At 75.6% G+C, this 54159-nt stretch carries 59 protein-coding genes, 2 tRNA genes and 1 pseudogene (2 of these 62 running past the window's edge); 38 read left to right on the top strand and 24 right to left on the bottom strand.

Features of this window, described 5'->3' with window-relative positions:
* The 4 genes in view from gshB to PHY01_RS27010 are tightly spaced (at most 45 nt apart) and all read left to right on the top strand, a layout consistent with a single transcriptional unit that may run on beyond the window.
* Positions 1–131, top strand: the 3' portion of a protein-coding gene (gshB, locus tag PHY01_RS06595; RefSeq protein ID WP_141277629.1) for a glutathione synthase. The gene continues 868 nt to the left of window position 1, outside the view; 131 of the gene's 999 nt are visible here — the last part of the coding sequence; its start codon lies off the left edge, out of view; its stop codon occupies positions 129–131.
* Entirely contained in the window at positions 128–550 is a 423-nt protein-coding gene (locus PHY01_RS06590) for an MAPEG family protein (RefSeq protein ID WP_218030037.1), read from the top strand. Before gshB ends, PHY01_RS06590 begins: the two co-directional genes overlap by 4 nt.
* A 3-nt stretch (positions 551–553) precedes the next feature.
* Positions 554–1291, top strand: a complete 738-nt coding sequence (locus PHY01_RS27015) for an MFS transporter (protein ID WP_218030036.1) — start codon at positions 554–556, stop codon at positions 1289–1291.
* Positions 1292–1336: 45 nt separating this feature from the next.
* On the top strand, positions 1337–1807 hold the full coding sequence (locus tag PHY01_RS27010; RefSeq protein WP_218030035.1) for an MFS transporter: 471 nt from the start codon (positions 1337–1339) through the stop codon (positions 1805–1807).
* A 27-nt stretch (positions 1808–1834) separates the two neighbouring features.
* On the opposite strand, the gene PHY01_RS06580 is transcribed toward PHY01_RS27010, so the two are convergent.
* A complete protein-coding gene (locus PHY01_RS06580) occupies positions 1835–3193 on the bottom strand; it encodes an MFS transporter (protein ID WP_141277628.1) in 1359 nt (452 codons plus the stop codon).
* A gap of 198 nt (positions 3194–3391) precedes the next feature.
* On the opposite strand from PHY01_RS06580, the gene PHY01_RS06575 reads away from it, so the two are divergent.
* From PHY01_RS06575 to PHY01_RS06560, 4 genes are all read left to right on the top strand, one after another.
* Positions 3392–4264: a response regulator transcription factor gene (locus PHY01_RS06575; RefSeq protein WP_141277627.1), complete on the top strand. Its 873-nt coding sequence runs from the start codon at positions 3392–3394 to the stop codon at positions 4262–4264.
* Positions 4265–4513: 249 nt separating this feature from the next.
* Positions 4514–5968 carry a flavin-containing monooxygenase gene (locus PHY01_RS06570; RefSeq protein WP_141277626.1) on the top strand — a complete coding sequence of 485 codons (1455 nt, stop codon included), beginning with the start codon at positions 4514–4516 and terminating at the stop codon, positions 5966–5968.
* A 55-nt stretch (positions 5969–6023) separates the two neighbouring features.
* Positions 6024–6725, top strand: coding sequence for a response regulator transcription factor (locus PHY01_RS06565; protein WP_141277625.1), 702 nt, complete (start codon positions 6024–6026; stop codon positions 6723–6725).
* Between the two features lie 2 nt (positions 6726–6727).
* Positions 6728–8389: a GAF domain-containing sensor histidine kinase gene (locus PHY01_RS06560; protein WP_246085739.1), complete on the top strand. Its 1662-nt coding sequence runs from the start codon at positions 6728–6730 to the stop codon at positions 8387–8389.
* Here the strand turns inward: PHY01_RS06560 and PHY01_RS06555 are convergent.
* Positions 8370–8861 (bottom strand): SRPBCC domain-containing protein, encoded by a 492-nt coding sequence (locus PHY01_RS06555; RefSeq protein WP_141277624.1) that lies wholly within the window; start codon positions 8859–8861, stop codon positions 8370–8372. The two genes, PHY01_RS06560 and PHY01_RS06555, sit on opposite strands and share 20 nt — an antisense overlap.
* Before the next feature lie 80 nt (positions 8862–8941).
* On the opposite strand from PHY01_RS06555, the gene PHY01_RS06550 reads away from it, so the two are divergent.
* From PHY01_RS06550 to PHY01_RS06525, 7 genes are all read left to right on the top strand, one after another.
* The gene (locus PHY01_RS06550) at positions 8942–9247 is read left to right on the top strand and encodes a PASTA domain-containing protein (protein ID WP_141277623.1); all 306 of its coding nucleotides are present in this window, start codon (positions 8942–8944) and stop codon (positions 9245–9247) included.
* A gap of 140 nt (positions 9248–9387) precedes the next feature.
* Positions 9388–9765, top strand: coding sequence for a hypothetical protein (locus PHY01_RS27435; RefSeq protein ID WP_246085738.1), 378 nt, complete (start codon positions 9388–9390; stop codon positions 9763–9765).
* A gap of 6 nt (positions 9766–9771) precedes the next feature.
* The gene (locus PHY01_RS06545; RefSeq protein WP_246085737.1) at positions 9772–11361 is read left to right on the top strand and encodes a heavy metal translocating P-type ATPase; all 1590 of its coding nucleotides are present in this window, start codon (positions 9772–9774) and stop codon (positions 11359–11361) included.
* A complete protein-coding gene (locus PHY01_RS06540; RefSeq protein WP_141277622.1) occupies positions 11358–11639 on the top strand; it encodes a metal-sensitive transcriptional regulator in 282 nt (93 codons plus the stop codon). Before PHY01_RS06545 ends, PHY01_RS06540 begins: the two co-directional genes overlap by 4 nt.
* A gap of 34 nt (positions 11640–11673) precedes the next feature.
* Positions 11674–11880 carry a heavy-metal-associated domain-containing protein gene (locus PHY01_RS06535; RefSeq protein WP_141277621.1) on the top strand — a complete coding sequence of 69 codons (207 nt, stop codon included), beginning with the start codon at positions 11674–11676 and terminating at the stop codon, positions 11878–11880.
* 2 nt (positions 11881–11882) lie between these two features.
* Positions 11883–12785 carry a DUF8832 domain-containing protein gene (locus PHY01_RS06530; protein ID WP_141277620.1) on the top strand — a complete coding sequence of 301 codons (903 nt, stop codon included), beginning with the start codon at positions 11883–11885 and terminating at the stop codon, positions 12783–12785.
* Positions 12782–14974: a heavy metal translocating P-type ATPase gene (locus tag PHY01_RS06525; RefSeq protein ID WP_141277619.1), complete on the top strand. Its 2193-nt coding sequence runs from the start codon at positions 12782–12784 to the stop codon at positions 14972–14974. The genes PHY01_RS06530 and PHY01_RS06525 overlap by 4 nt, the downstream gene beginning before the upstream one ends.
* On the opposite strand, the gene PHY01_RS06520 is transcribed toward PHY01_RS06525, so the two are convergent.
* A complete protein-coding gene (locus tag PHY01_RS06520; RefSeq protein WP_141277618.1) occupies positions 14967–15509 on the bottom strand; it encodes an FKBP-type peptidyl-prolyl cis-trans isomerase in 543 nt (180 codons plus the stop codon). The genes PHY01_RS06525 and PHY01_RS06520 overlap by 8 nt on opposite strands.
* A 46-nt stretch (positions 15510–15555) precedes the next feature.
* Positions 15556–16442 (bottom strand): annotated as a pseudogene (locus PHY01_RS06515) (asparaginase).
* A gap of 131 nt (positions 16443–16573) precedes the next feature.
* On the opposite strand from PHY01_RS06515, the gene PHY01_RS06510 reads away from it, so the two are divergent.
* Genes PHY01_RS06510 through PHY01_RS06500 form a run of 3 tightly spaced genes read left to right on the top strand, consistent with a single transcriptional unit; the run spans position 16574 to position 18137 of the window.
* Entirely contained in the window at positions 16574–16918 is a 345-nt protein-coding gene (locus PHY01_RS06510) for a YbaB/EbfC family nucleoid-associated protein (RefSeq protein WP_141277617.1), read from the top strand.
* A complete protein-coding gene (locus PHY01_RS06505) occupies positions 16915–17217 on the top strand; it encodes a type VII secretion target (RefSeq protein ID WP_141277616.1) in 303 nt (100 codons plus the stop codon). Before PHY01_RS06510 ends, PHY01_RS06505 begins: the two co-directional genes overlap by 4 nt.
* Positions 17214–18137, top strand: a complete 924-nt coding sequence (locus PHY01_RS06500; protein WP_141277615.1) for a WXG100 family type VII secretion target — start codon at positions 17214–17216, stop codon at positions 18135–18137. The genes PHY01_RS06505 and PHY01_RS06500 overlap by 4 nt, the downstream gene beginning before the upstream one ends.
* A gap of 12 nt (positions 18138–18149) precedes the next feature.
* Here PHY01_RS06500 and PHY01_RS06495 read toward each other — a convergent pair whose 3' ends face one another.
* On the bottom strand, positions 18150–20183 hold the full coding sequence (locus PHY01_RS06495) for an amylo-alpha-1,6-glucosidase (RefSeq protein WP_141277614.1): 2034 nt from the start codon (positions 20181–20183) through the stop codon (positions 18150–18152).
* A 154-nt stretch (positions 20184–20337) separates the two neighbouring features.
* Here PHY01_RS06495 and PHY01_RS06490 point away from each other — a divergent pair, with 154 nt between their 5' ends.
* From PHY01_RS06490 to PHY01_RS06480, 3 genes are all read left to right on the top strand, one after another.
* Positions 20338–20766, top strand: coding sequence for an SRPBCC family protein (locus PHY01_RS06490; RefSeq protein WP_141277613.1), 429 nt, complete (start codon positions 20338–20340; stop codon positions 20764–20766).
* A complete protein-coding gene (locus tag PHY01_RS06485) occupies positions 20759–21715 on the top strand; it encodes a carbohydrate kinase family protein (RefSeq protein ID WP_246085736.1) in 957 nt (318 codons plus the stop codon). Before PHY01_RS06490 ends, PHY01_RS06485 begins: the two co-directional genes overlap by 8 nt.
* A 110-nt stretch (positions 21716–21825) precedes the next feature.
* Positions 21826–22290: a cupin domain-containing protein gene (locus PHY01_RS06480; protein ID WP_307723947.1), complete on the top strand. Its 465-nt coding sequence runs from the start codon at positions 21826–21828 to the stop codon at positions 22288–22290.
* Positions 22291–22303: 13 nt separating this feature from the next.
* Here PHY01_RS06480 and PHY01_RS06475 read toward each other — a convergent pair whose 3' ends face one another.
* The 7 genes from PHY01_RS06475 to PHY01_RS06445 all read right to left on the bottom strand — a co-directional run bounded on the left by PHY01_RS06475 (position 22304) and on the right by PHY01_RS06445 (position 31173).
* Positions 22304–23326, bottom strand: a complete 1023-nt coding sequence (locus PHY01_RS06475) for a PHP domain-containing protein (protein ID WP_141277611.1) — start codon at positions 23324–23326, stop codon at positions 22304–22306.
* A 15-nt stretch (positions 23327–23341) separates the two neighbouring features.
* Positions 23342–24805, bottom strand: a complete 1464-nt coding sequence (locus PHY01_RS06470) for a CYTH and CHAD domain-containing protein (RefSeq protein ID WP_141277610.1) — start codon at positions 24803–24805, stop codon at positions 23342–23344.
* 19 nt (positions 24806–24824) lie between these two features.
* Positions 24825–26234, bottom strand: a complete 1410-nt coding sequence (locus tag PHY01_RS06465) for an AMP-binding protein (protein ID WP_141277609.1) — start codon at positions 26232–26234, stop codon at positions 24825–24827.
* Entirely contained in the window at positions 26231–27610 is a 1380-nt protein-coding gene (locus PHY01_RS06460; protein WP_141277608.1) for an FAD-binding oxidoreductase, read from the bottom strand. The genes PHY01_RS06465 and PHY01_RS06460 overlap by 4 nt, the downstream gene beginning before the upstream one ends.
* 10 nt (positions 27611–27620) lie before the next feature.
* Positions 27621–28547, bottom strand: a complete 927-nt coding sequence (locus PHY01_RS06455; RefSeq protein WP_218030034.1) for an NAD(P)/FAD-dependent oxidoreductase — start codon at positions 28545–28547, stop codon at positions 27621–27623.
* Positions 28548–28769: 222 nt separating this feature from the next.
* Positions 28770–29711, bottom strand: a complete 942-nt coding sequence (locus tag PHY01_RS06450) for an o-succinylbenzoate synthase (protein WP_141277607.1) — start codon at positions 29709–29711, stop codon at positions 28770–28772.
* 4 nt (positions 29712–29715) lie between these two features.
* The gene (locus PHY01_RS06445) at positions 29716–31173 is read right to left on the bottom strand and encodes a flavin-containing monooxygenase (RefSeq protein WP_141277606.1); all 1458 of its coding nucleotides are present in this window, start codon (positions 31171–31173) and stop codon (positions 29716–29718) included.
* Positions 31174–31246: 73 nt separating this feature from the next.
* Between PHY01_RS06445 and PHY01_RS06440 the strand changes: the two genes are divergently transcribed.
* Positions 31247–31861 (top strand): TetR/AcrR family transcriptional regulator, encoded by a 615-nt coding sequence (locus PHY01_RS06440; protein ID WP_141277605.1) that lies wholly within the window; start codon positions 31247–31249, stop codon positions 31859–31861.
* On the top strand, positions 31858–32589 hold the full coding sequence (locus PHY01_RS06435; RefSeq protein ID WP_141277604.1) for a siderophore-interacting protein: 732 nt from the start codon (positions 31858–31860) through the stop codon (positions 32587–32589). The genes PHY01_RS06440 and PHY01_RS06435 overlap by 4 nt, the downstream gene beginning before the upstream one ends.
* Here the strand turns inward: PHY01_RS06435 and PHY01_RS06430 are convergent.
* Both PHY01_RS06430 and PHY01_RS06425 read right to left on the bottom strand, forming a co-directional pair.
* Entirely contained in the window at positions 32586–33731 is a 1146-nt protein-coding gene (locus PHY01_RS06430) for an acyl-CoA dehydrogenase family protein (protein WP_141277603.1), read from the bottom strand. The genes PHY01_RS06435 and PHY01_RS06430 overlap by 4 nt on opposite strands.
* Positions 33728–35206, bottom strand: a complete 1479-nt coding sequence (locus PHY01_RS06425; RefSeq protein ID WP_141277602.1) for a TLP1 C-terminal extension domain-containing protein — start codon at positions 35204–35206, stop codon at positions 33728–33730. Before PHY01_RS06425 ends, PHY01_RS06430 begins: the two co-directional genes overlap by 4 nt.
* 38 nt (positions 35207–35244) lie before the next feature.
* On the opposite strand from PHY01_RS06425, the gene PHY01_RS06420 reads away from it, so the two are divergent.
* Positions 35245–35814 carry a TetR-like C-terminal domain-containing protein gene (locus PHY01_RS06420; RefSeq protein ID WP_218030033.1) on the top strand — a complete coding sequence of 190 codons (570 nt, stop codon included), beginning with the start codon at positions 35245–35247 and terminating at the stop codon, positions 35812–35814.
* Positions 35815–35852: 38 nt separating this feature from the next.
* Here the strand turns inward: PHY01_RS06420 and PHY01_RS06415 are convergent, their stop codons facing one another.
* Entirely contained in the window at positions 35853–36497 is a 645-nt protein-coding gene (locus tag PHY01_RS06415; RefSeq protein WP_170183667.1) for a DUF2461 family protein, read from the bottom strand.
* A 154-nt stretch (positions 36498–36651) separates the two neighbouring features.
* Between PHY01_RS06415 and PHY01_RS06410 the strand changes: the two genes are divergently transcribed.
* Genes PHY01_RS06410 through PHY01_RS06390 form a run of 5 tightly spaced genes read left to right on the top strand, consistent with a single transcriptional unit; the run spans position 36652 to position 42244 of the window.
* Entirely contained in the window at positions 36652–38226 is a 1575-nt protein-coding gene (locus tag PHY01_RS06410; RefSeq protein ID WP_246085735.1) for an AMP-binding protein, read from the top strand.
* A 46-nt stretch (positions 38227–38272) separates the two neighbouring features.
* A complete protein-coding gene (locus PHY01_RS06405) occupies positions 38273–39148 on the top strand; it encodes a ferredoxin family protein (protein ID WP_141277598.1) in 876 nt (291 codons plus the stop codon).
* 26 nt (positions 39149–39174) lie between these two features.
* Positions 39175–39675 carry a PH domain-containing protein gene (locus PHY01_RS06400; protein ID WP_218030032.1) on the top strand — a complete coding sequence of 167 codons (501 nt, stop codon included), beginning with the start codon at positions 39175–39177 and terminating at the stop codon, positions 39673–39675.
* Entirely contained in the window at positions 39672–41186 is a 1515-nt protein-coding gene (locus tag PHY01_RS06395) for a PH domain-containing protein (protein ID WP_141277597.1), read from the top strand. The genes PHY01_RS06400 and PHY01_RS06395 overlap by 4 nt, the downstream gene beginning before the upstream one ends.
* On the top strand, positions 41171–42244 hold the full coding sequence (locus PHY01_RS06390) for a glycosyltransferase (RefSeq protein WP_141277596.1): 1074 nt from the start codon (positions 41171–41173) through the stop codon (positions 42242–42244). The genes PHY01_RS06395 and PHY01_RS06390 overlap by 16 nt, the downstream gene beginning before the upstream one ends.
* A gap of 3 nt (positions 42245–42247) precedes the next feature.
* Here PHY01_RS06390 and PHY01_RS06385 read toward each other — a convergent pair whose 3' ends face one another.
* Positions 42248–43777, bottom strand: a complete 1530-nt coding sequence (locus PHY01_RS06385) for a helicase HerA-like domain-containing protein (protein WP_141277595.1) — start codon at positions 43775–43777, stop codon at positions 42248–42250.
* A gap of 204 nt (positions 43778–43981) precedes the next feature.
* On the opposite strand from PHY01_RS06385, the gene orn reads away from it, so the two are divergent.
* From orn to PHY01_RS06370, 3 genes are all read left to right on the top strand, one after another.
* Positions 43982–44605 carry an oligoribonuclease gene (orn, locus tag PHY01_RS06380; RefSeq protein WP_141277594.1) on the top strand — a complete coding sequence of 208 codons (624 nt, stop codon included), beginning with the start codon at positions 43982–43984 and terminating at the stop codon, positions 44603–44605.
* 36 nt (positions 44606–44641) lie between these two features.
* Positions 44642–44717 (top strand) — tRNA-His (locus PHY01_RS06375).
* A gap of 79 nt (positions 44718–44796) precedes the next feature.
* Positions 44797–44872: transfer RNA gene (locus PHY01_RS06370), tRNA-Lys, on the top strand.
* Positions 44873–45012: 140 nt separating this feature from the next.
* Here the strand turns inward: PHY01_RS06370 and PHY01_RS06365 are convergent.
* On the bottom strand, positions 45013–45348 hold the full coding sequence (locus PHY01_RS06365; protein ID WP_141277593.1) for a helix-turn-helix domain-containing protein: 336 nt from the start codon (positions 45346–45348) through the stop codon (positions 45013–45015).
* 747 nt (positions 45349–46095) lie between these two features.
* Entirely contained in the window at positions 46096–46536 is a 441-nt protein-coding gene (locus tag PHY01_RS06360) for an Hsp20/alpha crystallin family protein (protein ID WP_141277592.1), read from the bottom strand.
* Between the two features lie 170 nt (positions 46537–46706).
* Between PHY01_RS06360 and PHY01_RS06355 the strand changes: the two genes are divergently transcribed.
* Positions 46707–47093 carry a hypothetical protein gene (locus PHY01_RS06355; RefSeq protein ID WP_141277591.1) on the top strand — a complete coding sequence of 129 codons (387 nt, stop codon included), beginning with the start codon at positions 46707–46709 and terminating at the stop codon, positions 47091–47093.
* A gap of 116 nt (positions 47094–47209) precedes the next feature.
* Here PHY01_RS06355 and PHY01_RS06350 read toward each other — a convergent pair whose 3' ends face one another.
* Entirely contained in the window at positions 47210–47836 is a 627-nt protein-coding gene (locus tag PHY01_RS06350; RefSeq protein WP_141277590.1) for a calcium-binding protein, read from the bottom strand.
* Between the two features lie 145 nt (positions 47837–47981).
* Here PHY01_RS06350 and PHY01_RS06345 point away from each other — a divergent pair, with 145 nt between their 5' ends.
* Positions 47982–48383, top strand: coding sequence for a 14-3-3 family protein (locus PHY01_RS06345; RefSeq protein ID WP_170183666.1), 402 nt, complete (start codon positions 47982–47984; stop codon positions 48381–48383).
* Here PHY01_RS06345 and PHY01_RS06340 read toward each other — a convergent pair.
* Positions 48361–49125: an AfsR/SARP family transcriptional regulator gene (locus PHY01_RS06340; protein ID WP_141277588.1), complete on the bottom strand. Its 765-nt coding sequence runs from the start codon at positions 49123–49125 to the stop codon at positions 48361–48363. The genes PHY01_RS06345 and PHY01_RS06340 overlap by 23 nt on opposite strands.
* Before the next feature lie 123 nt (positions 49126–49248).
* Here PHY01_RS06340 and PHY01_RS06335 point away from each other — a divergent pair, with 123 nt between their 5' ends.
* Positions 49249–49410, top strand: coding sequence for a DUF1059 domain-containing protein (locus PHY01_RS06335; protein WP_141277587.1), 162 nt, complete (start codon positions 49249–49251; stop codon positions 49408–49410).
* Positions 49411–49421: 11 nt separating this feature from the next.
* Positions 49422–49598 carry a hypothetical protein gene (locus PHY01_RS26250; RefSeq protein WP_170183665.1) on the top strand — a complete coding sequence of 59 codons (177 nt, stop codon included), beginning with the start codon at positions 49422–49424 and terminating at the stop codon, positions 49596–49598.
* Here the strand turns inward: PHY01_RS26250 and PHY01_RS06330 are convergent.
* The 3 genes from PHY01_RS06330 to PHY01_RS06320 are packed head-to-tail and all read right to left on the bottom strand — an operon-like array spanning position 49570 to position 51472.
* The gene (locus tag PHY01_RS06330) at positions 49570–50565 is read right to left on the bottom strand and encodes a flavin-containing monooxygenase (RefSeq protein WP_141277586.1); all 996 of its coding nucleotides are present in this window, start codon (positions 50563–50565) and stop codon (positions 49570–49572) included. The genes PHY01_RS26250 and PHY01_RS06330 overlap by 29 nt on opposite strands.
* A 30-nt stretch (positions 50566–50595) precedes the next feature.
* A complete protein-coding gene (locus tag PHY01_RS06325) occupies positions 50596–51099 on the bottom strand; it encodes a flavin-containing monooxygenase (RefSeq protein ID WP_141277585.1) in 504 nt (167 codons plus the stop codon).
* The gene (locus tag PHY01_RS06320; RefSeq protein ID WP_170183664.1) at positions 51086–51472 is read right to left on the bottom strand and encodes a DoxX family protein; all 387 of its coding nucleotides are present in this window, start codon (positions 51470–51472) and stop codon (positions 51086–51088) included. Before PHY01_RS06320 ends, PHY01_RS06325 begins: the two co-directional genes overlap by 14 nt.
* A gap of 273 nt (positions 51473–51745) precedes the next feature.
* On the opposite strand from PHY01_RS06320, the gene PHY01_RS06315 reads away from it, so the two are divergent.
* On the top strand, positions 51746–52870 hold the full coding sequence (locus PHY01_RS06315; protein WP_218030031.1) for an N-acetyltransferase DgcN family protein: 1125 nt from the start codon (positions 51746–51748) through the stop codon (positions 52868–52870).
* Positions 52867–54012 (top strand): alanine/ornithine racemase family PLP-dependent enzyme, encoded by a 1146-nt coding sequence (locus PHY01_RS06310; protein WP_141277582.1) that lies wholly within the window; start codon positions 52867–52869, stop codon positions 54010–54012. The genes PHY01_RS06315 and PHY01_RS06310 overlap by 4 nt, the downstream gene beginning before the upstream one ends.
* Here the strand turns inward: PHY01_RS06310 and PHY01_RS06305 are convergent.
* Positions 53925–54159, bottom strand: partial view of an LLM class flavin-dependent oxidoreductase gene (locus PHY01_RS06305; protein ID WP_141277581.1) — the final stretch only. 506 nt of this gene lie beyond the right edge of the window; 235 of the gene's 741 nt are visible here — the last part of the coding sequence; its start codon lies off the right edge, out of view; it ends in the stop codon at positions 53925–53927. The two genes, PHY01_RS06310 and PHY01_RS06305, sit on opposite strands and share 88 nt — an antisense overlap.

Raw genomic sequence — 54159 nt, 5'->3', positions numbered from 1 at the left:
ACGTGACCAGCGTCGGCGGCCTGCGCAAGGCCGACGCCCTGCTGGGCTGGTCGCTGTGCGCCGACGTCGTCGGCCGTGCACTCGACGGCTCCCTGCTCGCCCCCTCCCTCCTGGAAAGGACACCGGCATGACCCCCACCTCGTCCACCGCGCTGGTCGCCGCCGTCCTCGGCGTCGCCGTCCTCGGCGCGATGCTGTTTCTGCTCGGCTTCAACGTCTCGCGGATGCGCGGCGTCACCGCGAAGGCCGGCGGGTCACAGACCCCGACCGACCCGGCGTCGCCGCTGCTCATCGCCCAGCGCGCGCACGGCAACGCCAGCGAGTACGTGCCCTACCTCGCCGTGCTGTTCCTCGTGGTGGGGTTCGGGAGCCCGGCGGCCGTCGCGATCCCGCTGATCGTCGGCGCGACGGCGGCCCGGCTGCTGCACGCCTACGGGATGCTCAGCTCGCCCTCGCTCGCCCAGCACGGCGCGGCCGGGATGGCCGGGGCGATGGGCACCTACCTGTTCGGCGTCGCACTGGCCGTCGCCGCCGTGTTCACGGTGGTGTGAGGCGTGGCCACCGCGGTCGACACCGCGCTCGCGCCCCTGCGCAGCCGCGCCTTCCGGCGCTACGCCGCGGGTCAGCTGCCCTCGGTGACGTGCTCGTGGGCGCAGGTCGTGGCGCTCTCGGCCGTGGTGGTGGCACTGGACCCGGGCGCCCTGGGCTGGGTGGTGGCGCTGCAGTTCCTCCCGACGCTGGTGCTCGGGGCGTGGTGCGGCGCGCTCGCCGACCGGTTCGACCGGCGGACGGTGCTGATGGCCGCCGAGGCCGGGCTGGCGCTCGTCGCCGCGGCGTTCGCGGTGGCCGCGGCCTGCGGGCTGCTGACGCTGCCGGTGATCGGCGTGCTCGCCGCGGCCTGGGGCATCGTCAACGCGGTCGACACCCCGGCGCGGCGCGCGCTCGTCCCACAGCTCGTCCCGCCCGCGGACGCCCCGGCCGCGGCGGCCCTGTCCGGGACGCTGCTGCTGGTCGGCATGACGCTGGGCGCCGGGCTCGGCGGGCTGCTCGTGCCGGCGTTCGGGGCGGCCGTCACGTTCGGGATCAACGCGCTGTCGTTCCTGGTCGACGTCGCGGTGCTCGCGACGCTGCCGATCGGGCCGAGCCCGCGCACGCCCCGCGCACCGCGCCAGGTGCGCGACGGCCTGGCCCACGTCTGGGGCGTCCCGGCGCTGCGGCGGCCGGTCGTGGTGCTCGCCGTGGTCGCGACGACCACGTTCTCCTACCAGGTCAGCGTGCCGATCCTGGTGTAGGAACGGCTCGGCGGCGGGGCCGGCGCGATCGGGGCCGCGCTGGCGGTGTTCACCGCGGGCTCGCTGGTCGGGACCCTGGTCGCCGCGGCGCGGGGCCTGCCCGGCCCGCACACGACGGCGGCGGCGACGGCCCTCGTCGCCGCCGGGCAGCTCGTCGTCGCCCTCGCGCCGGGGCTCGTGCTCGCCGGGCTCGCCGTCGCGGGCCTGGGGTGGTCGGTGCTGCTCGGCGCGGTGATCGCCCGGTTGCAGCAGGCCCGGCCCGACATGCTCGGCCGGGTGATGGCCGTGTTCGCCGTGGTGCTGCTCGGCGCGATGGTCGTCAGCGGGCCGCTCGCCGGATGGCTCGCCGCGACGGCGGGCGCGTCGGCACCGTTCCTGTTCGGCGCGGCCACCGCGGCCCTGACGGCCGGCGTCCTGACGGCCGGCTCCCGGGAGGCGGGGACCCCGACGGCGGGGGAACACACTGCCGGGACCGGCCGGGACGCACGTCGGCCCCCCACCGGTGGTAGCCGGTAGGGGGCCGGTCACGTGCCGGGGCGACCGTCAGACGGACGCCCGCTCCGCGAAGTCGGCCTCGTGCTCGAGCGCGGTGTTGCTCGTCTCGCGCAGCGCCGAGACGCAGATCAGCGACAGGACGCCCATCAGCGCCATCATGAAGCCGATCGCGATCGACCCGAACGACGCGGCCAGGCCGGGGGCGAGCAGCGGCGGGATCGCCCCGCCCAGCACGCCCGCGAGGTTGTAGCCCAGGCCCGCGCCCGTGTAGCGGTACTTCGCCCGGAACAGCTCGGGCAGGTACGACCCGGCGGGGCCGTAGGCGATCGCGAAAATCACCATCGTCACCGTGAGCCCGGTGGCGAAGGCGAGCGGGGTGCCGGTGTCCAGCAGCGGGAACAGGAAGGGCGCCCACAGGATGCCGGCCACGCACGCGGCGCGGATGAGGTTACGGCGACCGAACCGGTCCGACAGGATGCCCGCGACGACCGTCGCGATGGCGAAGACGATCGACACCCCGACGCCGATGCCCAGCACGGTCGGGCGCGAGAGCCCGGCGCCGTCGGGGTTGGTGCCGTAGGAGGTCAGGTATGCGGTGCCCATGTAGAAGAAGGTGAACAGCATCGCCAGTGCGCCGGCGGAGAGCAGGACCTCGCGCGGCTGGGCCGTGACCGCGTCCATGAACGGCAGCCGCTTCGGCTTGGCCGTCACGACCTCGGTCTTCGCCTGCTCCATGGCGGCGCGGAACGCCGGGGTCTCCTCGATCGACAGGCGCACCCACAGCCCGACGCCGATCAGCAGGATCGACAGCAGGAACGGGATCCGCCAGCCGTAGGTCAGGAACGCCTCGTCGTCGTCGCCCATGACCAGGCCGGTGATCAGGAAGGTGCCCGAGGACAGGCCGAACGCCAGCGCCGGGCCGAGCTGGGGGAAGACCCCGTAGAGGCCGCGCTTCTCCTTCGGCGCGTACTCCGCGGTGAGCAGCGTCGCCCCCGCCCACTCCCCGCCGACGGCGAAGCCCTGGCAGAACCGCAGGAACACCAGGATCAGCGGGGCGGCGACGCCGATCGTGTCCGCGCCGGGCAGCAGCCCGATCAGGACGGTCGCGATGCCCATCAGCAGCAGCGTGGAGATCAGCGTGCGCTTGCGGCCGATCCGGTCGCCGTAGTGGCCGAAGATGACCGCGCCGACCGGGCGGGCGAAGAACGCTACCGCGAACGTCGCGAACGAGGCCACGGTGCCCGCGGTGGGCCCCAGCGCCGGGAAGAACACCTTCGGGAAGACCAGCGCCGCGGCCGTCCCGTAGATGAAGAAGTCGTAGAACTCGATCGTCGTCCCGGCGCAGCTCGCGGCGGCGACCCGGCTCAGGGAGACCGGCTTCGGCGGTTCGGTGGTCGGCGTGGACATCGCGGCTCCTCGTCGAGCGGGTCACGGAGAGGTGGGTGCTTGCGAGGCACAACGGGGCGGGGCGGGTGACGTCACGGCGGCACCAACCAAAGTCAGTACCGGCGGGACCGGGCCGGACGGCAACCTGCGGCCGGGTGACTCGTTTCACCTCGTGACGCCCCGGGTCGGGCACCGCGGCCGTGACGAAGGAGGTTGTCCGTGCCGGACGACAGCGCCATCGCCCGCGCCGTGGACACGGTCCTGCCGCGTCGGCTCCACGAGCTGCAGGCGGCCACCGGGCTCCCGGTGCTCTTCGCCGGTACGACGAGCCCGGCAGGCCACGCGCAGCAGCTGACGATCGACCACCTGATCGGCACCCTCGGCGACTCCCTGCGCCAGGTCAGCGTGCTGTCCGGGCGGGGGCTGGGCGGAGCGGCGATGGTGCGCCGAACGGTGTGCCGGGTCAACGACTACGCCACCACGACGTCGATCACCCACCACTACGACCAGGTCGTCGTCGAGCACGAGCGGCTGACCTCGCTGCTGGCCTGCCCGGTCGTCGTGCACGGAGCGGTGCGCGGTGTCGTGTACGGGGCGCTGCGCGAGAGCCGTCCGATCGGCGACGTGGCCGTGCGCAACGCCGGGGTGGTCGCGGCCAACATCGCCCGGGACGCGGCGGCGTTGCTGAAGTGGCAGGCCCCGCCCGGGCGTCCCGCGACCGGCGACCCGCGCGACGCCGCCATCGACGAGCTCGCCGACCTCATCGACCGGACGACCGACCCCGAGCTGCGGTACCGCCTCAGCCGGATCCACCACGGGCTGACCGAGCCCGGCCCGGAGCGGTCACCGGCGGAGGGCCCGGACGCGGCCCCGCGGGTCGCCGGCGGCGACGGGGCGGGCCCGGCGCTCTCGCCCCGGGAGGTCGAGACGCTGCAGCACGTGGCGGTGGGGGCGACGAACGCCGAGATCGCGGCCCACCTCGGCATCACCGTCGGCACCGTGAAGGCCTACCTGCACAGCGCCATGCGCAAGCTGCGGACCCGCAACCGCGCCCGCGCGGTCATCGCCGCGCGCGAGGCGGGCCTGATCTGAGGCACGACGACCGCTCGTACGACGACGGCCGGCCGTCCATCCATGATCACCGTCTGGGCGCGTTTCCGGCGATCCCCCGCCGGAAACGCACCGAGACGGTGATCATGGTGCGGCGGGCGGGTGGCGCACGCCGAGGGCCGTTCCGCCGACGCCGCCGGGCACCACGGGCGCCCGCTCGGCACGGGACCCGGTGCTCGCCGCCGCCGTGTGCCCTCCCCGCCGCGGGCCCCGGTGGCGCAGACTCGGGAGATGACCACTGACCACGTCGACGTGCTGATCGTCGGGGCCGGGCTGTCGGGGATCGGCGCCGCCTGGCGGCTGCAGCACGACGCACCGGGCACGACCTACGCGATCCTGGAGTCCCGCGACGCGATCGGGGGCACCTGGGACCTGTTCCGCTACCCCGGCGTGCGGTCGGACTCCGACATGTTCACCCTGGCCTACCCGTTCCGGCCGTGGCGGGAGCCGGAGTCGATGGCCGGCGGGGAGCGCATCCGGGACTACATCCGCGACACCGCCGCGCAGGCGCGGATCACCGAGCACATCCGGTTCGGCACGCGGGTGACCGGCGCGCAGTGGTCGTCGGACGAGGCGCGGTGGACGGTGCGGACCCGGGGCGGGGCGACCTGGACCTGCTCGTTCCTCTACGTCTGCGCCGGCTACTACGACTACGAGCAGGGCCACCAGCCCGACTTCCCGGGCCTCGACGACTTCGCGGGCCGGTTCGTGCATCCCCAGTTCTGGCCCGCCGACCTCGACCACGCCGGGCGGCGGGTGGTCGTCGTCGGCAGCGGGGCCACGGCCGTCACGCTCGTACCGGCGATGGCGCAGACGGCCGGGCACGTGACGATGCTGCAGCGCTCCCCGTCCTACCTGACGGCGCTGGCGCGCACCGACGGCGTCGCCGACGCGCTGCGCCGGTTCCTGCCCGCGGGCGTCGCGCACTCGCTGGTGCGCACCAAGAACGTGCTGCTGACCTCGGCGTTCTACCAGCTGTGCCGGCGGCGCCCGGAGACCGCCAAGAAGCTGCTGCGGGCGGGCGCCCGGCGCTTCCTGGACGACCCCGCCTACCTCGACGAGCACTTCACCCCCGCCTACGAGCCGTGGGACCAGCGGCTGTGCGTGGTGCCCGGCGGCGACTTCTTCCGCGCCGTCGCCGACGGCCGGGCGTCGGTGGTGACCGAGCGGATCGACCGGTTCGTGCCCGAGGGCGTGCGGCTGGAGTCGGGGCGGGTGCTCGATGCCGACGTCGTGGTGTCGGCGACCGGGCTGACGCTGCTGCCGTTGGGCGGGATGGACCTGGAGGTCGACGGCGAGCCCGTCGACGTCGGCCGCACCGTCGTCTACCGGGGTCTCATGCTCGGCGGCGTGCCGAACCTGGCGTTCTGCTTCGGCTACACCAACGCCTCGTGGACGCTGCGCGCCGACCTGTCGTCGCGCTACGTCGCCCGGCTGGTGCGCCATTTGCGCCGGCGCGGCCTGGCCTCGGCGACGCCGCGCGTCCCGGCCGCGGACACCCCCCGGCTGCCGTTCCTGGACCTCACCTCGTCCTACGTCCGGCGCGCGGTCGACCGGTTCCCGCGACGCACCGGACGGGAGCCCTTCGACGTGCGGCAGAACTACCTGCTCGACCGGATCGTCATGCGCACCGCCACGCTGGACCGCGACATGGACCTCGTCCCCGGGCGGGTCCCCGCCGGGTGACCGGCGGCTTGCCCGCCGCCGGGCCCGGCGGGCACGATGAGCCGAGGGAGGCCCCGTGACGGAGCACACACGACGCCGTGTCCTGGTCGTCGACGACGACGAGCGGGTCCGCACCGTCGTGTCCTGGCAGCTGGAGGCCGACGGGTACGCGGTGTCGCAGGCCCGCGACGGCACGGCCGCGCTGGAGCAGATCGCCTCCGACCGGCCGGACCTGGTGGTGCTCGACCTGTCGATGCCCGGTGTCGGCGGGCTCGACGTGCTGCGCCGGGTCCGCGGCGCCCCGGGCGGCACCGGCACGCTGCCGGTGATCGTGTTGTCCGGGCGCAGCGGGGAGACCGACCGCATCGTGGGGCTCGACCTGGGCGCCGACGACTACCTGGTCAAGCCGTTCTCCCCCGGCGAGCTCGCGGCACGGGTCCGGTCGGTGCTGCGGCGCGCCGGGTCGCAGCCCCCCGCACCCGCGGCGGTCACCGGCCTGCTCGTCGACCCGGCCACCCGCGACGTGCAGGTCGACGGCCGCCCGGTGGAGCTGACCGCCCGCGAGTTCGACCTGCTCGCCTACCTCGCCCGGCACCCCCGGCAGGTGTTCAGCCGGGCGCAGCTGCTCAAGAGCGTGTGGCGCAGCGAGCCCGGCTGGCAGGGCGAGGCCACCGTCACCGAGCACGTCCACCGGCTGCGCAACAAGATCGAGGCCGACCCGGGCCGGCCCCGGCGGCTGCGCACGGTACGCGGCGTCGGCTACCAGCTGGAGCCCTGAGCGTGGCGGCCCCGACGGCGGGACGGACCGCCGACCTCGACCACGCCGACAGCCTCGACCTGCTGCACCGGCAGACCACGGTGCTCGAGCTGATCTCCGGCGGCGCCGCGCTGCCGGAGATGCTCGCGGCCGTCACCGAGGCCCTGGAGGAGCTCATCCCGTCGAGCCGCTGCTCGGTGCTGCTGCTCGACGCCCGGCACGACACGCTGCACCACGGGGCCGCGCCGAGCCTGCCCGCCACGTACTCCGCCGCGATCGACGGCATGCGGTCGGGGCCGCTGGCCGGGTCCTGCGGCACCGCCGCGCACCTCGACATCGAGGTCGTGGCGGAGGACATCGTCACCGACCCCCGGTGGGCCGGGTACCGGGAGCTGGCCCGACCGCACGGGCTGCGGGCGTGCTGGTCGAGCCCCATCCGGGGCCGGGGGGTGGCCGGGGCGCCGAGCGTGCTGGGCACCTTCGCCGTCTACCACGACGTGCCGCACCGGCCCACTCCCCGCGAGCGCCGGCTGGTGGAGCGCTTCACCCACCTCGCGTCGGTGGCGATCGAGCACGCCCGGCTCTACGGCGCGCTCGCCGAGAGCGAGGACCGCTTCCGCCGCGCGTTCGAGGACAACGCGATCGGGATGGCGCTCACCGGGCTCGACGGGAGGTTCGCCCGCGTCAACCGGGCCCTGCGGGTGATGCTCGGCCGCACCGAGGAGGAGCTGCTCGCCGCCGGGCTCGCGTCGGTGCTCGAGCCCGCAACGGCGCCCGAGGCCCTCGCCGCCCTCGCCCGGTGCACCGGCGGCGAGTGCGACTCGGTGCAGTTCGAGACCACGGTCCTGCACGTCGACGGGGAGCCGGTGCGGGCGGGCGTCACCGCGTCGGTGGTGCGCGGGGCGGTGGGCGAGCCGCTCTACCTCAGCGTCAACGTCCTGGACGTGACGGCGCGGCGCGCCGCCGAGCAGGACCGCCGCGCCCGCCGGGAGGCCGAGCTGGCCCAGGAGGTGGCGGAGTCGGCCAGCCGGGCCAAGTCCGAGTTCCTGTCGTCGCTGAGCCACGAGCTGCGCACGCCGCTGCAGGCCATCACCGGGTTCACCGAGCTGCTGGGCACCCTCGAACTGAGCCCCGAGCGCCGCGCCGCCGCGCTCGGGCACATCGCCGGGGCGTCCTCGCACATCCTCGCCCTCGTCGACGACGTGCTCGACATCGCCGCGATCGAGGCGGGCGCGCTCCCGCTGCACCGCACCGACGTCGACCTCGGCGCGCTCGTGGGCGAGGTCGTCGATCTGCTGCGGCCCCTCGCCGACGAGCGCGACGTGCGCATCGACGGGTCCGACGCCCACGGCACCGTGCACGCCGACGCACGACGGCTGCGCCAGGTACTGATCAACCTGGTGACGAACGGGGTGCGCTACAACCGGTGCGGCGGCTGGGTGCGGGTGAGCGCCGCACCGGGCTCGGTGTCGGTGTCCGACTCCGGCCCCGGCATCCCCGACGAGCTGGTCGAGCGACTGTTCGTGCCGTTCGACCGGCTCGGCGCCGACACCGGGCCGGAGCCCGGAGCCGGTCTGGGGATGGTGCTCGCCAGGGGGCTGGCCGAGGCCATGGGCGGGGCGCTCGTCGTCGACAGCACGCCCGGCCGGGGCACGACGGTGCTGGTCACACTCCCGATCGGGTAGCGGCGGCGATCCGGTCGAGCGATCCGGCCAGCTGCTCCTCGGAGACGCGCGGGAACATCTGCTCGAACTGCGGGTCCTTCACCCCGGTCCAGTCGTAGGTCGACGTCACCTCGGTGCCGCCGTCGACCTCGCGCAGGTCGTAGGTGAACGTGTGCCCGCTGGCCTCCATCCCGTCCAGCTTCCCGGCCAGCTCGCAGGTCGGGTCGACCTTGGGCGCCCAGCCGATCCGGGCGCCGGGGACGTGCGCGCTGACGGAGTTGACCATGCGGTAGTCGCCGAGGTCGTCGGCGTGCATGTTCATCGTGAAGACCTGACCGATGCCGGAGATGGGGGGCGTGTCGCCCTCGACGCCCCGGATCGACTCGGCGCCGTCGAGCTCGGCGTGCCGGTGCGGGTCGGACAGGAGCGCGAATACCGCGTCGGCAGGGGCCGCGACGACGGCGCTGGCCCGGAGCTTCTTGTCGGTGTCCATGCCGGGCGGTTACCCGCTCCGCTCCAGGGCAACCGCTGTACCCGGTGGTAGCACCGGGACGGCGGTGACGACATACAGACGTGCCCCGACGCCGGATCGCCCTCGCCCTGCTCGCGGTGGCCGGCATCGCCGGCTGCGCGTCGTCCGGACCCACCTGGACGATGCCCGACGTCGTCGGGCAGAACCTGCAGGCCGCGCAGGACGCGGTGCAGCAGCCGACGGGCTTCGAGGTGCGCGTCACCACCCGCGACCTCAGCGGTGCCGACCGCACCCAGGTCGAGGACGTCGAGTGGCGCGTGTGCACCCAGACCCCCGAGCCGGGCGCCGAGATCACCCGCGAGTCGATGGTGGACCTCGGCGTCGTGCGGCAGGCCGAGGACTGCTGAGCGGGGCGGGCGCCGCCCCGCAGGCCCCCGTCCGGCGAGCGGTCCGCCCCGCGGGGGTGCGCGGAATACCCGACCGGGCCGTCCGGTTGCCTGCTACCGTCCCTGCCAATACCCCCCTGGGGTATCACGAGGAGGACGTGATGGCGACCGACCACGCGCACGACCACTCCGACCACGCCGCCCGGTTCCGCGACCGGTTCTGGATCAGCCTGGTGCTCGCGGTGCCCGTCGTCGCCGCGAGCCCGATGTTCGCCGACCTGCTCGGCTACGGGGTGCCCGGTTGGGCCTCCTGGATCCCACCCACGCTCGGGCCGGTCCTCTACCTCTACGGCGGGTGGCCGTTCCTCACCGGCGCCGTGGGCGAGGTGCGGTCGCGCCGGCCGGGGATGATGACGCTGGTCGCGCTGGCGATCACCGTCGCCGCCGTGGCGAGCACCGCCACCACCCTGGGCCTGTTCATGCTCGACTTCTGGTGGGAGCTCGCCCTGCTGGTCGTGGTGATGCTGCTGGGGCACTGACTGGAGATGCGCGCGCTCGGGCAGGCCTCCGGCGCCCTCGACGCGCTGTCGGACCTGCTCCCCGACACGGCCGAGCGCGTCGCCCCCGACGGGACGGTCGCCACGGTGCCGACGGCCGGCCTCGCCGTCGGCGACGTCGTGCTCGTCCGCCCGGGCGGTCGCGTCCCGGCCGACGGGACGGTGACGCAGGGCGCCGCCGAGGTGGACGAGTCGACGGTCACCGGGGAGTCGCGCCCCGCGCTGCGCGCGGCGGGTGACCGGGTCGTCGCCGGGACCGTCGCCACCGACTCCGCGATCCGGGTGCGGGTCTCGGCCGTGGGCGAGGACACCGCACTGGCCGGCGTCCGGCGCCTGGTCGCCGACGCACAGGCCTCCCGCTCGCGCGCGCAGGCGCTCGCCGACCGGGCCGCGGCGGTGCTGTTCTGGTTCGCCGCCGTCTCCGGCGCACTGACCTTCGCCGTCTGGACGGCACTGGGCGATCTCGGCTCCGCCGTGGAGCGGACGGTGACGGTGCTGGTCATCGCCTGCCCGCACGCGCTCGGCCTGGCGATCCCGCTGGTCATCGCGATCTCGACGGCCATGTCGGCGCGCGCCGGGATCCTGGTCAAGGACCGCCTCGCCCTGGAGCGGATGCGCTCGGTCGACGCCGTGCTGTTCGACAAGACCGGCACCCTGACGCGCGGCGAGCCGGCCGTCGTCGCCGTCTCCCCCGCCCCGGGCGGCACCCGCGACGAGGTGCTCGCGCTCGCCGCGGCGGCCGAGTCGGACTCCGAGCACCCGCTGGCCAGGGCGATCGTCGCCGCGGCCCCGGCCGTGCCGCCCGCCCGCGGCTTCCGGTCGCTCGCCGGGCGCGGCGTCCGGGCCGTGGTCGACGGTCACGACGTCGCCGTCGGCGGCCCGGCCCTGCTGCGCGAGCTCGCCCTCGGCCCGCTCGACTCCCCCGCCCCGGCAGGCGCCACCGTGCTGCACGTCGTCCGGGACGGGACCGTCGCCGGTGCGATCGCGCTGGCCGACGCCGTCCGGCCGGAGTCACGCGCGGCCGTCGACGGCCTGCACGCGGCGGGCGTGCGCGTCGTCATGATCACCGGGGACGCGCGCGACGTCGCGGAGGCGGTGGGCGCGGAGCTCGGCGTCGACGAGGTGCTCGCCGAGGTGCTGCCCGCCGACAAGGACGCCGCCGTCGCCCGGCTGCAGGCGCGCGGGCTGCGGGTGGCGATGGTCGGTGACGGCGTCAACGACGCCCCCGCGCTCGCCCGCGCCGACGTCGGGATCGCGATCGGCGCCGGCACGGACGTGGCGATGGAGTCGGCCGGGGTCGTGCTGGCCTCCGACGACCCGCGCGCCGTGCTCGCGGTCCGGCGCCTGTCCCGCGCCGGGTACCGCAGGATGGTGCAGAACCTGGTCTGGGCCACGGGCTACAACGTGGCGTCGGTGCCGCTGGCCGCGGGCGTGCTCGCCGGCGTCGGCTTCGCCCTCCCACCGGCCGCGGCCGCGGTGGCGATGAGCCTGTCGACGGTCGTGGTGGCGGCGAACGCGCAGCTCCTGCGCAGGCTGGATCTGCGTACGGTACCCCCGCAGAGTATGGTGGAGTCGTGAACGGGTACACCCAGGACAAGGACGCCTACCTCAAGCGCATGAAGCGCATCGAGGGCCAGGTGCGCGGCATCGCCAAGATGATCGAGGACGACAAGTACTGCATCGACGTCCTCACGCAGGTCTCCGCGGCCACGAAGGCCCTGGAGGCCGTGGCGCTGGGCCTGCTCGACGAGCACCTGCGCCACTGCGTCACCGAGGCCGTCGCCGAGGGCGGCCGGGCGGCCGACGAGAAGGTCGCCGAGGCCAGCGCGGCCATCGCGCGCCTCGTCCGTTCCTAGCTCCCCCGCACGTCGAACGCGCAAGGAGAAGACCATGACCGAGCACACCTGGACCGTCACCGGCATGACCTGCGAGCACTGCGTCGCCTCGGTCACCGAGGAGATCAGCGACATCGACGGCGTCACCGACGTCGCGGTCGACCTGCCGACCGGTGCCGTCACCGTCCGCAGCGACACCCCGCTCGACGACGCCGCCGTGCGCGCGGCCGTCGCCGAGGCCGGGTACGCGGTGGCCGCCTGACCATGCACGCCGTCACCAAGCTCACCGCCTACGGCGCCGCGCTCGTCCTGGTCACGGCCGGGGCGTGGGCGACGGGGGCCGCCGTCGGGGACCCCCGTCCCGCGGCCGCCGATCACGCCGGGGCGCACACCGCGGACGCCCACGGCGCCCCCGGGACGACGGCGGCGCCCCCGGGGTTGGCGTCCACCGAGCGCGGCTACACGCTGCGACCCGCCTCGACCACGCACTCCGGCGGGCCGTTCGCGTTCACGATCACCGGCGTCGACGGGGCCCCGGTCACCGCGTTCGACGTGGAGCACGAGAAGCGGATGCACCTGGTCGTCGTGCGCCGCGACGGCTCCGGCTTCCGGCACGTGCACCCGGAGATGGCCGCGGACGGCACCTGGACCGTGCCGCTGGAGCTGCGGGAGGGCGGCAGCTACCGCGTGTTCGCCGACTTCGTGCCCACCGGCGGCGAGCCCCTCACCCTGGGCGTCGACGTGTCGGTGCCCGGCGCGTTCGACCCCGTCGAGCACGCCCCGACCCGCACGGCCCAGGTCGGGAGCTACACCGTCACCCTCGACGGCGAGCTCACCCCGGGTCAGGCCTCCCCGGTCACCCTCACCGTGGCGCGCGACGGCGTGCCCGTCACCGACCTCGACCCCTACCTCGGCGCGTACGGCCACCTCGTCGCGCTGCGCGGGGGCGACCTGGCCTACCTGCACGTACACCCCGACGACGGGCCCGCCGGCCCGGCGATCGGGTTCGTCGCCGAGGTGCCCAGCGCCGGGGACTACCGGCTGTTCCTGGACTTCTCCCACGGCGGGGTCGTCCGCACCGCGGAGTTCACGGTGCCCACCGGCCCGGCCGCGGCCGCGGAGCCGGCCGAGACGCAACCGCACTCGCACGAGGAGGGACCCCGATGACCGCGACGCTCACCGAGATCGAGCTGGCCATCGGCGGGATGACGTGCGCGTCGTGCGCCCACCGCGTCGAGCGCAAGCTCAACAAGCTCGACGGGGTGAGCGCCAGCGTCAACTACGCCACCGAGAAGGCGCGCGTGCAGGCACCCGACGGCGTCGACCCGGCCGTGCTCGTCGCGCAGGTCGAGGCGGCGGGGTACACCGCCACGCTGCCCGCCGCGAAGCCCGCACCCGCGGCGGAGGAGGCCGACCCGCTGCGCGAGCGGCTGATCGTCTCGATCGTGCTGTCGGTGCCGGTGGTCGCGCTGTCGATGGTGCCGGCCTGGCAGTTCACCTACTGGCAGTGGATCGTGCTCGCGCTCGCCGGGCCGGTCGTCGTGTGGGCGGCCGCGCCGTTCCACCGCGCGGCCTGGACCAACCTGCGCCACGGCGCGGCCACGATGGACACGCTGGTGTCGATGGGCGTGCTGGCCGCGTTCGCGTGGTCCCTCTACGCCCTGCTGTGGGGCACCGCGGGCACGCCCGGGATGGTGCACCCCTTCGAGCTGACGATCTCCCCGAGCGACGGCGCGGGCAACATCTATCTCGAGGTCGCGGCGGGCGTCACGACGTTCCTGCTGGCCGGGCGCTGGTTCGAGGCCCGGTCCAAGCGCCACGCCGGGGCGGCGCTGCGCGCGCTGCTGGAGCTGGGGGCCAAGGACGTCACCGTGCTGCGCGACGGCACCGAGGTGCGGGTCCCCGTCGACGCGCTGGCCGTCGGCGACCGGTTCGTCGTGCGGCCGGGCGAGAAGATCGCCACCGACGGTGTCGTCGAGGACGGCAGCTCGGCCGTCGACGCCTCGATGCTGACCGGGGAGTCGGTGCCGGTCGAGGTCGGGCCCGGCGACGCCGTGGTCGGGTCGTGCGTCAACGCCGGCGGGCGCCTGGTCGTGCGCGTCACCCGCGTCGGCGCCGACACCCAGCTCGCCCGGATGGCGAAGCTCGTCGAGGACGCGCAGAGCGGCAAGGCCGCCGTGCAGCGCCTCGCCGACCGCGTGTCCGGGGTGTTCGTGCCCGTCGTCATCGCACTCGCCGCGGCCACGCTCGGTTTCTGGCTCGGCACCGGCGCCGGCGCGGCCACCGCGTTCACCGCGGCGGTCGCGGTGCTCATCGTGGCCTGCCCGTGCGCGCTGGGGCTGGCTACGCCCACCGCGCTGCTCGTCGGCACCGGCCGCGGCGCCCAGCTGGGCATCCTGATCAAGGGACCGGAGGTGCTGGAGTCCACGCGGCGGGTCGACACCGTGGTGCTCGACAAGACCGGCACCGTCACCGAGGGGCGGATGTCGCTGGTGTCGGTCGCCGGCGACGAGGACGCGCTGCGGCTGGCCGGGGCCGTCGAGGCGGCCTCGGAGCACCCCATCGCGGCGGCCGTCGCGGCCGGGGCCCGGGAGCGGTTCGGCGACCTGCCCGCGGTCACCGGCTTCGCGAACGTCGAGGGACTCGGGGTGCGCGGCACCGTCGAGGGGCACGAGATCGTCGTGGGGCGGGCCGCGCTGGCCGACGTCGAGCTGCCGGAGCCGCTGGCCGCGGCCCGGGAGTCGGCCGAGGAGACCGGGCGGACCGCGATCGTCGTCGCCTGGGACGGGGTGGCCCGCGCGGTGCTCGTCGTCGCCGACACGGTCAAGCCGACCTCGCGCGAGGCCGTCGCGCAGCTGCGTGGTCTGGGCCTGCACCCGGTGCTGCTCACCGGCGACAACGCCCGCGCCGCCCGCGCCGTCGCCGATCAGGTCGGCATCGACGAGGTGATCGCCGAGGTGCTTCCCGCCGGGAAGCTCGACGTGATCGTGCGCCTGCAGGGCGAGGGCAGGGTCGTCGCGATGGTCGGCGACGGCGTCAACGACGCCGCGGCGCTCGCCCGGGCCGACCTCGGCCTGGCGATGGGCACCGGCACCGACGTGGCCATCGAGGCGAGCGACCTCACCCTCGTGCGCGGCGACCTGCGGGCCGTCGGCGACGCCATCCGGCTCTCGCGACGCACGCTCGGCACGATCCGGGGCAACCTGTTCTGGGCGTTCGCCTACAACGTCGCCGCGCTGCCGCTGGCCGCCTCCGGGCTGCTCAACCCCATGATCGCCGGGGCGGCCATGGCGTTCAGCTCGGTGTTCGTGGTGGCCAACAGCCTGCGGCTGCGGGGGTTCCGCCCGCTCAGCTGATCCCGACCAGATCCACGACGAAGACCAGCGTGGCGCCCGCGGGCAGGCCGGGGGGCGGGTTGTCGCCGTAGGCCAGGTCCGGCGGCATGACGATGACGCGGCGGCCGCCGGGTGCCATGCCCTCGATGCCCTGGGAGAATCCCGGGACGACCCGGTTCAGCGGGAACTGGATGGGGGCGTCGCCACGCGACCAGGAGCTGTCGAAGACCGAGCCGTCGGTCCACAGCGTGCCGGTGTAGCGGACGTCGACGGTGTCGGCCTGGGTCGCCGCGGCGCCCTCCCCGACCACGACGTCCTCGGTGAGCAGCTCGGTGGGCGGCGCGCCGGTGCCGGCCGCGGCCTGGGTCGGGACCGTCAGGTCGGCGGGGTCGCCGGTGAGGCCGGGGACCCCGCCCTCCGGGCCAGCCGGGGCGGGCGCCGCGACGCTCGACGGGGCGGGCGCCGACGAGGGGGACGCGGCGGGGGCGGCGGTCTCGGCGGAGGTGCAGCCGGCCAGCGTCACGACCAGGAGTGCGGGGAGCAGCAGCCTTCTCATGGCGTCCAGCAGATCACGCTGCCACGGTCGCGCCGCGGCCGGGCCGTCACCCACGGACGGGGCGGATCTCCCCGACCGGCTCGCCGCCACCGAGCACCGCGCGCCGGCCCACGTCGTCGGGGACCGCGGCGCCGAGGACGCGCAGGGCGTCGGCGACGACCACCGGCAGCGGCCGCATCCCGCCGTCGAGCACCTTGACCGCCACCGCCGACCCTTCGGGCAGCGCGGCGGCGAACGTCCCCTCCGCCCCGTCCTTGGCGACCAGCCCGGGAACCCCGGCCATCAGCGCGGTGACGTCGCGGCGGAGCCGCCGACCCACTGCGGATGCGCCGCCATCGCCGCGGCCACCCGCCGCTCGGGCGTGCCGGGTGCGGCCAGTGCGAGGCGGGCGAAGGCGTGGGCCAGCCCGGTGAGGGTGCAGGAGAACAGCGGGGCGCCGCAGCCGTCGACGGTGACGTGCTCGGCGCCGTCGCCGGTGAGCTCGGCGACGACCTCGCGCACCGCCTCCTGCAGCGGATGGCCCGGGTCGCGGTAGCCGGCGACCGGCCATCCCGCGGCCACGCAGGTGGCGATCATCGCGGCGTGCTTGCCCGAGCAGTTCTGCGCCAGCGACGACGGGCCGAACCCGTCGGCCCGCCCGGTCGCGCCGACGTCCTCGCCGAGCGGGTAGCCCGCGGTGTTCGCCAGGTCGTCCTCGGTGCGGCCCGCCCCGGCGAGGATGCGGCGCACGCCGTCGACGTGCAGCGGCTCCCCGGAATGGCTGGAGCAGGCCAGCGCGAGCAGTTCGCCGTCGAGGTCGAGCCCGGCCCGCAGCATCGCGACGGCCTGCACCGGCTTGAGCGCGGACCGCGCGAAGACCGTGACCGCGGGGTCGCCGCGGCGCAGCACCGGGACGCCGTCGCCGTCGAGGGCGACGAGGTGCCCGCGGTGCACCGACTCCACGAGCCCGCCGCGCACCACCTGGGCCAGGGCCTGCGCCCGCTCGTCGATCACGTGGCACGACGCTACGTGAGTTTCCCCGAACGCCCGCGGAGCGGGGGGTGCACTCCGTACCGTCCCCGGGCATGGACGGACGACAGTGGCTCGACAGCTACCAGCACCGGCTCGCCGACCTCACGGCCCGGGCCGACCGCGCACGGACCGCGCTCGCGGGCGTCGACGGGACCGCGTCGAGCCAGGACGGGGCCGTCACGGTCACCGTCGTGCCCGGTGGCGCACTGCGCCGGCTGGTGTTCTCCGAACGCAGCGAGTCGCTGACGCGTACCCAGCTCGCCGCGCTCGTCGTCGAGACCGCAGCGCGGGCCCAGGCCGAGGCCGACCGGCGGGTCAACGACGCCGTGGCCCCGTTGCTGGGGGCCGACAGCGAGGCGATGCGGGTCGTCCGCTCGCAACCGGGGACGCCGTCGTGAGCGCGGAGTACGGCTTCTTCCGGCTCGGCGACATCGGCCCGCACATCGATCTCGTCGACCGTTCGGTCGCGGCGCCGATGCGCCGCGCCGCCGACGCCGGGCAGCCGCTCGACCACCTGGCCTACGGCCTGGTCGGGCAGGCGTTCGCCGTCACCGTCACGGCGGCGGCCGCGATCGGGGCGCACGCGGTGCGGGGGCTGGGCGACGAGGCGGCGGGCTTCGGGGACCGGTTGCGCACCACCCGCGATGCCTACGAGGAGACCGAACGCCGGACCGCCCTGCTGTTCGGACATCGATGAGCGCACCCGACCCGCTGATCGTCGAGGCCGCGAACGAGGACGCCCAGCCGCTCGGCAGCTGGGAGGGCGCGGGCGCCCTGTCCAGCGTCGCCGACCTCAACGCGGCGTGGACCGCGGAGCACCCGGATCCCGTGCAGATCGTGTTCACCGGGGCCGCCGCCGTCCTCGACGGCCTGGACACGGTGATGAATCCGCTCGACGGGCTGGCCACCGCAGGGATCGGATGGCTCATCGAGCACGTCTGGTGGCTGCACGAGCCGCTCGACGCACTTGCCGGCGACCCGACGCAGATCACCGCCCAGGCGCAGACGTGGCACAACGTCGCCACGCAACTGAACGCCGTGGCGGCCGACTACCGCGGCGCGGTCGCGGGCGGCGCACCGGACTGGGACGGCGCCGCCGCCGACGCCTACCGCACCGCGGTGGCCGGCTACACCAGCCGTCTGGAGTCGGCGGCGGGGATGGCCGAGCGGCTGTCGTCGGTGATCCTGCTGTCCGGGGCAGGCGTCGCGACCGTGCGCACCTGGATCCGCGACCAGATCGTCGAGTTCGTCTGGCTGGTCGTGAAGATCGCCGTCCTGTCCGCGGCGGTCGCCCTGCTCACCGCGGGCGGTTCGATGGCCGCCGGCACGCTGCAGGTGATCTTCCGGGCCATCGAGCTCGCCCACCGGTTCGTCCGGGAGATCTCCCGGCTGCTCGACACCCTCGCCGCGTCCGGCCACACCGCGCACCAGCTGGTCGAGGCGATGCGCGACACCGTCGCCCATACGCGGGCCGCCGCCCCCCACGCCCGTGCCTGGAACGACTCCCTCCAGCAGGGGGTCGAGGACGCGCAGCTCGACCACGTCATCGAGGCGGGCAAGCAGGTCACCAGCGCCGGCCAGGCCAGGGGCGCCTGGGACGACCCGGCCCCCGCCTGACCCCGGCCGGTCTCAGCCGAGCTCCACCCGCATCCCCGCCGGGGCCGCCACGTGGGTCACCCGCCCGTCCCGGTCGAGGTCCACGTCCAGCGTCCCGCCGGCCACCGCGAGCCCGCGCACCCGCAGCGCCCCCACCGGTGACGGCGACGGCGGGGCCAGGCGCAGCACCCCGCCGGGCACGTCGACGTACAGGCCCAGCAGCGCCGTGAGCAGCCCGGCCGCCGCCGCGGCGGCCCAGGCCTGAGGGCGGCAGGACGCCGGGTAGGGCACGGGGGTGCCCACCTCGTCTGCGCCGAAGCCGGCGAGCAGCTCGGGCAGGCGGGAGTCGAACCCGTCGGCGGTGTCGAGCAGCGCGACGCCCAGTGCGGCGGCCCGGCCGGCCTGACCGCTGCGCAACAGCCCGCGCACCACCACCGCGGTGTCGTGCGGCCACACCGACCCGCAGTGGTAGGACAGCGGGGAGTAGCCGCCGTCCCGCGCCGACATCGTGCGCAGCCCGAAGCCGCTCGCCATGTCCGGTTCCAGCAGGCGCCCCCCGATCGCGTTCTCCTCCTGCGGCGACAGCAGCCCGGTGCCCAGCAGGTGGCCGATGTTGCTGGTCAGGGAGTCGACGGGCGTCTTGGCGCCGTCGAGCGCGAGGGCCGGGAACGCGCCGCCGTCGACGCCGTCGACCCAGAAGCGCGCGCGGAACAGCGACTCCAGCGCGGCGGCGCGGGCCCGCCACGGGGCCGGGTCGCCGTCGTCGAACGCCTCCAGCAGCTCGGCGCCCGCGCGCAGCGCCTCGTGCACGTAGCCCTGCACCTCGCACAGCGCGACCGGGCCCTCGGCGACGGAGCCGTCGGCGAACCGCACGGCGTCCCCGGAGTCCTTCCAGCCCTGGTTGGCCAGGCCGCGGCCGGAGTCGTCGAAGTACTCGGCGAAGCCGTCGCCGTCGCGGTCGGAGCTGTCGCGGATCCAGCCCAGCGCGGCGTGCAGGTGCGGCAGCAGCGCGCGGACCTCGGCGTCGGGCAGGCCGTGGCGGCGGGCGTCGCGCAGCAGGCAGATCCACAGCGGGGTGGCGTCGATCGTGCCGTAGTAGAGCGCGGGCAGGCTCATCCCGGCGTACTCGGCGGCGGCGCGGCGGCGCTCGTGCATGATCTTGCCGGGCTGCTCGCCGGTGGCCGGGTCGTCCCGCGTGCCCTGGCTGCGGGCGAGGGTGCGCAGCGTTCCCGCGGCCAGCCGGACGTCGACGGGCAGCAGCAGCGTGGCCGTCCACAGCGAGTCGCGGCCGAACAGCGTGCTGAACCAGGGTGCTCCCGCGGCGGCGAACGGGTCGTCCGGGTGGCCGGACTCGGTGAGCAGCAGCGCGTCGAGGTCGTCGAGGGCCCGGTGCAGCAGCCGGGCCAGGCGCGGGTCGTAGGCGTGGACGTCCGGGCGGGCCAGGCGCAGCGCCGCCGGGCCGACGACGGCACCCGGGTCGGTGACGGACAACGACGTGCGCAGCGTGGTGGTGGAGCGGGCCGGGACGTGCACGGGCCAGCGCAGCCGCCCGCCGGCGTCGGGCTCCGCACCGGGCGCCGCGAGCGTCACCGTGACGTCGCCACCGGACCAGCGGACCCCGTCCGCGGTCGGCTCGGCCACCGCCGCGGTGGTCGGGCGGCCCGCCCGGAAGGTCTCCACCGGGGCCAGGTCGGCGGCCACCCGCAGCACGACCTCCGTGTCGACGGCCCGGCCCGAGCGGTTGACCAGCGCGAACGTCTCGTCGACCCCGTCGGCACGGACGCGGCGGTCGCGGCGCAGCCACACGGTGGGGTCCGGCCCGGAGTCGCCGAGGCCGCGCAGCAGGCCCACCGCGTGCTCGGCCCCGGCGCCGTCCGCGGCGTGCGCGACCGGCTCCGGCTCCTCCCCGCCGACGGTCACGACGGCCTCGGACAGCACCCGGACGTCGCCGCGGAGCACCCCCTGCACGCCGACGGCGCGGATCTGGCCGTCGGTCCCGGCGAGGCAGACGGTGGGGGCCGCGAGGGTGACGGTGAGGTCGTGCAGCAGCGGTTGCCGGAGAGCCATCCCCCGACTGTGGACGATCGGGTCCGACGCTGCCAGCCTGCTCGACCGGTCCCGCGGACCTGGACGCCGGTGGGGTCCGGCACGTTCCGGCCCGTGGTGCCGCCGACGGCCCACCCGGCGCCGACGATCCGGTCGGTCCGGCAGGATGTCGGCCATGGCACAGGTGACGGCGACGGCCCAGCGCACGATCGAGGCCCCCGCGGAGGCGGTGAGCACGGCGCTCGGCGACTACGAGAAGGTCCGCCCCACGATCCTCACCGAGCACTACTCGGACTACCGGACGGAGCCCGACGGGCGGGTGCACTGGACGCTCGCGGCCACCAGCAAGCGGGTGCGCGACCAGCTCGTCACCGTCGAACGGCCGGACGCCGCCACGATCGTCGAGCGCGACGCGAACTCCTCGATGGTCAGCACCTGGACGGTGACCTCGGAGGGCACGCACCGCAGCACCGTGCGGGTCGTCACGACCTGGAACGGCGCGGGCGGCATCGGCGGGTTCTTCGAGCGGACCTTCGCACCGAAGGGGCTGCGCCGCATCCACGAGGGTGTGCTCGCGAACCTCGACGGTGCGGTCCGTGGCTAGCCCGATCGTCACCGGCGGCGTCGTCGCCGTCGCGGGCGAGGCGCTGGTCGACCTCGTGCCCGCCCCGGTCGGTGACTACCTGGAGATCGCCCCCGGCGGGAGCCCGGCCAACGTCGCCGTCGGGCTGGCCCGGCTCGGCGTCCCCGCGCGGATGCTGGCCCGCCTGGCCGACGACCCGCTCGGCCGCCGGATGCGCGCCCACCTCGCCGGCAACGGCGTCGCGCTCGACCACACCGTGCCCGCCGTCGAGCAGACGTCGATGGCGCTGGTCACCGTCGACGACGACGGGGTGCCGAGCTACGACTTCCGCGTCGACGGCACCGCCGACTGGCAGTGGACCGCGGGCGAGCTCGCGCACGCCCTCGACGGCCCCGTCGTGGCGGTGCACTCCGGCTCGCTGGCGCTGACCACCGAGCCCGGGGCCACCCCGCTGCGCGCCCTGCTGGCACGGGCCGCGGCCACCGCCACCGTCAGCTACGACCCGAACTGCCGTCCCCTTCTGATGGGCGACCCGGCAGGCGTCCTGGCCGGGGTGCACGACCTGCTCGCCGTGGCCGACGTCGTCAAGGTCAGCTCCGAGGACCTGGAGTGGCTCGGCCTCGCCCCGGAGGCGGCGCTGGAGGACTGGCTCGCGCGCGGGCCCGCGGTCGTCGCCGTCACCCTGGGCGGCGACGGCGTGCTGGCCGGCACCGCGGACGGCGTGCGGACGCGGCGGCCGGGCGTGCCGGTCACCGTCGTCGACACCGTGGGGGCGGGCGACACGTTCTCCGCCGCGCTGCTCGCCGGGCTGTACGACCGCGGGCTGCTCGGCGCCGCGCGCCGCGACGACCTGCGCACCCTCGACGCGGCCACGCTCGACGCCCTGCTCGACCACGCGGCCCGGGCCGCGGCGATCACCTGCTCCCGCCGCGGGGCGGACCCGCCGACCGCGGCCGAGCTGGCCCGATGAGGCGCAGGAGCACCGGTAGACGTGGGTGGGGTGACGACGCCCCAGATCTTTTCGCCGCCGCCCCACCCACGGGCCCGCCGTAAGGCCGACACGATCATCGACCGCGCAGGGTGTCCGGCGCCAGCGGTGACACCGGTTCGGGCGGCCCTCCATCGGGTCGGCGCGTCGCGTTGCGTCAGTATCGACGGGTGCCGATCCCCCGGGAAGCCGCAGCTCACGACCTCGCACCGCACCCCGAGGGGGGCTGGTACCGGCGCACCTGGACCTCCCCTGTCACGGTGGACACACCGCGCGGCCCCCGCCCCAGCGCCACCGCGATCCTCTACCTGCTCGACGCGGTCTCGGCCCGGCACCGGGTCGCCTCCGCCGAGCTGTGGCTGTGGCACTCCGGATCGGCCGTCGAGCTGACGACGGGCGACCCGCCCGGCACCCGCACCGTCCTCGACGCGACCGCCCCGCAGTGGACGGTCCCCGCCGGCGTCTGGCAGTCGGCCCGCCTGCTCGGGCCCGCTCCGGCGCTGGTGAGCTGCGTGGTCTCCCCCGGCTTCGACTTCGCCGACTTCGACCTGGCCTGACCCGCGGGTCGGGTCAGGACCGGGTGCGGTCCAGGAGGCGGTCCACCGGCCAGGTGTTGAGGACCCGGTCGGGCGGCACGGCGCAGGCGACGGCCCGCTCGCAGCCGTTGCCGAGCCAGTCGAGCTGGCCGGGGGCGTGGGCGTCGGTGTCGATGGTGAACTCGCACCCGGCCTCCACCGCCAGGCGCAGCAGGCGCTTCGGGGGGTCGAGGCGTTCGGGGCGGGAGTTCACCTCCACCGCCACGCCGTACTCCGCGCACGCGGCGAACACCCGGTCGGCGTCGAACTCCGACTCCGGGCGCTTGCGGTTGCCCGTCACCATCCGCCCCGTGCAGTGCCCGAGGACGTCGACGAGCGGGTTGGCGACGGCGGTCAGCATCCGCTCGGTCATCTCCGCCCGCGGCATCCGGAGCTTGGAGTGGACGCTGGCGACGACGAGATCGAGCTGGTCGAGCAGCTCCGGTTCCTGGTCGAGCGCTCCGTCGTCGAGGATGTCGACCTCGATGCCGGTCAGGACGCGGAAGTCCGTCAGCTCGGCGTTGAGCTCGCCGATCTCCTCCAGCTGGGCGCGCAGGCGTTGCGGGGACAGACCGTTGGCGACGGTCAGCCGCGGCGAGTGGTCGGTGACGACGAGGTAGGAGTGCCCGAGCGAGCGGGCCGTCTCCACCATCTCGCGCAGCGGCGACCCGCCGTCGGAGGCGTCGGTGTGGCTGTGGCAGTCCCCGCGCAGCGCGTCCTTGAGCGCCTGGGCGGCCTCGTCGAGAGGCGTGGCTTCCGTCGCCTCCAGGCGGCGCAGGTACACCGGCTCCTCGCCGGTCAGCGACTCGACGACGCACCGCGCCGTGACCTCCCCGACCCCCTTGAGCCGCACCAGCTCACCGGACAGCGCCAGCCGCGTCAGCTCCTCGCGCGGCTGCCTCGCCAACACGGCGGCGGCGGTGCGGAAGGCACGGACGCGATAGGTCGACTCGTGCGCACGCTCCAGCAGGAAGGCCACCCGGCGCAGGTCGGCCACGGGGTCGCGGTCGTCGCTCACGCGGGCGATCCTGCCCTACGTCCGCCGCCGCGCCGCCGCCCACAGCCGCGGCAGGTCGCGCTCGATCCGCGCCGCGCGCTCGACGTCGCGGCCCAGCAGCACGCCGAAGCTGAACCCGTTCTCGCCGCTCGCGTGCGCCGCGGCGCCCAGCTCCCGCAGCGCCCCGCGGGCGACCACCGCGTCCTGGTGCTCGCCCAGCGCCTTCTGCAGCCGCTTGAGCTGCTTGTCCTTCGTCCCGGCGACCTCGGTCGCGTAGCGCAGGCGCTTGCCGGCCTTGCGCGCGGCGTGGACGGCCTCGGTCTGCTCCGGCCCGGGCCGCACCGCGGCGTCGACGGCCTTCGCGAGCCGCTTCTCCGCCCGCGCCACGCCCTTCCGCATCCCCGACGCCCCGCGCGCCCGCTTCGTGACCGGCGGCTCGTCGAGCAGCGCGTCGAGGGCCGCGCGTAGGGCGGCGTAGCGGTCGCCGTCGAGCTCGGTGAGGACGGCGGCGCGGGCCTCGGCCTCGACGCGGGCGAAGTGCCGCGTCGTGAACGCCTCGGCGTGCCCCAGCCGCAGCTCCGGCGGGAGGTCGGCCAGACCGGTGAGCACCCGCTCGCGCAGCACCTCGGCGTCGCGGGCGGGCGCGAGGGCCTGGCCGAACACGCGCAGCGCGTCGACGACGGGTTCGGTGCGGCGGACGTCGAGCAGCGGGCGGAAGGCCTGCAGGGCGCTGCGCATCCGGCGCGCGGCGACGCGGAGCTGGTGCACGGCGTCGGGCTCGTCGCGGCGGACGCGCAGGTCCTCGGCCGCGATGCGGTCGGCCTGGGCGGCGACGTAGGCCATCAGCGCGGCGCCGGCCGAGCCCTTCTTCCCACCCCGTACCCGACGGGGGCGGGCCGGGCGCAGCAACCGGTCCAGCGCGGCCGCGGCGCCGGGCGGGGCCGGGGTCAGCCCGGCCTCGAGCAGGCGGGCCGTGAGCTCCTCCGGTGCGCCGGGCGCGCCGTCCAGCGTGGCCTCGGTCCAGGTGACGACGTCGGTGGAGCGGCCCAGCGTGGCCACGGAGACGTGGTCGTGGGTCACCTCGGCGACGGCCGTGCCGTCCGCGGCGAGCAGCCGGGTGACCGTCCGGGTCGTCCGCACCCGGCCGACGGGACGCACGGCGCGACCGCGGGCGGCGCCGCGGGTCAGCTCGTCGATCTCCGCGGGGACCGGGGCGGGCTCGGCCACGTCGGCCCCCACGGGCACGCGCAGGTGCTCGTCGTCATCGCCGTCGGGCAGGTCGAGGCGCCAGTGGGCCGGACCGCCGCCGCGGTGCAGGGCGAGCGTGATCCCGGCCGCGGCGAGCCGCAGGTCGTCGGTGTCGTAGCGCTCGACCTCGAGCACCTCCACCGGCGACGGCTCCTCCCGGTGCACCCCCGGGAGGCCGGCCAGCCGGGGCGTCCCGGCCTCGGCGGCGCCGCGGAGGTGCAGGCTGGTGGACCGTTTCGTGGTGTCGGGCATTCCGTCGGGATTCCCGGGATCAGCCCTCGCGTAAACGGGCCTTGAGCACCTTGCCCATGTCGTTGCGCGGCAGCGCGTCGACGAACCGCACCTCGCGCGGCCGTTTGTGCGGGGCGAGCTGCGCGGCGACGTGGTCGATCAGCTCCCGCTCCGCGGGCGGGGGCCCCGCGGCGACGACGACGGCCACGACCCGCTCGCCCAGGTCGTCGTCGGCGACGCCGAACACCGCCGCCTCCGCGACGCCCGCGTGCTCCAGCAGGGCGTTCTCGATCTCCCCCGCCCCGATCTTGTAGCCGCCGGACTTGATCAGGTCGGTGGCCTGGCGCCCGACGAGGGCGAGCGCGCCCGACTCCGTCCAGCGGCCGATGTCGCCGGTGGCGAACCAGCCGTCGGCGCCGATGCCGCCGTCGCGGCCCAGGTAGCCGTCGAACAGGCCGGGGCCGCGGGCGTGCACGGTGCCCAGCTCCGGGTCGCCCTCGACGGGGTCCAGCCGCACCTCGGTGCCGGCCAGCGGCCTGCCGACGGTGCCGGGCTCGGGCTCCTCGTCGGCGCGGGCGGCGGTGAGGATCAGCGACTCGGTGAGCCCGTAGCGCTCGCGGACCGCGAGGCCGGTGGCGGCGCGCAGCCGGGCGTGGTCGACGGCGGTGAGCGCCGCGGAGCCCGAGACCAGCAGCCGGGCGCGGCCGATCCGGCGTGCGGCGTCCGGATCGGGACCGAGCTGGTCGGCGAGCCGGTGGTACTGCGTCGGCACGCCGAACACCATCGTTGCCCCGTCGTCGACGGCGGCGGCGAGCGCGGCGGCGTCCAGGGCGGGAAGGTGGTGCAGCGCCCCGCCGCGGCGCAGCGGGCCGAGCACCCCCAGCACGAGGCCGTGCACGTGGAACAGCGGCAGCGCGTGGACCAGCACGTCGTCGCCGGTCCAGGACCAGGCGTCGGCGAGCGCGTCGAGGTTGGCCGCGACGGCGCCGCGGGAGAGCACCGCGCCCTTGGGCGGGCCGGTCGTCCCCGAGGTGTAGACGACCAGCGCGGGCGCGGCCGGGCCTGGGTCGCGTGGGGGCGCTCCGCCGCCGGTGCTGCCCAGCTCGACGTCGATCCGCGGGAGGTCGGCGAGCCCGCCGGGCAGGTCGGCACCCGGGGCGGCGAGCACCGCGCCGGGCCCGGAGTCGCCCAGCACGTGGGCCAGCTCGCGCTCCCCCAGCCTCGGGTTGACGGGCACCGCGGGCACCCCGGCGAGCACGGCCGAGGCCACCGCGACGGCCGTGTGGATCCCGGGCACCGCGTGCACCGCGATCCGCTTCGCGCCGGTCGCCCGGATCCGCTCGGACAGCGCGTCGGCGACGCACGCCAGCTCGGCGTGGGTCAGGGCGTCCTCCCCCGCGCGCAGGGCGGGTCGGTCGGACGGGTCGAGCAGGGTGGGGAGCAGGGTCACGCGATCACCTTGCCCGGGTTGAGGATCCCGTGCGGATCCAGGGCCGCCTTGACGGCGCGGTGCATCGCGACGACCGTCGGCCCGAGCTCGCGCAGCGCCCCGTCGCGCTTGAGCAGCCCGACGCCGTGCTCGCCGGTGACGGTGCCGCCGAGGTCGAGCGCTGCGTCGACGATGTCGTCGAAGGCGGCCTGGGTGCGGACGCGGGCCGCGTCGTCGCCGTGCGGGGTGAGCATCAGCGGGTGCAGGTTGCCGTCACCGGCATGGGCGACGGTGGCGATCACGACGTCGCGCTGCGCCGCGATCTGCTCGATCCTCGCCAGCATCTGCGCGATCCGGCCGCGCGGGAGGCAGACGTCCTCGGTGAGCATGGCCTGGCCGAGCTGCTCCAGGGCGGGGTAGGCCAGGCGCCGGGCGTCGAACAGCGCCTCGGCCTCGACGGGGTCGGTGGACAGCATCGCCTCGCTCGCCCCGGCGGCCAGGAACGCGGCGTGGATCTGCTCGGCCTCGTACTCGGCGGCGGGTTCGGGGAGGTCGGTCTGGGCGAGCAGCAGCGCCGCCGCGCCCGTCGGCAGCCCGGCCCGCTTCCAGTCGTTCACCGCCTGCAGGCACACCCGGTCGACCAGCTCGAAGATCGCCGGCTGCAGACCGGCCGCCGTCACCCGCGCGATCGCGTCACCCGCCGCGGGCAGCGAGTCGAAGAAGCCGACGACGGTGCGCGGGGCGGTGGTGCGGGCGGGCCGCAGCTTCACCGTCACCTCGGTGACGACGCCGAGCGTGCCCTCCGAGCCGACCATCAGCCCCGCCAGGTCGTAGCCGACGACGCCCTTGGCCGTGCGCCGCCCGAGCCGCACGACCTGCCCGTCGGCCAGCACGACCTCCAGCGCGAGCACGTAGTCGCGCGTCACCCCGTACTTGACGCAGCACAGCCCGCCCGCGTTGGTCGCGACGTTGCCGCCGATCGTCGACCAGGGCGCGCTGGCCGGGTCCGGTGGGTACCACAGCCCCTCCTTCGCCGCGGCCGCGCGCAGGTCGTCGTTGACGACGCCGGGCTGGACGACCGCGAGCCGTTCCGCGGGGTCGATCTCGACGATGTCGCGCATCCGCTCGGTCGACAGGACCACGCACCCGTCGACGGCGTTCGCTCCGCCGGAGAGCCCGGTGCCCGCCCCGCGCGTCACCACGGGGATCCGGTGGTCCGCGCAGGCGCTGACGATCGCGGCCACCTCGGCGGTCGTCGAGGGCCGGGCGACGGCCAGCGGGGTGCCGTACGGCGCCCACTCCGCCTCGTCGTGCCGGTAGGGCGCGACGGTGGCGGGGTCGGTGAGCAGGTGCTGCCGCGGCAGGGCCGCCGCCAGCGCCGGGGGCAGGGGCGACATGACCACGACGCTAACCCGCGCCCACGCGGGTGGCGAGGGCGCGCCCGAGGAGCGTGCCGGACCGCCAGGCCGTCTCCACCCGGGCCTTCCCCCAGCCGTCGCCGGCGAGGGCGATGCCGTCGTCACCGAGGTGGAAGGGCTCGTCGCGGTCCTGTGCGGGCGAGGCGTAGCGCCAGCGGTGGGCGTAGGTCCACTCCGGCTCCACCGACACGCCGAGCAGCCCGGCCAGCGCGTCGAGGACCAGCGGGACGGCGGCGTCGGGGTCCTCGTCGTGGGCGCGCGCGACCTCGGCGGTGGTGTGGGCGACCAGCACCGGTGCACCGTCGCCGCGGCGGTCGCCGTCGTCGGCGACGAGGGTGAGCACCGGATGGTCGTTGACGAATGCGACCGGCAGCTCGCTCCAGCGGCGCCGCGACCACGCCGCGGCGACGGCGATCACCGGCGTCCAGTCCGGGGCGGGCGACGCCGTGCCGAGCAGCGCCGCGGCCTGCGGGTCGGGCATCGCGAGGACGACCGTGTCGGCGGGCTCGCCGTCGACGACGGGTCCCGGGCCGACGCGCGTCACCCGGTGCCCGAGGCGGACGTCGAGCCCGGTGGCGAGGTCGGCGACCAGGCTGCGCAGCCCGCCCGGTGCGGCGTAGCGGACGGGGCCCGGCGCGCAGCCGCGCCTCCCGTCGCCCAGCACGGCGGGCTCGGAGGTCCACTCCCGGACCAGGCCGGCGTCCTCCCAGCCCTGGACGACCGCGGCGAAACCGGGGTCGCGCACGGTGAAGTAGGCCGCGCCCAGGTCGACCGGCCGCCCGGCCAGCCGCCGGCTCGCCAGCCGCCCGCCGACGACCCGCGAGCGCTCCAGCACCCGCACCGGCAGGCCCGCGGCCGCCACCTCCCGCGCGCACGCGATCCCGGCGATCCCGGCCCCCACGACGATCACAGACACGTCGCCACGCTAGGCGCCCGCCGGTGCGTCCGCCCGACGGCGGGGGGCCCACTGACGCCCTCCTTTGCTCTGCACACCGATACGCATCGCGTTGCGTATCGGTGTGCAGAGCAAAGGAGCGCCGGGAGGAGACCGGGAGGCCGAGGTCCCGGGGGGCGGCAGCGATCAGACCCGTGCGGTGAGGCGGCGCGACCACGGCGGCGCAGGACGGGCCGGGGCAGGTCAGGCCTGCGCGGCGGGCCGGATCCGCTCGAGACGGTCGAGCCACCACCGCGTACGGGCGGCGTCCGCCGGCACCTCGTGGCGGCGGGTGGGTTCGGGGGCGCGGGTGGGCACGGTGAGGAACCCGTCGACCGGGGCCTGCGGGTCGTCCACGACGTCGGCCGCCAGCAGCGCCCCCGTCCCCAGCCCGCACGCGAACTCCAGCGACGGCAGCGCCCCGGCCAGCGCGATCTCCGCGGCCAGGCCGACGCCGGACTCCAGCGCCGAGGACACCACGCACGGCAGACCGCACGCCTGCGCCACCTCCAGCGCGCGGCGCACCCCGCCCAGCGGGGCGCACTTGAGCACCGCGACGTCCGCCGCCCCCGCCACGGCGACGCGCAGCGGGTCCTCGGCGCGGCGGATCGACTCGTCGGCGGCGATCCGCACGTCCACCCGGCGGCGCACCGCGGCGAGATCCTCCAGCGACGCGCACGGCTGCTCGACGTACTGCAGCCCGCCGGCCGCGCGGTCCAGGGCACGGATCGCGGTCACGGCCTCCTCGACGGTCCACCGGGCGTTGGCGTCGACGCGCACGTGCCCGCCCGGCCCGAGCGCATCGCGGACGGCCTCGACGCGCGCGAGGTCCTCGGGCAGCGAGCCCGGGGCGTCGGCGACCTTGACCTTCGCCGTGCCGCAGCCCGACGCCCGCACCATCGCGTGGGCCACGGCGGGCGGCACGGCCGGGACGATCGCGTTCACCGGCACCGACGACCGGACCGGCGCCGGCCAGCCGTCGAAAGCCGCCTCGTGCGCCGCGTCGTACCAGGCCCGCGACTCGGCGTCGTCGTACTCGGGGAAGGGGCAGAAGTCGCCCCACCCCGCGGGCCCCTCGACCAGCAGGCCCTCCCGGACGGTGATCCCGCGGAACCGGGTGGTCATCGGCAGGGAGTAGACGAACACGCCCCTATGCAACCAGCTCGTGATCGGCCGGGTTCACCTTCCGGGTGCGGCGGCGGTAGTCGAACGTGTAGCCGGGCCAGACGGTGCGGTTGTTGCCGCTCGCGTCGAGGTACCAGGACTTGCAGCCGCCGGAGTTCCACACCGACCCCTCCAGCCGCTTCTGGATCTCGGCGTTGAAGGCGTCCTGGCGGTCACGGCGGGTGTCGAGCGCGGTGGCGCCGTGGGCGTCGAGCAGGCGCAGCGCGTCGACGATGAAGCTGGTCTGCGACTCGATCATGAAGACCATCGAGCTGTGCCCCAGCCCGGTGTTCGGGCCGATCATGAGGAACAGGTTGGGGAAGCCGGCGACGGTGGTGCCGAGGTGGGCCTGCGGGCCGTCGGCCCAGACGTCGGCGAGCTTGACGCCGTCGCGCCCGGTCACGGCCACCTCGCCCATGCCCTCCCCGACCCGGAACCCGGTGCCGAAGATGATCGTGTCGACCTCGTGCTCGATCCCGTCCGCCGTGACGACGCCCTTCTCGGTGACCCGCACGATCCCGTCGGTGACGACGTCGACGTTCGGCTGCTTCAGCGCCGAGTAGTAGTCGTTGGACATGAGGATGCGCTTGCAGCCGATGGTGAAGTCCGGCGTCAGCTTGGCCTTGAGGTCGGGCCGGTCGGCGAACTTGCGGTCGAGGTAGGCCCGCGCGAAGCCCTCGATGACCTTCATCCGGGCGGGCTTGAGGAACCCGCCGACGAGCATCTCGTTGCGCGCGTAGACCAGCGAGCGCTGCACCCGCTGCGCGGCCGGGAACGCCCGGTAGAGCGAGCGGAGCACGGCGGGGATCTCGCGGTCGGGCTTGGGCAGCACCCACGGGGCGGTGCGCTGGAACAGCGTCAGCGAGCCGACCTCGCGCTGGATCTGCGGGACGAACTGGATCGCGCTCGCCCCCGTGCCGATGACGGCGACGCGCCGGCCGCGCAGGTCGTGGTCGTGGTTCCAGCGCGAGGAGTGGAAGGCGGTGCCGCGGAAGTCCTCGAGGCCCTCGATGTCGGGCGTCGAGGGCAGGTGCAGCGGGCCGGTGCCCCACACCACGGCGCGGGCGTGCACGACGGAGCCGTCGGCGCTGCTGACCGCCCAGCGGGAGCCGTCCCACTCCATGCCGGTGATCTCGCGGCCGAAGCGCAGGCGGTCGCGCAGGCCGTAGCGGTCGGCGATCGACTCCAGGTACGCGCGGATCTCGGGCTGACGCGCGAAGGTGCGCGTCCAGTCCGGGTTGGGGGCGAAGGAGAACGAGTACAGGTGGCTCTGCACGTCACAGGCGCAGCCCGGGTAGGTGTTGTCCCGCCAGGTGCCGCCGACGCTCTCGCCCTTCTCCAGGATGACGAAGTCGCCGCGGCCGGCCTCCGCGAGCTTGACGGCGGCGCCGAGCCCGGCGAACCCGCTGCCGACGATGGCCACGTCCACGGTCTGATCGGTCATGCCCGAACCTCCCCGAGTTGCTGTTACCGCCGGTAAGTTACCACGGGTAAGTTACCTGCGGTAGGGTCACGCCGTGACGACGACAGGTTCCCCCCGGCGGCGGGTCGGGCGGGCTGAGCGCGAGCAGCAGATCCTCGACGCCGCCGTCGCCGTGTTCAGCGAGCGGGGCTTCCAGAGCGCCTCGATGGACGCCGTCGCCGAGCGGGTGGGCGTCACCAAGCCGGTGCTCTACACCCACTTCGGCTCCAAGGACGGCCTGCTGCTGGCCTGCATCTCCCGCGCCCGCGCCGAGCTGCTGGAGGTGACCTCGGGCGCCGCGGCCTCGGCCGACACCCCCGAGGAGATGCTGCGCCGCGGCACCCGCGCGTTCTTCGACTACCTCGAGCGCCACGAACCGGAGTGGACGCTGCTGTACTGCGAGTCGACGGTCGCGGGCGAGGCGCTGGAGGGCATCCGCGCCCAGCAGACCGACTTCATCGCCGCCCTGCTCGCCGCCCAGGCCCCCGGCACCGATCCGCAGCGCCTCGCGGGCTGGGCACAGGTGATCGTCGGGGCCTGCGAGCGGCTGGCGGTGTGGCGCGGCAGCGCGCGGACCGTCACCTCCGAGCAGGCCACCGAGTACCTGATGGACCTGGCCTGGACGGGCCTGGGCGCCCACGATGCGGGCCGCGGGACACTGGGGGCATGAGCACGACGGCACCCCGGCTGCTGCAGGTCCGGCGCAGCGAGCGGGTCACCCCGCGGATGATCCGCGTGACGCTGGCCGGCGACGAGCTGGCCGGCTTCCCCGGCGACGGCCCGGACCGCCGGATCAAGATGTTCTTCCCCGTGCCCGGCCAGGAGCGGCCCGCCGTGCCGCGGGCGGCGTCCGGCGGCCCGGTGTGGCCGGCGGGTGAGGCGCGGCCGGCGATCCGGACGTACACGGTCCGGCGGTTCGACGCGGGCGCGGGCGAGCTCGACGTCGACTTCGTCCTGCACGGCGACGGGCCCGCCGCGGCCTGGGCGGCCGACGCGCGGCCCGGGGCCTGGGTCGGTGTCTCCGAGCCGGGCGGCCGCTACGAGCCCGACCCGACCGCCGACTTCCACGTCGTCATCGGCGACGAGACCGCGCTGCCCGCCGTCGCCACGGTGCTCGACGCGCTGCCGGACGGGGTGCCGGCGCTGACGTTCCTGGAGGTGGCCGACGCCGCCGAGGAGCAGCCGCTGCCCGGTGTCACCTGGGTCCACCGCGGCGACCGCGACGCCGGGACCCCGCTGGCCGAGGCGGTGCGGGCGGCGGAGTTCCCGCCCGGGCGCGGGCAGGCGTGGCTCTCCGGTGAGAGCGCGTGTGTCAAGGACCTGCGCCGGCACCTGCTCGACGACCGCGGCCTGGACCGCCGCGCCGTCTACGCCACCGGCTACTGGCGGGCCCGCTAGAAGCCGAGCAGCTTCACGATGATCTCGTTCATGATCTCCGTCGTGCCGCCGCCGATGCTCAGCAGCCGCGCGTCGCGGTAGTGCCGCTCCACCTCGTGCTCGCGCATGTAGCCCATGCCGCCGAGGAGCTGCACGCACTCGTACACGGTGTGGTCGCAGGCGGCGACCGCGGTGTTCTTGGCCATCGCGGTCTCCATCAGCATCGACTCGCCGGCGAGCCAGCGGGTCGTCACCGCCTGCGCGTAGACGCGCGCGACGTCGATCTGCCGCGCCATCTCCGCCATCCGGTGGCGCACCACCTGGCGCGAGGCCAGCGGCCGGCCGAACGTCTCGCGCTCCCGGATCCAGGTGCTGGTCAGGTCGTAGCAGCGCTGCGCGGTGGCGTAGGCCTGCACGGCCAGCGACAACCGCTCGCTCTGGAACTGCTGCGCGATCTGCAGGAAGCCGGTGCCCTCCGCGCCGACGAGGTGCCCGGCCGGGACCCGGACCCCGGCGTAGGACAGCTCCGCGGTGTCGGAGCAGAGCCAGCCCATCTTGTCGAGCCTGCGCGACACCCCGAACCCGGGCGAGCCCTTCTCGACGACCAGCAGCGACACCCCCGCGTGCCCGTCGCCGCCCGTCCGCACCGCCGTGGTGACGAAGTCCGCGCGCACGCCGGAGGTGATGTAGAGCTTCGCCCCGTCGACGACGTACTCGTCGCCCTCGCGGCGGGCCCGCGTCCGGATCCCGGCGACGTCGGACCCGCCCTCGGGCTCGGTGATCCCCAACGCGCCGATCATGCGCCCGGCCAGGGTGGGACGCACGAACCGCTCGATCAGGTCCGGGTCACCGGCCGCCACGATGTGCGGCAGCGCGATGCCGTGCGTCAGCAGCGCCGCGACCAGTCCGCCCGACCCGCCGGACAGGATGATCTGCTCCGCGACGAGGAACCCGTCGATCGCGTCGCCGCCGCCCCCGCCGACCTCCTCGGGGAACGCGACGCCGAGCAGCCCGACCTCCGCGGCCTTCTCGTGCAGCGCGCGCGGGACCTCGCCGTCGCGCTCCCAGTCGGCCAGGTGCGGCACGATCTCGCGGGTCGTGAAGTCGGCGACCAGCGCGCGCAGGGCGCGCCGCTCGTCGGTACGCCACGGATCGACACTCATGACTCCACCACCACGTGCTCGCCCTTCGTCGTCGCGCGGACCCTGCGCCCGACGGTCTCGCCGTGCCGCAACGACAGCGCGTCGGCACTCGCCGTGTCGCCGGGTGCCGTCGCCGCGCAGTACCGCGCCCCGGACTCCGTGCGCGCCACCAGGAACGCCTGCGCCGGTGTGCCGTCGCGGCCGTGCTCGACGGTGGCGGTCTCCACCGTCACCTCCTCGCCGTCGACGCGCTCCTGGACCGGGGGCCCGGGCCGCGCGGTGCTGCGGGACTCCGGGTCGCCGACGTAGTCGTGCGGCGTCGTGCTGACGACCAGCGCGTGCTCGTGGGTGAGGTAGCCGCCGTTGCCGTGCACCAGGGCGGTGCCGGGGACCGACCGCAGCCGCTCGGTGACGGCGACCAGCGCGTGCAGCGTGTAGCTCGACAGCGGCCCGCCGAACGCCGAGTGCCCGCCGGTGACCCCGACCGGGGGCGCGATCCCCAGGTGCGCCCCGACCAGCTTGGGCACGACCGGGAAGCAGCTGTAGACGTCGATGACGTCGAGGTCCGACGGTGCGAGCCCGGTGGCGGACAGCGTGCGGTCGAGGACGTCGGCCAGGGCGTCCGACGCGGCGAAGCCCGGCCGCGCCAGCACGTCGACGGCGTCGTGGGCGCCCGCGCCGCCCCACACGTGCACGATCCGCTCCTCCGGGACGCCCGCCTCGCGGGCCGCGGCCAGCGAGGTGACGAGCACCGCGGCGGCCTGGTCGACCATCGGCATCGCGTTGAGCGCCAACGGGTAGGGCTCGCAGACCATCCGGTTGCCCGGGCCCGCGGTGCCGATCTCCTCGGGGGTACGCGGCTCGGGGTTCCACGCGGCCGGGTTCGCGGCCGCCACCTGCGAGAACGCGGCGTACAGCTCGGCGGACGCGCGCGCGGACCGCTCCGGGGTCTCGCCGCGGGCGGCGCGCAGGGCGTTCTCGAACAAGGGGTAGACGCGGGTGGGCAGGATCAGCCCGGTCGCGGCCATGGCGTCGCTGCGCAGCCCGCTCTCCTCGAACGACGGCGGCCCGCCGGGGGTGGCGCTCCAGCGCTGCGCGGGGTCGATCCCGTTGCGCCACAACGCCTGCACCGAGGCCTGGGCCTCCCCGCCGGCGATCAGCGCGACCCGCGACCCGCCCGCCGCGATCCGCGCCGCCGCCCGCTCCAGCAGCTCCGCGGGGCGCTGGCCGCCGACGGTCGTGTCGACGGTGTGCCGCGGGCCGGCCCCGATCTCCCGGGCGATCCGGGCGGCGAGCTCGTCGTAGGCCCAGCTGGCGACGTGCACGGTGAACACGGAGTCGACCGTCGCGAGGTCGACCCCGCCGTCGGCCGCCGCCGCGCGCACGGCGTCGAGGATGAGCGGCAGCGGCTCCCGGGAGCCCTCGACCGTGCGCTCCCGGTTGCCGCGGACCTGCCCGACCCCGACCAGCACCGGTCGCCGTTCGTCTGACGTCACGACCCGGACGCTAATACAGACAGGTACTGTCCGTAAATGTGACCCGTGGCCGCCCCCGCGATCCCGACCTGGAACGGCGCGTGTTCGACGCCGTCATCGAGGTGTACGCGGAGACGGGCTGGGCCGGGTTCACCCTGGACGCCGTGGCCCGCCGGGCCCGGGTCGGGCGGGCCGCGCTCTACAGCCGGTGGTCGGGCAAGGCCGCGCTGCTGGTGCAGGCGCTGGAGGTGCGCAGCCCGCTGCCGGTGCCGGTCGACACCGGGACGGTGCGCGGCGACCTCACCGAGCTCGCCCGCCAGCTCCTCGACGGCTACACCGGCCCCGCCGGGCTGGTGACGCTGCGCGCGGCGATGGAGGCCCGCGTGCACCCCGAGCTGCTCGCCGGGCTGACCCAGACGCTCAACACCAGCCGCCTGCTCGCCGCCCGGGAGATCGTGCGGCGCGGGATCGCCCGCGGCGAGCTGCCCGTCGGCACGCCGACGACGCTGCTGCTGGAGCTGGTGACCGGCGCGGTGCTCAGCCACGTGCTGTTCGCCCCCGCCGGCCCCCGCGACCCCGCCTACGCCGACGTGGTGGTGGACGCGGCCCTGCGCGCGGTGCGGCCCTGACCCCTGCCCCGATGCCACCACGCCGTCCGGCACCCGGCTCACCCCGGCTCCTCGGCCACGGTCGGCACGGCGGGTGGGCGGGGGCGGGGGACGACGGGGTCGGGCGGGCCGACGTGCCGGTCGAGCCAGCGCAGCACCGGGCCCGCGGCGCGCCAGGTCTCCCGGACCCGCCGCAGCGGCTCCCCGGTGCCCAGCCAGTCCCCCACCGGCCACGACCGCTGCACCTGCAGCCCGTCCAGGCGCAGCAGAGGCAGGTGCGGGTCGTCGGTGCGCACTCCCCGGGGCAGGCCGGTGAGCCGCGGGGACGCGACGGTCCAGCCGTCGAGCAGCGCGCCCAGCTCGTCGTCGACGGCGGCACGGAACCGGGCACGCTGGCCGCGGTCGAACCGCCACGGCCCCACCGACACCGTGAAAGCGGTGGCCGACAGCAGCACCGCGCGGGGCGGGTCGGCGCCGACCAGCCCGGCGTCGGTGCGGTAGGGCGGCAGGTCCGGCCGGAAGCGGCGGTTGCGGTGCGGGCGCAGCACCCGCAACGGCCCGAACTCCTCCGCCAGCGCGGCGGCGAGGTCACGCAGCGGGGCGTCGAGGGCGCCGGCGTGGCGGTGGCGGTGGGCGGCGAAGAACGCGGCGGTGTTGTCGGCGGCGATCTCGGACAGGAACGCGGTGGCGTCGGTGGTGAACACGGCGGATTGGACGGAATGCGGGGCCGTGCGGTTCCACAGCGGACGCACAGGTTCCCCACAGCGGCCCGATTGTCGCGCGCGCGAGGCTCTCGCGGCCTCCTGAGCGCGACCGGGCCGCGCTGCGTCCGCGGACCCGCACTGCGAGGATCGCGGCGTGATCGGGGCGAACAGGGTGTGGACCGCCGTGCGGGCGGTGGCGGACGAGGCGACCGGTACGGCGCGCGCGCTGCGCGAGCTCGGCCGGGCGGGGGTGCTGGGCCCGGTCCGGCCCGACCGCCTGGCCCGCATGGCGACGGCGGCCGTGCGCTACCGGCTCACCGTCGCCGCCGGGTACGAGGCCGGGGCGGCCCGCCATCCCGACCGCCCCGCGATCGTCGACGACCTCGGCACCCTCACCTTCGGCCAGGTGCACGAGCGCACCGACCGGCTCGCGCTGGCGCTGGCGGCGGACGGGGTCGGCGAGGGCACCCGGGTCGGGGTGCTGTGCCGCAACCACCGCGGCGCCGTGGAGATGCAGATCGCGGCGGGCAAGCTGGGCGCCGACGTCGTGCTGTTCAACACCGGCATGTCGGCGGGCCAGCGCGCCGAGGTCGTCGACGAGCTGGGCGTGCACACCCTGCTCGCCGACGAGGAGTTCACCGACCTGCCCGGCTCGTGCCGGGTGGTGCGCGACGTGGCGGAGCCGATCGCCCGCGGCGGCCCGGGGACGCTGCCGTTCCGGCCCGCGGGCGGCCACACCATCGTGCTGACCTCCGGCACCACCGGCCCGCCCAAGGGCGCCCGCCGTCCCCCGCCGCACAACCTCGCGCCGATCGCCGCGGTGCTGGGCTCCATCCCGCTGCGCGCGGGCGAGCCGGTGCACATCGCCGCGCCGCTGCTGCACACCTGGGGCCACGCCGCGCTGCAGCTCGCGATGCTGCTGGGCTCCCCGGTGGTGCTCAGCGCGAAGTTCGAGCCGGCCCGGTTCCTGCAGCTGGCGGCGGCCTGCGACGCGGTGTTCGCGGTGCCGGTGATGCTGCAGCGCGCCATGGAGGAGCCGGCGGCCCCCGGCATGGCGCGGGTCGTCGCCGTCAGCGGCTCGGCACTGCCCGCGGGGCTGGCCACCGCGTTCCTCGACCGCTACGGCGAGTGCCTCTACAACCTCTACGGCTCCACCGAGGTCTCCTGGGTCAGCATCGCCGGGCCCGACGACCTGCGCGCGGCGCCCGGCACCGCGGGGCGCGCACCGCTGGGCACCCGCCTGGCCGTCCTGGACGAGCGCGGCGAGGAGGTGCCCGCCGGCACCGAGGGGCGCGTGTTCGTCGGCAACGACATGCCGTTCGAGGGGTACACGCGCGAGGGTGCCGACGTCGAGCGGGCGGGCGACCTCATGGGCACCGGCGACATCGGCAGGCTCGACGCCGCGGGTCGGCTGCACCTCACCGGCCGGGCCGACGACATGATCGTCAGCGGTGGGGAGAACGTGCACCCCGGGCCGGTGGAGGACCTGATCACCGCCCGCCCGGAGGTGCGCGAGGCGGCCGTCGCGGGCGTCGAGGACGAGGAGTACGGGCAGCGCCTCGCCGCCTTCGTGGTGCTGGAGCCCGGTGCGACGGCCGACGCCGACGCGGTGCGGGGCTGGGTGAAGGCCGAGCTGAGCCGGTTCGCCGTGCCGCGCGACGTGGTGTTCCTCGACGAGCTGCCGCGCAACGCCACCGGCAAGGTCGTGCACCGCGAGCTGACGAGCTGACCCGTCACCCGAGCGGGTTAGGTGACCCTTACGGTAGCCTCGCCCGATGGCGGGACCCGAGGGCCGGTGCGCGGTGCTCGCGCGCGCCCTCGACGAGCCGCTCGCGGGCACCGCACCGCAGGCCGCCCGGTGGGTGGCGATCGAGCACCGCGGCGCGTGGCCGCGTGACATCGCCTCCCATCCCGACCCGTCGGTCTCCGGTTTCGCCGCCCGCGCAGGCGCCGCGGGCTGGCGTCCGCTGCTCGTCCGCCGCCCCGGCCGCCGCGCCGACACCGGCACCGGCACGCGGGTCTTCCTCGCCGACACCGTCCCGGGCACCTCGCACACCACGGTGCTCACCGTCGAGGGCCCCCGCGACCTGGCCGCGGTGCCGCTGCCGGCCACCGGCCCGCTGCCCGGCGACCGGGTGGCCGACCCGTTGCTGCTGGTCTGCACGCACGGCCGCCGCGACCGCTGCTGCGCCGTCGACGGCCGCGCGCTCGCCGTCGCCGTCACCGCCGTCGGCGAGCCGGACGTGTGGGAGTGCAGCCACCTGGGCGGGCACCGCTTCGCCCCCACCGCGCTCGTGCTGCCCACCGGCTACCTCTACGGCCGGCTCGACCCGGCCACCGCGGTCGCCGCCCGCAAGGCCGCCGCGCTGGGCGAGACGGAGGCGGGGCTGAGCCGGGGCCGGTCGACGTGGTCGGCGGCGGGGCAGGTCGCCGAGCTGGCCGTCCGCGAGGTCACCGGCCTGCGCGACGCCGACGCGCTCACCCTCGATCCCCTCGCCCGCCCCGGCACGGTCACCGTCCACGGGCCGTCCGGGCGGCGGTGGGCGGTGGAGGTGGCGCAGCGGCCCGGCGCCGGGCCGCGCCCGCCGTCCTGCGGGATCGCCGCGCTGCCCTACGTCGCGCTGCACGCCACCTCGGTCCGCCCGGTCTGAACGCCCCCGCCCCGCACGGTGCGGGCATGATCTCGACCATGAACGTCGAACCGCCGCTGCGACCGCCCGCGCACCGGGTGAGCCCGCGGGCCGTCCGCTGGTGGCAGCTGCGGGCGTTGCCCTGGCTCGTCGTGCTCGGCGCGCCCCAGCTCGTCATGCTGCTGACGACGGGCGCGCCCGTGTGGCCGTGGACGCTCGCGGCCACGGTCGTCGGCGTGCTCGCCTATCTGCTGGTCGTGCCGCGGATCCTGTTCCGCATCCACCGGTGGGAGATCACCGACGAGGCCGTCTACACGCTGTCGGGCTGGCTGGTGCGCGAGTGGCGGATCGCGCCGATCTCGCGCGTGCAGACCGTCGACACCCAGCACGGGCCGCTGCAGCAGCTGCTCAAGCTGGCCACCGTCACCGTCACCACGGCGTCGTCGCGCGGGGCCGTCAAGATCGCCGGGCTGGACGCGGGAGACGCCGCGGAGCTCGCCCGCACGCTGACCGAGACCACCCAGGCCACCCCCGGGGACGCGACGTGACCCCGGGCGACCCGGCCGGGCCGCCCTGGCGGCGCCTGGACCCCCGGATGCTCGTGGTCGGGCCGCTCGGCAGCCTCGGGCGGCTGCTGCCGCTGGTGCTGATCCTGATGATCACCGGCGGCGGGGCCGACCCGGCGCGGATCGGGATCGCCGTCGCCGCGGCCGTCGTCGTCGTGGCGGCCGGGGTCGTCCGCTGGCGCACGACGCGGTACCGGATCACCGCGGAGCGAGTCGAGCTGCACACCGGCTGGCTGCGCCGGCAGCGCCGCTCGGTCCCGCGCGACCGCATCCGCACCGTCGACCTCACCGCCCGCCTGCTGCACCGCGCGTTCGGGCTGTCGGTGGTGCAGGTGGGTGCGGCGTCGGGGTCGCCGCTGGAGTCGGCCGGGCTGAGCCTCGACGCCGTCAGCACGGCCGAGGCCGACCTGCTGCGCCGCGAGCTGCTCTCCCGCTCCCCCGCCGACGCGCCCGTCGCCGCGGCACCGGAGGCCCCGGAGGCCGAGCCGCTGGCCCGCCTGGACTGGTCCTGGCTGCGTTTCGCCCCGCTGACGTTCTCCTCCATCGCGGGCATCGGCGCGATCGGGGCCACCGTGTTCAACCTCGTCGACGACCTGGGCGTCGACCCCCGCGACATCGGCGCCGTCGACGACGCGGCCGACCGCCTCGGCGCGGCCCCGCTCTGGCTCGGCGTCCTGGTCGTGGTGACGGTGCTGCTCGTGCTCGCCGTCGTCGGCTCGCTGCTGCTCTACGCCGAGCGCTGGTACGACTACCGGCTCACCCGCGAGGCCGGCGACGGCGGGAGCACGCTGCGGGTGAAGCGGGGCCTGCTGACGCGGCGGTCGCTGTCGGTGTCGGAGCAGCGCCTGCGCGGGGCCGAGATCGTCGAGCCGCTGCTGCTGCGCGCCGGACGCGGCGCGCAGTGCCGGGCGCTGTCGACCGGCCTGTCCGCCGACGCGCAGGGCGGCGCGCTGCAGCCCCCCGCGCCGCGCGGCGAGGCCCACCGGGTGGCGTCGGCGGCGCTGCGCGCGCATCCCGCGGAGATCACCGGGGCCCCGCTGCGCACCCACCCGCCCGCCGCCCGGACCCGACGGCTCACCCGCGCCGTCGTTCCGGCCGCGGTGGTGTGCGCGGGGCTGTTCGCCGTCGGTCCCGCGTGGGCGGGGCCGCTGTCGCTGCTGCTGCTCCCCCTCGCCGTGCTGCTGGGCCTCGACCGCTACGCCCAGCTCGGCCACGAGCTCACCGCGCGGTTCCTCGTCACCCGGCAGGGATCGCTGGTGCGCCGGACCGTCGCCCTGCAGCGCGACGGGGTGCTCGGGATGACCGTCCGGCAGAGCGTGTTCCAGCGCCGGGCCGGCGTCGTCACCGTCGAGGCGGTGACGGCGGCGGGCCAGGGCGGCTACACCGTCCTCGACGTCGCCGCGGCCGACGGCGTCGCGCTCGCCGACGCCACGGTGCCCCGCCTGCTCACCCCGTTCCTGGTCCCGGAGGAGGCCCGATGGCCCGCGTCCTGATCGTCACCCGCGCCGCGGGCCCGGCCCCGCTCGGCATCGGCTCCGAGCTGGTGCGCCGCGGCCACGACGTCCGCGTGCTCGACCACGCCGACCGCTACGCCGCGGTGCACGGCGCGGGCCTCGGGTTCGCCGCCTACGCCCACGCCGCGCGGGCCGTCGCGGTGCCGGAGAACCGGTTCCTCGCCGCGCGGGTGGCGCTGGCGCTCGACCCCGGGACCGGGCTCGACGTGCGCACCGAGCTGGGGCGCCGCCGCCCCGATCTCGTGCTCGTCGACGCCACCTGCCTGTCGGCGCTGCGCGAGGCGGAGCGCTCGGGCATCCCGACCGCGGTGCTGGTCCCCACGCTGTACCGCTACCTGGCCGAGCGCTGGTCCGCAGGCCCCCTCGGGCTCGCCGCCCGGCTCCGGCGGATGCGGCCCGCCGCGCTGTGGGGCCGGGCCGCGCGGGTGCTGGTGGCCACCGACCCCGATCTCGACGGCCCGCTGCCCGCGGGCGCGGTGCACACCGGCGCCGTCGTCGGCCGGTTGCGGCCCCCCGCCCGCGAGCCCGACGCGCTCGTCGCGGTCTCCGTGGGCACCGCCGACCACCCGGGCCGCACCGAGCTGCTCCAGCGCATCCTCGACGCGCTGGCCGGGCTCGACGGGCACGCGGTCGTCGGCACCGGGGACGGCGTCGACGCCGCCGCGCTGCGGGTGCCCGCCACGGTGGAGGTGCACCGCGAGCTCGACCACGCCGACGTGCTCTCCCGCGCCCACCTGCTCGTCGGGCACGGCGGGCACGCCACGACGCTGCGCGCGCTGGCCAACGACCTGCCGGTGCTCGTGCTGCCGGGGCACCCCGAGCTCGTCCACCCGATGCTGGGTGCGGCCGTGCAGGCGGCCGGGGCGGGGCGGGTGCTGCGCCCGGACAGCCCGCCCGACGCGATCGCCGCGGCGGTCGGCGAGCTGCTCGGCGACGGCCCGCACCGGGCCGCCGCGGCCGCCGTCGGGGCCCGCATCCGGTCCCGCGACGGCGCCGTCACCGCCGCCGACGAGCTGGAGGCGCTGCTGCCGGGGTAGGCGTCAGCGCCGGCGGCGCGTCCCGAACATCCCCCGGGTGATCTCCCGGCCCAGCGCGCTGGCCGCCGAGCGCAGGAACGACCGGACGACGGGCGAGGCGAAGGCCTTCTCCACGAAGCCCGGCTCCTCCCGCTCCTCGCGAGGGGGCGGCGGCGGGAGGTCGGCGGGCGGCGGCGCGGCCTCGGCGATCCGCGCCGTCAGCCGCTCGTAGGCCGACTCGCGGTCGACGGTGGTGCCGTACTTGCCGAACAGCGGCGACCCCTTGGCCGCGACCGTCACGGCGTCCTCGCCGATGGCCGCCATCAGCGAGCGCGGCGCCCGCATCCGCGACCAGGCCACCGGCGTGGGCGCCCCCCGCTCGGACAGCACCGTGACGATCGCCTCGCCGGTGCCCAGCGACGTGAGCGCGGACTCCATGTCGTAGTGCTCGGTCTTCGGGTAGGTCCGGACGGTCTTGCGCAGCGCCGTCTGGTCCTCCGGGGTGAACGCGCGCAGGGCGTGCTGGATGCGCGCGCCGAGCTGGGAGAGCACCGCGTTGGGCACGTCGGTGGGCAGCTGGGTGCAGAAGAACACCCCGACGCCCTTGGACCGGATGAGCTTCACGGTCTGCTCGATGCGCTCCAGGAACGCCTTCGACGCGTCGGTGAACAGCAGGTGCGCCTCGTCGAAGAAGAAGACGAGCTTCGGCTTGTCGAGGTCACCGGCCTCGGGCAGGTCCTCGTAGAGCTCGGCGAGCAGCCACATGAGGAAGGTGGAGAACAGCCGCGGGTTGGCGGCCTGGTCGGCCAGCTCCAGCAGCGTGACGATCCCCTTGCCGTCCGGCCCGACCCGCAGCAGGTCCGCGGGCTCGAACTCCGGCTCGCCGAAGAAGTCCTCGCCGCCCTGGGCCTCCAGATTGACCAGCGCCCGCAGGATCACCCCGGCCGTCGCCGAGGAGACCCCGCCGATGCCCTTGAGGTCGGCCTTGCCCTCGTCGGAGGTGAGGTGCTGGATGACCGCGCGCAGGTCCTTGGTGTCCAGCAGCGGCAGCTGCTTCTGGTCGGCCCAGTGGAAGATCAGGCCGAGCGTCGACTCCTGGGTGTCGTTGAGGTCGAGCACCTTGCTCAGCAGGATCGGCCCGAACTGGGTGATCGTGGCCCGGATCGGCACCGCCGAGGAGCTGCCGCCCAGCGACAGGAACTCGACGGGGAACGCGGTGGGCGTCCAGTCGTCGCCGGTGTCGCGGGCCCGGGCGTCGATCTTCGGGCCGGGCTCCCCCGGCCGCGACAGCCCGGACAGGTCGCCCTTGACGTCGGCCAGCAGCACCGGCACGCCGGCGTTGGAGAGCTGCTCGGCCAGGCCCTGCAGCGTCTTGGTCTTGCCGGTGCCGGTGGCGCCCGCGACGAGCCCGTGCCGGTTGAGCGTGGCGAACGGGATGCGCACCCGCGCCGACGGGTCCACGACGCCGTCGACGATCACGGCCCCCAGTTCCAGCGCCGCCCCCTCGGTGGCGTAGCCGGACGCGATCTGCTGTGCTGCCGAGTCGTCACCCACGGCGCGCACCCTATCGCCCTCCGGCGTGCGGTCGGTCGCCGACGAACCGCACGCCCGACCGGCCGTTCGGCCACCACCACGAGGTTCTCGACGTGCACCGTCCGGGCCCGTCCCGGCGGCGCGGACGACCGGTGCACCCGGGCGCGACGAGGGCGATGGCGTGTTCCGGTCACCGTCGACGGCCCGACCGCATACGCTGCGTCGGTGAACGACCGCCTGGTGTGGATCGACTGCGAGATGACCGGACTCGACCTGACGCGCGACGCGCTGATCGAGATCGCCTGCCTGGTCACCGACGGTGAGCTCAACGTGCTCGGCGAGGGGGTCGACATCGTCATCCACGCCGACGAGTCCGCCCTGGCGGCCATGCCCGACGTCGTCCGCGACATGCACGCCCACTCCGGCCTCACCGACGAGGTCCGGCGCTCGGCGGTGACGCTGCGCCAGGCCGAGGAACAGGTGCTGGCCTACGTCCGCGAGCACGTCCCCGACGCCCGCACCGCCCCCCTCGCCGGCAACTCCATCGGCACCGACCGCGGCTTCCTGGCCCGCGACATGCCCGAGCTCGACGCCCACCTGCACTACCGCATGGTCGACGTCAGCTCGATCAAGGAGCTGTGCCGCCGCTGGTTCCCGCGGGTGTTCTACGCCAAGCCCGAGAAGGGCCTCGCCCACCGCGCGCTGGCCGACATCGAGGAGTCGATCCGCGAGCTCGCCTACTACCGCGGCACGCTGTTCGTCCCCCAGCCCGGCCCGAGCACCGAGGAGGCCCAGGCCGTCGCCGCCGCACTCGCCCCCCGGGGTCAGCAGCGCGCGACGTCACGCTAAGCTTGTCGGGTTCCCGGCTGCGGCCGGGTACGCATGGTGGGTGTAGCTCAGCTGGTAGAGCACCTGGTTGTGGTCCAGGGGGCCGCGGGTTCAAGTCCCGTCACTCACCCCATGCCGCGGGACCCCGCAGCACGGCCGCCCGGAGGACCTTGTTAGGGTTTCCGAGCGCCGGGCGGTGGGGCGCGAGGCAGGCGCCGTTAGCTCAATTGGCAGAGCAGCTGGCTCTTAACCAGCGGGTTCGGGGTTCGAGTCCCTGACGGCGCACCACCCAGCAGGCCGGAGCGGTTCGCTCCGGCCTGTTGTCGTTCGCGGCCCACGACCTCCCGCACGACGACCGGTCAATTCGGACGGCGCCGTGCCCGTGAGCCGGTCCGACCCCCGCCCGGCCCCGGCCGACGGGGAAGCGCCTACTGCGGGGCCGGTCCGTCGGAGCCGCGGTGACGTGCCTCGCGCGCTTCGAGCGTGTCGATGCGGGCGTTCGCGGTGTCGAGCTGGTCCTGCAGGCCCACGATCCGGGCGGCGGCGTCGAGTGTCATGCCCTCGTCGAACAGCTCCCGGATCCTGGCCGCCAGCGTCAGCTGCCGGCGCGAGTAGCGGCGGTGACCGCCGCTGGAGCGGTGCGGGGTGAGCACCCCGGCGGCGTCGAGGCTGCGCAGGAACGCCGGCTGCACGTCGAGCAGTTCCGCGGCCTGCCCCATGGTGAGCACCGGGTAGTCCTGGTCGTCGAGTCGGCCCACTCCCATCGCGTCCTCGATTCCCTCCCCTGTCCGTGGGCTGGTTCCGGCCCCGTTCGGGACCGGGCACGACGTCAGGCGGGGCCTGGCCTGATCGGCCGGGCCCCGCGTGGACGAAGACTTCACTGATGATCGCGATGTTCGGGGGCTGTCGTGATGTTCACCCTCCGCGTGTCTCGGCCGGTCACCGTCCCGGTGGTGTCTTACCTCGTTCCTGGACAAATCATAAAGCCAGCACTGCAGGTCTGGTCAAGTGTCTGATCCAGGAAACATGACGATCTCCGCACGCGTGCCCGATCGGGAGCGGCCGGCCGCGGAGGGGTGGTGCGGCCGGCCGCGTCCCGGTTCGGGCGTCGTGCGGGGGCGGCCCGCGCTCCCGGGGCCGCGGGTGCGGGGCGACGGTGCGGACCCCACGCGGCGGCCACGGTGCGTACGGGTGGCGCGCCCGGCACGGCGGGACGAGACCGGTCCCGGTCAGGACCGGGACCGATCGGTCGTCCGGCCGGGGTCCGTCGGCGCTATCGGGGAAATTGGCGGTGATGATCGCGTCGAACTCGGCGGCCAGCAGTTCCCGATCGGCGCAGACGAGATCGGCCCAGGTCGCGGCGGCGTCTCTCGACGGCCCGCCCGCGTGGAGCAGCGCCCCGGTGGCCGTGGCTTCGACTGCCGTCCGGTCGGGTGCTGTGGGCTCGAGTGTGAGGTGCCCGATCATGTCGTCGCCCTCCCCGTGGCGGATCCGACGGACCCGGCCCGCACTCAGGCGTTGATCTGCCGGTGTGCGCTGTCCGCGTCGGTGATGCTGATCTTGCGGGGCTTCGCCTTCTCGGCGATCGGGATCCGCAGGGTGAGCACGCCGGCGTGGTAGGCCGCATCGATGTGGTCGGTGTCGAGGGTGTCGCCCAGGAACAGCTGCCGGGAGAACACCCCGAGCGGCCGCTCGGCCACCTGCATCTCCACGTGCTCCCCGGTCGCGACGGGGCGCCGCTCGGCCTTCACGGTCAGCACGTTGCGCTCGACGTCGAGCTCGATCGCGTCGGGGGACACGCCCGGCAGGTCGAACGAGACCACGAACTCGTCCCCGGCGCGATAGGCGTCCATCGCCATGGCGGTGGGACGGGACCACGTACCGGGGTTGTTGCCGAGCATCTGCTGGGTCAGACGGTCCAGCTCTCGGAACGGGTCGGTGCGCATCAGCATCGCAGGCCACTCCTTCCTGGTCGACGACAAGGGCGGCGATGCTCCGGAACGCCCGGGGATGCCCGGGGACGCCTCCAGATACCTGCGATGGTAGCTACAGATTTTTGGCATCGCAAGAGGTATATTTGTGCCAGTTGCGGATACCGGTAAGTCCGAGTGGGGAGGTCGCGGTGAGCTTGACGAACGTGTGGGTGCAGACCGTCGCGGACGGCCTGGTGCGGGCCGATCAGGTCGTCGGTGTCGACGCGCACCCGACCCCGGCGTTGCCGGGCAAGCCGTCACGCTGGCTGCTCGACGTGGTGCTCCCGAACTCGATCGGCAGCGGCAGCCGGGAGGGCTGGGTGGTCAGCGCCCTGCACCGCACCCTGATCCAGACCTCCCACGACCCGGGCGACGCCCCCGCGGCGCTCACCCGGCTGCTCGCCCAGCTCGACCTCAGCAGCGCCGCCGGCGTGATCGTCACGAGCCTCGCCGACGACGACCCCGGCGTGCGGTTCCGCTTCGTGCCCTTCGCCAGCCCGGCACCGGGGCACCACACCGGTGCCGAGTACCTCTGAACCCCGCCGTGGACGGGCGACGGAGCGGTTCGCAGGCACCCGGGCTCACCGACCCGGGCCGCGACCTCCGTGCTCGGTCGCAGGTCGCGACGTCCGGTCCGGGTGGCACACCGTGGCTACAGCTCGCAGTTCACCGGGCTCTCGAGCCGGCAGAGATCGAGCCCGCCCCCGCCCCCGCCGTCGCCGGAGTCCCGGTCCGGGCCGCCGGTCAGGTTGTCGGCACCGCCCTGGCCGGCCAGGGTGTCGTCCCCGGGGCCGCCGCGCAGGACGTCGATCCCGCCCACGGTGGGGAACGCCTCGTGATCGCCGCTGAGGGTGTCGTGACCGTCCTCCCCGTCGATCAGGTCGTCGTCACCCTCCCCGTGCGCGATGTCGTCGCCCGTGCCGAGGAAGACGCGGTCGTCGCCGGTGCCCGAGCTCACCTGGTCGAGACCACCGAGGCTGCAGACGATGTCGTCGCCGCCGCCGCTGAAGACCGTGTCGTCGCGGTCGGTGGTGATGATGAAGTCGTCGGCGTCGTCCGCGGTGAGGACGAGGACGACCCCGTTCTGCTGCGGGCCGCTCGGGAAGTTCGTCGAGACCCGGTAGCCGGCCTGCGCCGCGGTGACGGGCGTGAGCCCGTCGCAGACACCCAGCGGGAACGGGTCCTCGATCGCGGCTGCCGGTGCCTGGGACATCACCACCAGGCCGAGCGCGAGCACTGCGGCCGGGCCGATCCGTCGGGCGCGGTGTGTCGGTGGCATGGGATCCCCTTCGGTCTGCGGCCCGCCGTCGCGGGCCCGGTGCGACGGCACGCTAGGGAGCCCAGACCCGCGACGACACGGCTCGGGACGGGTCGGAGTGTGCAGAACTACCCGCTGGGTCCGCCGAGTGGCCGATCCTCCCCGGGTGCGCCACACTCCATCCGCCATCGCGGTACGGGAGGTCGGGATGATGGACGGCGCCGCTGCGCACCGGATCGCCGCGCTCTGCGACGTGGCACGGGCCGCCCTCGCCGACGGCCGCGACGACGAGGCGCGGGCCGCCTTCACCGAGGCCACCGCGCTGTCCGCGGCCCTGCCCGCCCCGCACCCGCAGCGCCTGACGCTCGCCGGTGAGCACGCCGACGCCTGGTTCGAGCGCTGGAACGACACCGAACGCGCGCTGGTGATCGCCGGGGCGGCCTACGACGAGGCCGTCGAGACGTTCGAGGAGGCCGCCGGCGAGCAGCGCGGCGAGTCGGTGCGCGCCCTCGGCCGGCTCCGCGACCGCATGACCTTCTTCGCCTTCAGCATGGACGACGCCGGCTGACCTGCGGTGCGCCGAGCAACGCGCGGTGCAGCGCGTCGGCCGCCGGGCCCGGGGCGACGCCGAGCTCGTCACGCAGGATCTCGCGGAGGCGGGCGTGGACCGCCAGCGCGGCGGAGCGGTCGCCACGGGCGTCAAGCGCCCGCATGAGCAGCAGGTACCCGCGCTCGGCCAGCGGGTCGTCGGCGACGAGCCGGCGGGCGCTGCGCTCGGCGCTGGCGAGCTCCCCGCCCCCGAGCTCGAGACAGGCCTCGGCGTAGCAGGCGGTGGCCCGGGCGTGGGCGAGGCGGGCCTCGGCCCGGTGCCGCAGCACCCACTCCGTGTCGAACTCGGGCAGGTACTCCCGCTGCAGGACGAACATCGCGCTCAGCGCCTGGGCCCAGGCCCGCCGCCAGTCGCCCCGGCCCGCCGCCGCCTCGGCGTCGTGCAGGGCCGCCGCCGCGCGGTCGGCGTCGACCAGCGTGCCGGGCGGCAGGACCAGCCGCAGCCGGGCCCGGCCACGGATCTCGGCCGGGGCCAGCGCCGCCCGCGTCTTCGAGAGCACCGCGTCGAACACCCGCGGGGCGCCGTCACCCGGCGTCGCGGGCCACCACAGCTCCTCGATCAGGGTGGCCCGGTCGACGGTCACCGCCCGGTGGGCGACCAGGTGGGCGACGAGCAGGCGGGCCCGGCGACCGGGCAGCCGGGTGTCGATCGCGCGGCCGTCGCAGGCGACGGTGAGGTGCCCGTGGAGCTGGATGCGCACCGCACCATCGTGACAACGTCGCGGCAACGTGGCGACACCCTTGCCGCAATCCGGCCCGGCACACTGGCCGCTCCACCTTCGACGGCGGGCCCACCGCCCGCCCCGGCGCACGAGGAGTCGGTCATGCTCAACCAGGTCAGCTGCGAGTGCGGGTACCAGGCCCGCGAGGACGACGAGGCGGCCGTGATCCGCACGGTGCAGCAGCACGTCCGGGACAGCCACCCCGAGCTCGTGGATCAGGTCACCCCGGACGTGATCCGGGGCTGGATCGAGCTCGTCCCGTAACCGGGCCCGCGATGTCCGTCATCACGGGGCTGCTCGCGCTCGCGGGCTGCATCGCCGTCGTGTGGGGCGTGGACCGGCTGCTCGACCGCGAGCCCGTCCCGTTCATGGTGCGCGTGCTCGTCGGCACCGCGCTCGGCACGGCGGTCCTGAGCGGCGCCGTCAGCGCCGCGGCCACCCTCGCGCGCTGACCGGCTCGCCGCGCGGTCCGTCGACGGCGGGCGCACGCCCGAACAGGTACCCGGCCGGGTCGAAGCGCCGCAGCCGGCGGCGCAGCTCGGTGGTGGTGCCCGGCCAGTTCGTGGTGTTGCGGCCCCGCCGGTCGAGGTACCACGCCCGGCACCCCGTCGCCCACACCGTGTCGACGAGCCGGCGCCGCACCTCCCGCTCCCCCACCCGTGCGACCTCCGGGTGCACCTCGACCCGGTCGGCGCCGAGGTCACGGGCGGCGGACAGCGCGGCGGCGACGTGGTCGACCTGGGCCTCCAGCACCGTCACCGAGGAGGTCTGGACGTTGGAGTTGGGGCCGGCGAGCAGGAACAGGTTCGGCGTGCCCGCCACCGCCGTGCCGAGGTGTGCCCGCGCGCCCGTGGCCGCGAACCGGGAGGCCAGCGACACGCCGTCGGGCCCGTGGAGCAGCCGGTAGACCGGCGGTTCCGCGGCGTGGAAGCCGGTGGCCAGGATCAGCGTGTCGACCGGGTGCTCGTGCCCGTCACCGTCGACGACCGATGCGGGCCGGACCTCGCGGACGTCACCGGCGACCGCGACGTTGGGCCGCACCAGCGTCGGGTACCAGGTGTTGGAGCGCAGCAGCCGCCGGCAGCCGATGTCCTCCGCGGGCAGCAGCCGGGAGCGCAGGTCCGGGTCGGTGACGGTGCGCCGCAGGTGGGTGCGCGCGAGCCAGGTCAGCTGGCGGCGCAGCCACCGGTGCCGCACCCCGAGCGCGACCGCCTCGGCGGCGAGGTAGACGCCGAGGCGCACCACCCGCTGGGCGGGCGGGAACCAGCGGAACAGCTGCCGTTCGACCGTGGTGACGGACCGGTCGAACCGCGGCAGCACCCACTGGGCACTGCGCTGCAGCAGCACCAGCCGGCGCACCTGCGGGGCGATCCGGGGGACGAACTGCAGCGCCGACGCCCCGCTCCCGACGACGGCCACCCGGCGGCCGCGCAGGTCGTGGCCGTGGTCTCAGCGCGAGCTGTGGAAGACCCGGCCGCGGAACGTGTCCAGCCCGGGGAGGTCCGGCCAGGCAGGCTCGTGCAGCGTGCCGCCCGCGGCGACGAGCCAGCGCGCGGAGATCGGGCCCGTGGAGGTCTGCAGCCGCCACCGCCGGGTGCCCTCGTCCCACTCGCCGCGCAGCAGCCGGGTGCCGAGGCGGACGCTGCCGGTCACGGCGAACCGGTCGGCGGTGCGGCGCAGGTAGTCGAGGATCTCCGCCTGCCCGGCGTAGCGGGCGCTCCACCCGGGGTTGGGCGCGAAGGAGTAGGAGTAGAGCGCCGACGGCACGTCGCAGCCCGCCCCGGGGTAGGAGTTGTCGCGCCAGGTCCCGCCGATCGCGTCGGCCTGCTCGATGGCCAGCACGTCGTGGCCCTGGTCCCGCAGCCGGATCAGGGCCGCCAGCCCGCCGAACCCGGAGCCGACGACGACCACCTCGCGCCGCTCGACGGGCCGACCACAGCTATCGACGGGCACGCCCGGCGGACCAGTACACGAACACCGACGCGACCAGCAGGGCCGGCGCCAGCGTCAGCGAGGCGGGGTTGCCCCCGACGATCCCGCCGCCGACCACCGCCCCGGCCATGACCAGCGCCAGCACCGCCGCGACCGCGCGGACGCCCAGGCCGGCCACCAGCGCGAGCCCGCCGAGCACCTCGACCAGGCCGGTCGGGTACACCAGCACCCCGGGCAGGCCGTAGGAGGCGAAGTCGGCCACCCAGCGGGCGTGGTCGGTGAACTTCGGGACGCCGAACACCACGAACAGGACCCCCGCGACCACCCGCACGACCGCCGCGGGCCGCGGCATCCGGTGGTGCAGACCGGTGCGCAGCACCTGGTCGATCGTCATCGCGCCCTCTCGTCGTCGGCCGAGGGCCATGGTCGCCCGCCGCACGTGAAGGGCCGGTGAGTGACCCCGCATCCACCCGGTGGCCGCCGGTCGGGCGGGAGCGGGGCCGGGGACGAGCGGGTAGGCTTCACGCGTCGGTAATCTCGCCGACCCTCAGGGCAGACCACTCGTTGACCGTCGGGCTCACCGCCCCGCCACGATCCCGTCGCCTTCTCTGAGACTTTCTCAGAGGAATCCATGCCCTCGCTCGTCAGTGGTACCGCTCGTCCCGTCGTGTCCGGATCGACCGCCCCCGCAGAGCCCTTCGCGCTGCCCACCGGCTCCACCGCCGTCGTCTACTGCGAGGGGCAGTTCGGCGAGCAGGACGGCAAGACCGCCAACGGACTGGTCCGGCACTCGGAGCGGTACGAGATCCTCAGCGTCGTCGACAGCGTCCGGTCCGGGGTCGACGCCGGGCGCCTCCTGGACGGTGTCGCGAACGGCATCCCGGTGCTGGCCTCGCTCGACGAGGCCGTCGCGCACGCCGGCCGGGTGCCCGACTACCTGATCTGCGGCCTGGCGCCCGCCGACGGCCTGCTGTCGGACGACCAGCGGATCGTGCTGCTCGACGGCATCGCCCGCGGGATGCACGTGATCAACGGCCTGCACGAGTTCCTCAACGACGACGCCGAGTTCGTCGCGGCCGCGGCGACCGCCGGCGTCACCGTCACCGACGTGCGCCGGCCCAGGGCCAAGCGCGACCTGCACCTGTTCTCCGGGCGGATCGCCGACGTCACCTGCCCGCGGATCGCGGTGCTGGGCACCGACGGGGCGATCGGGAAGCGCACCACCGCCACCCTGCTGGTGCAGGCGCTCAACGCACGCGGCATCAAGGCGGTCATGGTCGGCACCGGGCAGACCACCCTGATCCAGGGCGGGCGGTACGGCGTCGCGCTGGACGCCCTGGTGCCCCAGTTCTGCTCGGGCGAGGTCGAGCACCAGGTCGTCGCCGCGTTCGAGGGCGAGGACCCCGACGTGATCGTCGTCGAGGGCCAGGGCGCGCTGAGCCATCCCGCGTACCTGACGTCGGCGCACATCCTGCGCGGCAGCCGCCCGGCCGGGGTGATCGTGCAGCACGCCCCGAAGCGGGTGGTGCTCGGCGACTTCCCGATGGTCCCGATGCCGACGGCAGCGAGCGAGATCGCGCTGATCGAGGCGTTCGCCGACACCCGCGTCATCGGGGTCACGATCAACCACGAGGAGATGACCGGCGACGAGCTGGCCGACGCGATCGAGGAGCACCGCACGCAGCTCGGGCTCCCGGTCACCGACCCGCTGACGCGCCCCGCCGCGGAGCTGGTCGACATGGTGCTGGCGGCCTTCCCCGCCCTCGCCGCAGCACTCTCCGACCCCGTGTGACGGCCCCGCGGATCGACACCGACCTCGGCAAGATCGAGCAGAACACCCGGATCCTGGTCGACCGGCTCGCGCGGGTGGGCATCCGGGTCACCGGGGTCACCAAGGCCGTGCTGGGCTCGCCCGGGGTCGCCGCGGCGATGCTCCGGGGCGGCGCCTGCGGCCTCGGGGACTCCCGGGTGCCCAACCTCGCCCGGCTGTCCGCACCGCTGCGCACGCTGATCCGCACCCCGATGCTCAGCCAGGCCGGGCGGGTCGTCGACGTCGCCGACGTCAGCCTGAACACCGGCCCCACCGTGCTGGCCGCGCTCGACCACGCGGCGTCGCGGACCGGACGGGCGCACGGCGTCGTGCTGATGATCGAGCTGGGTGACCTGCGTGAGGGCATCGCACCCGACGACGCCCCCGAGGCCGTGCGGGCCGTGCTCGGGCACCCCTGGCTACGGCTCGCCGGGCTCGGCGCCAACCTCGCCTGCCAGAACGGCGTCGTGCCCGACGACCGGAACATGGGCGTGCTCAGCGCGCTCGTCGAGCACGTCGAGGCGCGGCACGGGATCTCCCTCGACGTCGTCTCCGGCGGCAACTCGGCGAACCTGAGCTGGGCGCTGAGCACCGGCCACGTCGGCCGGGTCGACGAGCTGCGGCTCGGCGAGGCCATCCTGCTCGGCGTCGATCCGCTCCACCGGACGCCGATCCCCGGCCTGCACACCGACGCCTCGACGGTGGTCGCCGAGGTCATCGAGGTCGCGGTGAAACCGGCCCGGCCCTGGGGGGACCGCGCCCAGGCCGCGTTCGGCGACGCCCCGGCCCGCACCGGCACCGGCCCGGTGCACCAGGCGATCCTCGCCCTCGGCCGCCAGGACGTCGACCCCGACGGCCTGCGGCCGCCCGAGGGCGTCACGGTCCTCGGGACGAGCAGCGACCACCTGGTCGTCGACCTCGGCGACCACCTCGTCGAGGTCGGCGACGAGATGGGCTTCGGGGTCGGCTACGGCGCGTTCCTGCGGGCGATGACGTCGCCGTTCGTGCGCAAGGTCGAGCACCCCGGCCGCCCGGCTCAGGGCAGCAGGGCCCGGACCTCCTCGGGGTCCGGCCCACCCGGCTCGATCACCACGACGGCGTCGTCGAAACCGGCCTCGGCGTAGCGGTGGAGCTGTTCGCCGACGGCTCCGAGGTCACCGGTCACCGGGATGGCGCACACCATCGCCCGGCGTCCGCCCGCGGCGCGGTACCGGCCGTGGGCCTCGACGATCTGGTCCGGCGTGGTCCGGTAGCCCGAGGCCAGCCAGCCG

Source organism: Pseudonocardia hydrocarbonoxydans (genome assembly GCF_006539565.1).
Lineage (GTDB): Bacteria > Actinomycetota > Actinomycetes > Mycobacteriales > Pseudonocardiaceae > Pseudonocardia > Pseudonocardia hydrocarbonoxydans.
This window is presented reverse-complemented; position numbering and strand designations above follow the sequence as displayed.

Excerpts from the sequence above, each read along its gene's own strand:
- PHY01_RS06590 (WP_218030037.1), top strand. The coding sequence starts at position 128 with ATGACCCCCACCTCGTCCACCGCGCTGGTCGCCGCCGTCCTCGGCGTC.
- PHY01_RS06580 (WP_141277628.1), bottom strand. The coding sequence starts at position 3,193 with ATGTCCACGCCGACCACCGAACCGCCGAAGCCGGTCTCCCTGAGCCGG.
- PHY01_RS06570 (WP_141277626.1), top strand. The coding sequence starts at position 4,514 with ATGACCACTGACCACGTCGACGTGCTGATCGTCGGGGCCGGGCTGTCG.
- PHY01_RS06555 (WP_141277624.1), bottom strand. The coding sequence starts at position 8,861 with ATGGACACCGACAAGAAGCTCCGGGCCAGCGCCGTCGTCGCGGCCCCT.
- PHY01_RS27435 (WP_246085738.1), top strand. The coding sequence starts at position 9,388 with ATGGCGACCGACCACGCGCACGACCACTCCGACCACGCCGCCCGGTTC.
- PHY01_RS06545 (WP_246085737.1), top strand. The coding sequence starts at position 9,772 with ATGCGCGCGCTCGGGCAGGCCTCCGGCGCCCTCGACGCGCTGTCGGAC.
- PHY01_RS06535 (WP_141277621.1), top strand. The coding sequence starts at position 11,674 with ATGACCGAGCACACCTGGACCGTCACCGGCATGACCTGCGAGCACTGC.
- PHY01_RS06530 (WP_141277620.1), top strand. The coding sequence starts at position 11,883 with ATGCACGCCGTCACCAAGCTCACCGCCTACGGCGCCGCGCTCGTCCTG.
- PHY01_RS06525 (WP_141277619.1), top strand. The coding sequence starts at position 12,782 with ATGACCGCGACGCTCACCGAGATCGAGCTGGCCATCGGCGGGATGACG.
- PHY01_RS06520 (WP_141277618.1), bottom strand. The coding sequence starts at position 15,509 with ATGAGAAGGCTGCTGCTCCCCGCACTCCTGGTCGTGACGCTGGCCGGC.
- PHY01_RS06510 (WP_141277617.1), top strand. The coding sequence starts at position 16,574 with ATGGACGGACGACAGTGGCTCGACAGCTACCAGCACCGGCTCGCCGAC.
- PHY01_RS06500 (WP_141277615.1), top strand. The coding sequence starts at position 17,214 with ATGAGCGCACCCGACCCGCTGATCGTCGAGGCCGCGAACGAGGACGCC.
- PHY01_RS06495 (WP_141277614.1), bottom strand. The coding sequence starts at position 20,183 with ATGGCTCTCCGGCAACCGCTGCTGCACGACCTCACCGTCACCCTCGCG.
- PHY01_RS06490 (WP_141277613.1), top strand. The coding sequence starts at position 20,338 with ATGGCACAGGTGACGGCGACGGCCCAGCGCACGATCGAGGCCCCCGCG.
- PHY01_RS06470 (WP_141277610.1), bottom strand. The coding sequence starts at position 24,805 with ATGCCCGACACCACGAAACGGTCCACCAGCCTGCACCTCCGCGGCGCC.
- PHY01_RS06460 (WP_141277608.1), bottom strand. The coding sequence starts at position 27,610 with ATGTCGCCCCTGCCCCCGGCGCTGGCGGCGGCCCTGCCGCGGCAGCAC.
- PHY01_RS06445 (WP_141277606.1), bottom strand. The coding sequence starts at position 31,173 with ATGACCGATCAGACCGTGGACGTGGCCATCGTCGGCAGCGGGTTCGCC.
- PHY01_RS06435 (WP_141277604.1), top strand. The coding sequence starts at position 31,858 with ATGAGCACGACGGCACCCCGGCTGCTGCAGGTCCGGCGCAGCGAGCGG.
- PHY01_RS06430 (WP_141277603.1), bottom strand. The coding sequence starts at position 33,731 with ATGAGTGTCGATCCGTGGCGTACCGACGAGCGGCGCGCCCTGCGCGCG.
- PHY01_RS06405 (WP_141277598.1), top strand. The coding sequence starts at position 38,273 with ATGGCGGGACCCGAGGGCCGGTGCGCGGTGCTCGCGCGCGCCCTCGAC.
- PHY01_RS06400 (WP_218030032.1), top strand. The coding sequence starts at position 39,175 with ATGATCTCGACCATGAACGTCGAACCGCCGCTGCGACCGCCCGCGCAC.
- PHY01_RS06390 (WP_141277596.1), top strand. The coding sequence starts at position 41,171 with ATGGCCCGCGTCCTGATCGTCACCCGCGCCGCGGGCCCGGCCCCGCTC.
- PHY01_RS06365 (WP_141277593.1), bottom strand. The coding sequence starts at position 45,348 with ATGGGAGTGGGCCGACTCGACGACCAGGACTACCCGGTGCTCACCATG.
- PHY01_RS06360 (WP_141277592.1), bottom strand. The coding sequence starts at position 46,536 with ATGCTGATGCGCACCGACCCGTTCCGAGAGCTGGACCGTCTGACCCAG.
- PHY01_RS06350 (WP_141277590.1), bottom strand. The coding sequence starts at position 47,836 with ATGCCACCGACACACCGCGCCCGACGGATCGGCCCGGCCGCAGTGCTC.
- PHY01_RS06335 (WP_141277587.1), top strand. The coding sequence starts at position 49,249 with ATGCTCAACCAGGTCAGCTGCGAGTGCGGGTACCAGGCCCGCGAGGAC.
- PHY01_RS26250 (WP_170183665.1), top strand. The coding sequence starts at position 49,422 with ATGTCCGTCATCACGGGGCTGCTCGCGCTCGCGGGCTGCATCGCCGTC.
- PHY01_RS06320 (WP_170183664.1), bottom strand. The coding sequence starts at position 51,472 with ATGACGATCGACCAGGTGCTGCGCACCGGTCTGCACCACCGGATGCCG.